This window comes from Brevundimonas sp. GW821-FHT09G01, from assembly GCF_059416065.1.
In genome coordinates, this window is record NZ_JBWKOL010000008.1 from 108,060 (window position 1) to 149,149 (window position 41,090).

The window sequence follows — 41,090 nt, forward strand, 5'->3', positions numbered from 1 at the left end:
GGGCCCGGTCAGGGCGCAGACGTCGCCTGAGGAGAGTCGGACGGACCTGGTCGGTCCGCCGCCGGCGGGGCCGACGCGGAAGATCGCCGTGTCGCCCAGCGAAACGGACAGCACCGGCGCTTCCAGATCGGCCTCGTCCCGATCCTGATGCAGGCCCATCTTCGCGCCGTCCTGATACAGATTGACGAGGCAGGCGTCGGGCGGCTCGGGCCAGCCGGTCAGGTCGCGCCACAGATCGAGCAGGGCTTGCGGGATCGGCGGCCACGGCGCGCCGGTCTCCGGATGGGTCGCCTGGTAGCGATAGCCGTCCCGGTCCGACACCCAGCCCAGCGGCCCCAGGTTGGTCATCCGCACCGAGAAGGGCCGTCCGCCCGGTGTGACCGGCCGATAGAAGGGGCTGTCGTCCACCGCCGCCATCACCTCGGTCAGCAGGGCGGCCTGCGCCTTGGCGTCCAGCCCCCCGGGCCACCAGCGGAAGCCGTCCAGTCCGGTGTCGATCTCGCGCGGGCTCATGACTCCGAGGTAGGCCGGGCTCAGGGGAATGTTAAGCGGTGTCCGCTATGGAGAGCGCATGGAACGTCGCGCTATTCTCGGCCTCGCGGCCATCGCCACCGCTGCCGCCGCCACGCCCGCCGCCGCCGCCTCGTCGGGCGGGGGTGGAAGTTCGTCGCAGGCCAGCTATCTCGGCCTGCCGACGGTGACGGGCAATGTGCGCCGCCCCGGCGGAAGCCTGGGCGTCATGACGGTCGAGATCGGGGTGGATACGCCGGACGCGGCCCTGCGCGCCCGCGTGGCGCAGTCGGCCCCGCGCCTGCGCGCCGCCTACGCCCAGGTGGTGCAGCAGAGCGCCGCGGTCCTGCTGCCGGGCGCTCCGCCCGACATCGAACGGCTGGTCGCCCAGCTCCAGACCGCCACCAACACCGTCATGGGCCGCGCCGGCGCGCGCCTGCTGATCGGCACGGTGATGGTGGTCTAGCCTCAGTCCTTGGTCGGACTCACCTGGCTCGCATCGCCGTAGGTCAGCGCCAGGAAGACATCTTCCAGGTCGGGGTCCTCGGTCGAGATGTCGGCGATGGTCACCCCTGCGGCGCGGACGGCGGCCAGGACCTGCTCCACCGACGACTGGCCCTTCTTGTAGCTGATGGCGAAGGCGCCGTTCGGACGCGGCACGACATCGAAGCCCTTGACCGTCGGCAGGGCGGTCAGCTCTCCCTCGGGAGTCACGACGACGTTGCGGGTGTCGAGGCGGCGCAACAGTTGCGGCGTCGGTTCGCAGGCCACCACCTCGCCCCGGTTCATGATGGCGATGGTGTCGCAGAGCTCCTGCGCCTCCTCCAGATAGTGGGTGGTCAGCAGGATGGTCACGCCCTCGGCGTTGATCTTGCGGACGTATTCCCAAAGCTGGCGGCGCAGCTCGACATCGACCCCGGCGGTCGGTTCGTCGAGGATAAGGATCGGCGGATTGTGCACCAGCGCCTTGGCCACCATCAGGCGGCGCTTCATGCCGCCGCTGAGGGCGCGGACGTAGGCGTTGGCCTTGTCCGACAGGCCCAACGCGGCCAGCAGCTCGTCCGAGCGGCGCTCATTGGCCGGCACGCCGTAGAAGCCGGCCTGAACCTCCAGGGCCTCCCTGGGGGTGAAGAAGACGTCAGCGACGATCTCCTGCGGCACGACGCCCAGGGCGGCGCGGGCGTCGCGCGGCTGCTTGTCGATGTCGCGGCCCCAGATCGAGGCTGTGCCGCCGGTCTTGTTTACGATCCCGGCCAGGATGTTGATCAGGGTCGACTTGCCCGCGCCGTTCGGGCCCAGCAGGCCGAACATCGAGCCGCGCGGGATGACCAGATCGACCCCGCGCAGGGCAGTCTTGGGCGGCGACTTCTTGTTGCCCGCATAGGTCTTTTCCAGCCCCCGCACCTCGATGGCGTTGACGGGCAGGGTGTCGGTCTCGGTCATTCGGCGCTTTCGGGTGTTTCGAGCGGCTCCGTTTGACGGTATGGAGCGCGCGCGCATACCTATGCACCCTCGCACCAATCGCCAAGTCAGAGCCGTCCGAATGTCCTCGCGACCCACCACCGTGATCATCCCGCCGCCGGAAGAGATCGTGGTGACGTCCAAGCGCGTCGCCTGCGACGGCGGCGGCGGCGCCCTCGGCCACCCGCTCGTCTACATGGACATGGGCGAGGACGATCACGTCGAGTGCGGCTATTGCGACCGCCGCTTCGTGCTCGGCAAAAAGAAGAAGGCCGAGAGCGAGTACCACAGCCCGGCCGCTCGCCCGCCCGAGGCGCACTGACCCCTTACGAGGCGGGTGCGCCGCCGCCCGCCGCGATCCAGGCGTCGACCTGGACCTCCAGAACGTCCAGCGGCACCGAGCCCGAGCCCAGCACGACCGCGTGGAAGTCGCGGATGTCGAAGCGGTCGCCCAGCGCCGCGTGGGCCCGCGCGCGCAGCTCCATGATCTTCAACTCGCCGATCTTGTAGCTGGTCGCCTGGCCGGGGCTGGTGATGTAGCGCTCGACCTCCTTCTGGATGTCACGCTCGCTCAGCAGGGAGTTCTGGCGGAAATAGTCCATCGCCTGCTCGCGGCTCCAGCGCTTGGCGTGCAGGCCGGTGTCGGTGACCAGACGCACCGCGCGCCACAGCTCGGTCGAGAGGCGGCCGAAGTCGGAATAGGGGTCCTGATAGAAGCCCATCTCCTTGCCCAGCTGCTCCGCGTACAGGCCCCAGCCCTCGGCATAGGCGCCGTAGCCGCCGAAGCGGCGGAACGACGGCAGGCCCTGCATCTCCTGCGCGTAGGCGATCTGGAAGTGATGCCCCGGCGCGCCCTCATGATAGCTGATGCCCTCGATCTGGGGTTTCAGCACCTGGGTCATGTCCGACAGGTTGACGTAGTAGATGCCGGGGCGCGAGCCGTCGGGCGCCGGGGCGTTGTAGAAGGCGATGGAGGCGGTGGTCTCGCGCCACGCCTCGACCGCGCGAACCTCCAGCGCCGCCTCGGGCAGGTCGCTGAACCAGCGCGGCGCGGCTTCCATCACCTGGGCGATGAAGGCGCGGGCGTCGGTCAGATACTGCTCCTTGCCCTCCGGCGTGTTCGGATACTGGAAGCGCGGATCGGTCTTCAGCAGGGTGAAGAACTCCTGCAGCGTGCCGGTGAAGCCGACACGGGTCATGATCGTCTGCATTTCGCCCTGCAGGCGCGCCACTTCGCCCAGGCCGATCTGGTGGATCTGGTCGGCGGTCAGGTCGGTGGTGGTCGAGAGCTGCAGGCGGGCGTTGTAATAGGCTTCGCCGTCCGGCAGCCGCCAGACGCCGCCGTCGCGGTCGGGCATGACGGCGGCCTGCTGCTGCACCTCGGCCAGCGCCGTCAGCACCATCTCATAGCCGCGCTTCCATTCGCCGGTCAGGGCCGCGCGGCCCTCGCCCAGCAGGCGGTCCTTGGTCGCCTGGTCCGTATCCAGGGCGCCGACCTTGCGCTGGAAATCGGCCCAGACCGGATTGTCGGCCCCGCCGTCGAACGGCGCGCCGGTGATGATGTTGCGGGTGTTGGCGATCGAGGGCTCGAACACGAAATTCGGCGAGATGATTCCCTTCGATGCCCGGTCCCGCAGTTCATCGGCGATCTCGCCCATCACCCGCTCGGAAGCGCGCAGGCGCGAGACATAGGCCTCGGCGTCCGACACGCTGGAGACGCGGTGGTTGTTGATCAGGAAGACCGGCAGCCCCGTGGTCGGATTGCCGTTGGCGGCGAACTGATAGCCCCAGTCGCGCCAGCGGTTCGACAGGCGCGCCTGCGCCACCCCGTCTTCGAACAACCGCATCGACATCCGGCTGTCGGCGTTCACGGTCGCCGGATCGAATCCGCTCTTCATCCGCGCCAGCTGGCTCTCGGCCAGGGCCAGCGACCGGTCCGCCGCGGCGTCGGTGACGTCGTCCAGCTTGTCGTAGTCCGTCTTGATCCCCAGCGAGGTCATCTGCTGCGGCGACAGGGCGATCCGCTCCTGCCACGCCTGTTCGAAGAAGGCCGCCAGCCGCGCGTCCTCGGTCTGGATCGACATGTCCGCGGTCGGGGCGGCGGTCTGGGCCATGGCGACGGCGGGCGCCCCGGCCAGAACGGCGACGGCGCAGGCGGTGGTGATCAGAAGACGACGCATGGAAACCCTCCCGGAAACATGACGGCCGGGACCTTCGACGGTCCGGCGGAGGGACGCAAGGTACGGCGGCGTCAGGGCTTGCGCGTCTTGGCGATGTCCGCGCTCTCGGCCTTCAGGGGCTTGGAGACCGGACAAACCTCTTGCGCATAGCTGTTCAGGGTGTTGGCCAGATGGTCGGGGACCAGGCTGTAGTGGACGTACTGGCCGCGCTTCTCGCTGGTCACCAGCCCGGCGTTCTCCAGCACGGTCAGGTGCTGGCTGACCGCGGGCTTGGAGATCTCGAACCGCGCGGCGATCTCGCCCGCCGTCAGGTCGGTGTGGGCGAGGTAGGCCAGGATCTTGCGCCGGATCTGGGAGGAGAGGGCTTCAAACACGCGCTGCATGGCTGCGACATTTAAGCGATTTGCGAACCACTTTCCAGAGGGATCGTTCGGTAGTTAGGTAATGGCTTAAATGCTAAATGAGCTGACCATGATGCGGACGGACAAGATCAGGCGAGGGCTGGCCCAAGGGGGGCTGGGAGTCATAGCGCTGCTGGCCGCGAGCATCACCGGGTGCGCCGCGGCCTCGGTCGTGCTCGGCGCCGTAGGGCTGTTCGCAGGTTTGGGCGGACTGGGCCTCGGCCTCATGATCGGCATGGCGACGCTGCCGTTCTGGGTCGGCGGCCTGTTTCTGGTGGGGGGACCGGTATGGGCGGTTCTGCACTGGGCGCGGCGACGGGATCGCCTGACGGCCGTCGTCGTCGGGGGCGGCGTCGCGGCCGTCGCGACCCCGTTCACCTTGTGGGCGTTCGCCACAGGGCTGAGCTTCACTGTGGACCCGAACGCCGTGGGGATTGTCCTTCTGAGCGCTCTCCCGGCTGCGGTCGGGGGCGCCGCCGCCGGGTTCACGGCATGGCGCTTAGCCTATGACGACGGTCAGGTTCGGTGAGCGGCGACCACTCCGACCCCTGCGCGGTCAACAGCCTGGTCGAAACGCCCGGCTGCTCGCCCGTCGAGGGCCGGGTCGTCTGGGATCCGATCCATTCGATCTGGAACGGCGGCATGCTGGCGGGCGCGCTGGTGCTGGGGCCGCTGACGGTCAGTCCGGGCGCGGCGGCGGTGTTCACGATCACGACCGGCGCCGGCCTGCTGCTGGGCCATTCGGTCGGCTTCCACCGGCGGCTGATCCACGGCAGCTTCAAATGCCCGCTATGGCTCGAGCATGTCCTGGTCTGGGTTGGGACCGCCGTGGGCATGAGCGGGCCGTTCTGGATGATCCGCACCCACGACCTGCGCGACTGGGCCCAGCGGCAGGCGGACTGCCACGACTATCTGGCCCACCGGCGACCCATGCTGATCGACGCGGTCTGGCAGATGCACTGCCGGCTGAAGTTGATGCATCCGCCCGCCTTCGACCTCGGCCGCGTGGGCCGGGACCGCTTCTATCGCCTCCTGGAACGGACCTGGATGCTGCAACAGGTCCCCATCGCCGCCGGGCTCTATCTGATGGGCGGCTGGGGCTTCGTGGTCTGGGGCGTCTGCGCGCGGGTGGCGGCTTCGGTCTCAGGCCACTGGTTCGTCGGCCATCTGGCCCATCGGCGCGGGCCGCAAAGCTGGCTGGTCGAGGGCGCGGGGGTGCAGGCGCATGACGTGCCATGGGCGGCGATCCCGACCATGGGCGAGGCCTGGCATAACAACCACCACGCCTTCCCGGGCTCGGCGCGGATCGGCCTGTACCCCGGCCAGAGCTACTGGGGCTACCGCTTCATCCGGCTGCTCGAGCGGCTTGGACTGGCGTGGGATGTGCGCACGCCGGAGACGATGGGCGCCCGCAAGGTGCTGGTTCCGGCGAAATCCTAGAACTGCCGCCAGCTGTCGCCCGGGTCGCGTTCGCCGGGATCGACGGTCTGCTGGCCCCATGCCACGATCATCAGCAGCTTGTGGCTGCGGATGCGGAACTGCCCGGTCATCGGCAGGACGGCGCCCAGCGGGGCGCCGGTCTTGGGCTCGTAAAGGAAGCCCGAGAACTCGGCGACGCCGATCCGGTCGCGGCGGCTGTAGACCGACAGCTCGGGGATCGAGACCACGTTGAAGCTCTCGTTGATCGGCACCCGCATGTCCGGCAGGCCGAAGACGCGGCGCATCTGTTCCAGCGACAGGGCCCCGGCGCGCAGTTCGAACACCGCGTCGGCCTCGGCCCGGGACGGGGCCAGGGCGTAGCCGGCGTCCGACAGGGCGTTGCGCACCGCGCTGACGGCGTAGGGGCTGTTCTCGGCGCGGAAATAGGTGTCGTCCACGAACACGCGCGAACCGGCCGGGATCGGCAGGGTCAGGCCCTCGACCGCGCGGTCGGCGGCGCGCGAGATCAGAAGCTGCTCCGTCGCGGTGCGCGACGGGTAGGTCTCCGAGGTCGAGGCGCAGGCCGCGAGGCCCAGCAGGGCCAGGGGCAGAAGCGCGATAGCTTTCAAGATCACCAGCTCCCGGTGTTGGGCATCGAGGCCCAGGGTTCGGCGGGGGGCAGGGGCGCGCCCTCCTGGAGAAGTTCGATGGAGATGCCGTCCGGCGACCGGACGAAAGCCATGTTGCCGTCACGCGGGGGCCGATTGATGACCACCCCGCCGTCCATCAGGCGCCGGCAGGCGGCGTAGATGTCGTCGACCTTGTAGGCCAGATGGCCGAAATTCCGCCCGCCGGAATAGGTTTCCGGATCCCAGTTGTAGGTCAGTTCGACCTCCGGGGAGCGCTCGGCCTCGGAGCGCGACAGGTCCGCGGGGGCGGCGAGGAAGATCAGGGTGAAGCGCCCGGCTTCGTTCTCCATCCGGCGCATTTCGTGCAGGCCCAGCAGGTCGCACCAGAAGCGCAGGGAGGCGTCGAGGTCCGTCACGCGGACCATGGTGTGCAGGTAGCGCATGGTCTTCCGATCCGAGGGGGAGGTGGGCGGAGGCGGCCTTATAGCGGCGGATCGCCGCGACCGCGACTCAAGCTGCGTTTCGGCGGATGCGCCGCGCCGCGCGCCCTGCTAGACGCGGAGGCTCGGCCTTTCGCCGGAGGATCGATGCTCCGCAAGCTTTACGACTGGGTTTTTGCACAGGCCCGCAGCAAGCACGCCACCAAGGCGCTGGCCGTGGTGTCCTTCGCCGAAAGCTCCTTCTTCCCCATTCCGCCGGACGTCATGCTGGCGCCGATGGTGCTGGCGCGGCCGGAACGGGCGTATTTCTACGCCGCCGTCTGTACGATCGCCTCGGTGCTCGGCGCCCTCCTCGGCTATGCGATCGGCTATTTTCTCGAACCCGTCGGCCTGGCGATCCTGGCCTTCCTCGGCAAGGCGGACACCTTCGAGACCTCCAAGGCCCTGTTCCAGCAGCACGGCGCCTGGGTGATCCTCATCAAGGGGCTGACCCCCATCCCGTTCAAGCTGATCACCATCGCGTCGGGTATCTTCCAGTTCAATCTGGCGCTGTTCCTCGCGCTGTGCGTGATCACACGCGGCGCCCGCTTCTTCGCGGTGGCCTTCGTGCTGAAGACCTGGGGGCCGGCGGTGCTGGCGGTGGTCGAGAAGCGGCTGGCGATGTGGACCTTCATCGGTCTCGCCGTGCTGGTCGGCGCCTTCGTGGCGGTGAAGTTCCTCTTCTAGAGCGAGATCGGCCGAGCTGGACGCAGTCCGGCTCGGCTCAGATTTCGCTCCAGTTTGATGCCGGACCATTTTCTGGATTCAGGTCGATCCGACCTGAAGCGAAAATGGTCTAAACCCGCCCAATCGACGGATGGCTCAAGCCTCGCTATGAACGTCGTCTGATGAGAGGCCTGTATCGACTCCTGACGCGGTGGTGGACCGCATTCGCGCTCGTGGCGTCGCTGGCGCTGCTGGGCTTCGCCCACCTGTCGGAGACGATCTGGGACATCTCGCCCTGCAACCTTTGCCTCAAGGCGCGCGAGGTCTACTGGGGCGCCGTGGTCGTCGCCCTGCTCGCCACCGTCTGGCATCTGGTCAGCCGCGGCAGCCGCGGCACGCCGCGCATCGCCGCCTTCCTGCTGGCCGTGATCTTCGCCACCGGCACCATCACCGCCGTCTTCCACATGGGCGGCGAGCTGAAGTGGTGGGCCCTGCCCGCGACCTGCGCCGCCGGCGGTTCGGTCGATCTGGAAAGCATGACCGCCCTGGCGCTGGGCACGGGTCCGGCGCCCCGGGTGGCCATGTGCGACGCCGTGACGTGGACCTTCCTCGGCCTCAGCATGGCAGGATGGAACGCGCTGATCTCCGCCGCATTGGCCGGGTTCAGCCTTCTCGCCGCCAAGAGGCCCAAGGATGCCCGCGCCCCGCGATCCTGATCCGATGACCGGCTCCCACGAGGGCGACCGCCGCATCCCCCTGCCCCGCCCCGGCCGCGGCGCAAGCAAGCGCCGCCGGGATGAGATCCTGCGCGTCGACCACGCGGGCGAATACGCCGCCGTCCACATCTACCGCGCCCAGCACGCCGTCTTCGCGGGCCGCGCCGGCAAGGAAGCCATCGCCATCGACATGGCGGAGATGCGCGGGCAGGAGCAGGTCCATCTGGAGCGCTTCCAGGCCCTGCTCAAGGCCGAGAACGTGCGCCCCACGGTGATGACCCCGGTCTGGCGCCTAGCCGCCCTGGCGCTTGGCGCCGGCACCGCCCTGATCGGCGAGAAGGCGGCCCACGCCTGCACAGAGGCGGTCGAGAGCGTGATCGAGGAACACTACGCCGACCAGATCGCCGAGATCCGGGACCGCGATCCCGCGCTGGCGGCCGAGCTGACGAAATTCCGCGAGGAAGAACTGGCCCACCACGACCACGCCGTAGAACACGGCAGCCGCGAGGCCCCGGCCTATGAGCTGCTCAGCGCAGTGATCAAGGCGGGTTGCAGCGTGGCCATCAAGGTGTCGGAGAGGGTCTGACGCCCTGAGTTGATTTATCATCCTGGGCAGGCACTACTCGCGCCCAAGGTCATCAATCAGCAATGGTGCGTTTGGTCATGGTTCTTGCATCGGCCGTTCTGGCGTTCGCAATCGTAGCGCAGGCTCCCCAGGTCCCCGCATCGCCAACGGTCGATGCGGCCCAGACCGCGAGCGCCCAGACGTCGGCGACCGGGACCTCCGGCGCCGCCGCGACCGCGGGCAATGACGCCGAGATCGTATGTCGCCACGAGGCGGTGACCGGTCGCCGCGTCCAGGTCCGGGTCTGCCGCAGCCGCGCGCAGATGCGGGCCGAGGCCGCCGCGGGCCAGGACGCCCTGCGGCGGGCGCAGAACAACCACCGTAGAACCCAGAGCGAATAGGGTCGGATCCGGCGACGCCGGGACCGCGTCAACGCGGGCCCCGGTCTCGAGGGTCTAGTTCGCCACGTCGAACGCCAGCAGCAGCGTCCGCTGGGCGGGATTGCTGTTGTCGTCGGACAGGATGTAGAGGCGCATCCCGCCCTCGCGGGCGACGGCGGCGATCCCTTCGAAATTGTCGGTCGTGCCGGGCAGCTTCAGTTCGACCAGCACCGCGCCGAGCGCGCCGTCCTCGCCCATGCGACGGATGCGGGCGCGGGCGTCCAGCGGCGGCCGGTACGAACGCTGGACGATGACATAGCCCTGACCCGCCGGATCACGATCCATGCCGGTGGTGCGGTAGTCGCCGTCGGTCGGCGGCGTCGCGGGCGGGGGCGTCACGACGCGGCAGGCGGCGGGGCGGCAATCCCAGACGCCGCCGTTCTCGGCCGTCACCCGCCAGCCGCCGTCACGGGCGGCCGAGATCCCCTCCATGCCGTCGTTCAGCGGCAGCGCCACGTCCGGGTGACGCACGGGCGTCGGCATGGCGCGCGGGGCGTCAGCGGAGCCGTAGTCCCAGATGCGGTGATTGCGCTCGAAGCTGATGAACAGGTCGCCGCCGTCGGTGACCAGCAGGCCCTCGGCGTCTCCATCGACCTTGTCCACGATGGGGGCGCCGTCCAGCAGGGTCAGGCGACGGTGCTGCAGGCCCGAGACGCCGGTCAGCCGCCCCCGGGCGTCCAGCACCAACCGGCCCCGCACCAGGTCGCCCGCGTCTGTGACGCTGACGAAGCCCCCATCGCCCTGAGCGTCGCCGGTCAGCTTCAGATCGGACAGGCTATGCAGCGGAGAGGTCGGGTCCAGAACCAGTTCGATCCCGCCGGCGAAGCGGACGCCCTCGGCCAGGCGGGCGCCGCCGGGCAGGCCCAGGCCGACGGGCCGCGTCGAGGCCGCTCCGGTCGTCCAGCCCGCGACCGGCGTAAGCGGCGGCGTCACCGAAACCGCGCCGGCGCAGGCGGCCAGGGTCACGGCCGCGAGCGCGGGCAGCAGGCGGCGCAGCATTGTCATGCGGCCTTCTTCCGGCGGCCGGCGGGAGTCTCGGCCCTGGCGTCGAACAGTTCGGCCAGCTTCTCGATCATCGCGCCGCCCAGTTGCTCGACATCGACGATGGTCAGGGCGCGGCGGTAGTAGCGCGTGACGTCGTGCCCGATTCCGATGGCCAGGAGTTCGACAGGCGACCGGGTCTCGATGAATTCGATGACCTCGCGGATGTGCTTCTCCAGGTACATCGCCGCATTGGCCGACTGGGTCGAATCGTCGACGGGCGAGCCGTCCGAAATGACCATCAGGATCTGCCGCGCCTCGGGCCGGGCCATCAGCCGATCGTGGGCCCACAGCAGGGCCTCGCCGTCGATGTTCTCCTTCAGCAGGCCCTCGCGCATCATCAGGCCGAGGTTCTTCTTGGCCCGTCGCCAGGGCGCGTCCGCCGACTTGTAGATGATGTGGCGCAGGTCGTTCAGACGGCCCGGCATCGCCGGCTTGCCCGCGGTGATCCACGCCTCGCGGCTCTGGCCGCCCTTCCACGCCCGGGTGGTGAAGCCCAGGATTTCGACCTTGACGCCGCACCGCTCCAGCGTCCGCGCCAGGATGTCGGCGCACACCGCCGCGACCATGATCGGCCGTCCGCGCATCGAGCCAGAATTGTCCAGCAGCAGGGTCACCACCGTGTCGCGGAACGGGCTTTCGCTCTCGGCCTTGAAGCTCAGCGGACTGGTCGGATCGGTGATGATCCGGGTCAGGCGGGCGGTGTCCAGAACCCCCTCTTCCAGATCGAAATGCCAGCTGCGGTTCTGCTGCGCCATCAGGCGGCGCTGCAGCTTGTTGGCCAGCCGGGCGACGACCGAGCTCAGCGCCGTCAGCTGCTGGTCCAGCAGGCCGCGCAGGCGTTCCAGCTCATTGCGATCGCACAGGTCGGCGGCGTCGACGATCTCGTCGAAGGCGGTGGTGAAGACGCGATAGGCGTCGATCGCCCGACCGTCGTCCATCGTCTGCTGACGGTTGGGCAGGGCGCCTTCGTTCAGGTCGGGGCCGTCCTCGCTGGTCTCGCCGTTCGGATCGGCGGGCGAGCCGTCTGGACGGGCGTCGCGCTCGTCGCTGGCGGTCTGGTCGTCGGTGGAGCCGTCCATCGACTGGCCCTCGCCGCCGCCGGCGTCATCCTCTTCCTCGTCCTCGGGATCGGCGGCGTCCGGATCCTGCGGATCGGGTTCGTCCTGGCCCGGGTCGTCGGAGACGTCGTCGCCGCGCCCGTCGCCCGGGTCCATGTCCAGCGCCTTGAGCACGTCGCGCAGCCGCTCCGCGAAGGCCGTCTGGTCGCCCGCGACCTCCGCCAGGGCGTCGATCTTGCGGCCCGCCTTGTTCTCCAGCTCGGCGCGGACCAGGTCCAGCAGGGCCCCGGCGCCGTCGGGCGCGCGCTGGCCGGTCAGGCGCTCGCGGACCAGCAGGGCCACGGCCTCGGCCACCGGAACGCGCTCGGCGTCCGTCACGCGCAGGGCGCCGCTCTTCTCCAGCCGGGTCAGCAGGGCCGAGTTCATATTGGCCCGCACGCCGGCCAGCGACTGCGAGCCGACAGCCTCGACGCGGGCCTGTTCAACGGCCTCGAACACCTCGGCGGCGCGGCTGTCGACGGGGCGCAGACGGGCGTGGACGCCCTCGTCGTGATTGGCCAGCCGCAGGGCCAGCCGGTCGGCCTGCCCTCGCAGGGCGGCGCTCTCGGGCGCGCCCGGATCGCGCGGCGGATGCGGCAGGGTCAGGACGCCGTTAGCCAGCTTGGGTCCGTCCGAGCCGAACACGACCTCCAGCTCCGATTGCTCGGCCAGGGCCCGCGCGGCGTGGGCGAGGGCGCGTTTGAACAGGTCGGAAGGGGTCTCGGCGGCGGCCATGGGGGACACTTAGCGCAGACGGCGGAGAGGGGAAGGGGCGTTATCGAACTGACAACCGGATCGGGCGACTCTGTCCGGTCTTCTGTGAAGTGGAGTACGCCCGTGAGAACCGCGATCATGAAAGGCGTCGGCCTGCTGTTCATCATGGTCGGTTGCGAGGCTGAGGCGCCGGCGATCAGTCGCGAAGCGCGCGCCGAACTGGCTGAAACGGCCGAGCGCGCGGACAAGGCGCTGGAGAGCGGTTCAGCCGGTTTCGAGGCGCCTGCCTGCCGCCGCAGCGAACGGGTCATCTACGCCTGCGATTTCGGCGACCGGCGCGTGGCGGTCTGCGCCACCGGCAACCGGCTCAGCTACCGCTTCGGCGATGCGCGCCGGACCGATCTGGAGATCGATTCCCGGCCCGGCCATGTGCGCGCCCATACCGGCGGCGTGGTCGGCGGCGGCGGCGGGCGTCAGGAACACATCCGCTTCAGCAACAACGGCTACCATTACATCGTGCACAGCATGGAGGCGGGAAGCCTGACGGATATTCCCGGCAAGCGCATATCGGGCGTCACCGTGGTGCGCGGCGAGACCGGCGCCTCGCCCATCGTGCGGAGCCTGAATTGTCCGCTGGCGGGTCCGGCCCAGTCCATGGATCAGTTCAATGCCCTGCCCGCGGAAACCTTCGCGGCGGAAACGGACGAGACCTGGGACGCCTGGTGGTGAGGTCCTGGAACAAAAAAGGCCCCGGCGTCTCCACCGGGGCCCTTCTGATCTCTGTCTGAAGGATCAGGCCGCGTTGGCGGCCTTGGCCTTCAGCTTGTCCTGGTGGGCGCGCATGCCCGCGGCGATCAGCTCGGCGGCCTCGCCGGCGTCGCCCCAGCCCTTGACCGTGACCGACTTGCCCTTCTCCAGATCCTTGTAGCGGGTGAAGAAGTGCTCGATCTGCTCGACCAGGATGGCCGGCAGCTGCCGGTAGCTGGCGATGTCGGTGTAATAGGGGTTCAGCTTGTCGACCGGCACGGCCAGGATTTTCTCGTCGCCGCCGGCTTCATCGACCATCTTCAGCACGCCGATCGGGCGCGAGCGGATGACGCAGCCCGGAACGACCGGGGCGGGGTTGAGCACGATCACGTCACAGGGGTCGCCGTCGTCCGACAGGGTGTGCGGAATGAAGCCGTAGTTGCCCGGATAGTACATGGCGGTGTGCAGGAAGCGGTCGACGAACAGCGCGCCCGAGGCCTTGTCCATCTCGTACTTCACCGGCAGGCCGCCCTGCGGGATCTCGATGACGACGTTGATGTCCCAGGGCGGGTTCGGGCCGACGGGAATGGCGTCGAGGTTCATGACGGGCTCGTCTATGTTGCATCTGCGAACGGAAGGCCCGGGGTGATAAGCCTCCACGGCGCCCGAAGCAAGGCGCAGGCGTTGTTAAGACCGGCGGTATTCTCAGTCGTGGCTTGAGCGCGAAGGCGATGCGGGCGACTGTGTCGCGGGGCGACAAGGAACACGCATGACGATCCTGGACTACCTGGCGCTCGCCCTCTTCTTCCTGTGCTGGCTGGGCTACGGCCCGCTGCTCAAACTGCTGGCGCATCGCACCGGCACGCTGAACGACGACATGGGCGTCGTGCGCCGGGTCTGGATGACGGCCATGACCCACCGCGAGATGCGGCTGGTCGATAGCCAGCTGATGGGCCACTCCATCAACTCCGCCAGTTTTTTCGCCTCGACCAACCTGCTGCTGATCGCGGCCGTGGCGGGCATTCTGTTCGGCGGCCAGACGGCGTTGGACGGCTTCGCCTCGATCGGCGCCGAGGCCGTGCCGACCCGGGTGCTCGAGGCCAAGCTGGCGCTGGTGCTGATCTGCCTGGTGCGTGGCCTGCTGGATTTCATCTGGGCCCTGCGCCAGATGAACTACACCCTGGCCCTGATCGGCGCCGCGCCGGAAATCCATACCGAGGCGGACCGGGTGGCCCTTGGCGCGGCGGCCACCGACCTGCTGAACCCGGCGCTGAACACCTTCAGCCAGGGCGTGCGCGGTTATTATTTCGCGCTGGCGGCCGCGGCCTGGCTGTTCGGGTCGGTGTGGCTGGCGGCCGGCGTGACGGCGGCCTTCTGCCTGCTGGTCTGGCGGCAGTCGGGCTCGCCCGCAGCGCGCGCCATCCGCAACGCGCGCCGACTGCTCGAACCCTGAACTCTTCCCGGTACGGCCATGCTCGTTCGCAGCCGCGTTGTGCCCGGGGCGATTTTCTCCCCTGAAAACGGTTACTTTGCGGAAATGCGACAGAAGGTTGCCGTTACACGGCGTTACCGCAGGCGCGAAATACCCGCTTGACCATTTGTGCACTGCACACTAGCTTGGTTTTCGACGCCGCGAGGCGTCATGCCCTTCCTGGGCGTTTCCTCCCTATAGACTTTATATGCCGCGCCCTCGGGCGCGGCTTTTTTTATGTCCCGAGGCCCGCCAGGCCGCCCGTCACGTCGGCGATGACCCGCGCCACGCCCTTTTCCGTGCGCGACCAGCCGATCCCGGGACGGCGCTCCATCTCGTCGAAATACAGCGCGCGGTTCAACTCGACCTGAACGGCGTGGAAGCCCTCGTGGGGCCGGCCCCAGCGCTGGGTGGTCCAGCCGCCGGCGTAGGGGTGGTTCAGCGCCACCCGCCAGCCCAGCGCCTCGAACGCCGTCCGCAGCCGCCGCGTCAGCTCCGCCGAACAGGACGAGCCGTGCCGATCGCCCAGCACGACGTCCGGACCCCGCGGCCCGCCGGGCGCGCGGGTGGCCCGCTCGGGCATGGAGTGCCAGTCGATCAGCACCGCCTCGCCGAACCGGTCGCGCGCCGCATGCATCTCGGCGGCGAGGGCCGCGTGCCAGGGCGCGTGGACGGTTTCCAGCCGCGCCCTTGCCTCGTCCCGCGTCAGGCGCCGCGCATAGAGGGGGCGTCCATCGCCGGTCAGTCGGGGAAGGACGCCGTATCCCGCCGCCGACCGGGGCGAGGCTGGATGCTCCAGCCCTTCGATCAGTTGCGGGTCCAGATCCGCCGGGTCCCGGTTCAGGTCCACATAGGCGCGGCCCAGCCGCGCCAGCACCAGGGTCGCGCCGTGGGCCGGGCCGGGCGCGATCAACCGGTCGACCAGGGCGTCCTCGGCGCTGCGCAGGCTGGCTTCGGACAGGGCCGGGTCGGCGTTCAGGTCGCCGGGATACACGGCGCCCGAGTGGGGCGAGGCGAAGATCAGCCGTCCGGGCGCGGCCGGACGCACGACCGTCACCGCCGCCTGCTCCTCCCGCGTCTCGCCTGCATTCACCGTCGTCATCGCAAACCGCATAGCCTGTTTCGCGGCTTCATCCACAGACGGGCCGCATCCCTGCGGCTCGCCCTTACGGCGTTTTTCATGGCGGGTTTACCAGTGCGGGCCTAGCTTCAGGGTCCAAGACGATCCGGGGCGGACGACGAAACACCATGGCGCGCATCCTTCTGGCTGAAGACGACAATTCGCTTCGCGGCTTCCTGACCCGCGCGCTGGAGCGCGCCGGCCACGAAGTCGTCGATTGCGAGAACGGCGACGACGCCATCGACGCGCTCGATCAGGGTCCGTGGGACCTGCTGCTGACCGATATCGTCATGCCAGGCGCCGACGGCATCGAGGTGGCCCGCGTGGCCGCCGCCCGCCAGCCCGGCATCCGCATCATGTTCATCACCGGCTTCGCCGCCGTGGCCCTGTCCGCCGCCCAGGCCAGCCCGCAGGCCAAGGTCCTGGCCAAGCCCGTCCACCTGCGTGATCTGGTGGGTGAAGTGGAGCGGATGGTCGCCGCCTGAAGATTCAGGGCGGTTTCGCCCTTGCGGTCCGCGAGGCCGTCGGGTTATAGACCGCGCCTTCCCGCCCGGGGGGCTTGCTCCCAGGGCCGTCAAGGCGGACGCGTAGCTCAGCGGGAGAGCACTACGTTGACATCGTAGGGGTCACAGGTTCAATCCCTGTCGCGTCCACCATTCCTTCCCCCCTGACATCGCCGCCCGGCGTCCTCGCGGGTTCCTCCTGACATCGCTTTGACGTCGACCGCTCGCCGCGGTGATTGACCCGCGCCTTGAAAGCTCCATGAAAGGCGCGTCCCCTATCGCTGCGATCCGGCGGGGCGCCGGCGCATCGGGGACGGACATGGCAGGACCAGCATCGCCGCGCCGCAGCGGGCGCTCCCTGATGGGGATGATCTTCCCCATCCTCGTGACCGTCACCCTGTTCGTCTACTTCGCCCAGGAGGTGCTCGGTCTCGATCCCGACCCCGACGACATGACGCCGATCGAGCGGATCACGACAGGCTACATCCTCGCCGAGGCGCGGGAGGTCCTGCCGATGCTGGGATTCTACCTGGCCCTGATCAGCGTCGTCGTCTTCGCCGTGCTGCATTTCGGGCTGAAGCCCCTGCGCCGGATGTCCGAGCAGGCCGCCCAGATTGGTCCCGCCACGCTCGAGGATCGCCTGGACCTCAAGGTCACCCCCGCCGAGATCGCTCCGCTGGTCGAGGCGTTCAACGGCGCCCTGGACCGGCTGGAGAGCGGCTGGCGGGCCCAGCGCGACTTCTCCGCCAACGCCGCCCACGAACTGCGCACACCGCTCGCCGCCCTGCGCGCCCAGGTCGAGAACCGGCTGGAACCGGAGGATCGCGAGGATGCGGTCCGCGAGTTCGACCGACTGTCCCGCCTGATCGCGCAACTGCTCATGCTGGCCGAGACCGAACATGGCCAGGCCCGCGCGGTCGAGAGCTTCGATCTGGTCGTCGTCGCGCGCCGGACGGCCAGCGACCTGGCCCCCGCCATCGTCTCGGGCGGCCGCCAGCTGGAGTTCGGGTCGGTGGTCGAGGCCTGGCCGGCGCGCGGCCATCCGCTGATGGTCGAGGTCGCGCTCCGGAACCTGCTCGAGAATGCGATCCGGCACACGCCCGACGGCGCCGCCATCACCGTCACCGTCGGCGGCGCGGGGACGGTGATTGTCGCCGACGACGGTCCCGGCGTCCCCGCCCCCTTCATTGACCGGCTGTTCGACCGGTTCAGCAAGGCGGATTCGACCAGCGGCGGCGCGGGCCTGGGCCTGTCCATCGTCGCCCGGGTCATGGCGTTGCATGAGGGGCGGGCCCGGTTGATCCGCACGGCGCGCGGCGCCTGTTTCGAACTGGATTTCTCCAGCGCGGGCGACCGTCCGGAAGCCGAGGTCCGTCCTGCCGAGACGCGCGCCGACCTGGGATCGCGCTGGCGATCTTTCTCCGCGAAAGCTTGGCGCAAGACTGGTCCGGCAAAGGTCGCGGCATGAAGGTTCTGCTTGTCGAGGATAACCGGCTGCTGGGGGAATCGACCGCCCGGTCGCTGACCCGCGCAGGCTTCTCGGTCGACCTGGCCGACCGGTTCGAGGACGGCTGGCATGCCTGGCGGACGGCGGACTACGATGTGGTCGTCCTGGACATCATGCTGGGCGAGGACAGCGGTCTGGACCTGCTGGCCCGCGCGCGCGCCGCCGGACGTGTCTGTCCGGTGCTGCTGCTGACGGCGCTGGGGGACATCGACCGGCGGGTCGAGGGGCTGAACGCCGGCGCGGACGACTATCTGGTCAAGCCCTTCGCCCTGGAGGAGCTGATCGCCCGGTTGCGCGCCCTCGCCCGCCGCCCGGCCTCGATGCTCGATCCGGTGCTGCGCTACGGCAATGTCCGGTTCGACACCGGCGCCCGCGAGGTCGCCGTCGACGACCAGGTCGCCCAGCTCTCGCGCGGCGAGGGCATCGTGCTGGAGCGCTTCCTTCGCACGCCGGACCGGATCATCACCCGCGAACAGCTGGGCGAGAGCCTCTATTCGTACGATCAGGACTACACCGAGAATTCCATCCAGGTTCACGTCCATCGGGTCCGGCGCAAGCTGGCCGAACTGAACGCCGGCATGTCGATCCGGGCCATCCGCGGCCTCGGCTACATGGCGATCGAGACTCAGCCTTCCCCCATGCCGCCTCCTGTTTCCTGACGTTTCCTCCCCGGACGCCTCCCTCCCCCCACATCGAAGGACGACCCCCATGGTTCGATACCTGAACGCCCTGACCGCGACGGGCCTGCTGGCCGTGGCCGCCTGCCAGACGGCGCCCGAGCCCCACGCCGGCTTCCTGACCAGCTACGAAGGGCTGGAGCGCAAGTCGGGCACCATCCGCGCCTCGATCCGCCAGCGGCGCGACGACGCCGAGGCGGCGACCCTCGAGCGGGTCTTCATTGAGCCCAGTCTGCTGGTCGGCGACGCGGCGCCCCACTTGAAGGAGGGCGAGCAACAGGCCGTCCTGCGCGAAATCGACCGGCAGATCTGCTACGAGGTCAGCGAGCGCTTCACCGTCCTGTCCGAGGCGGCTCCCGACGCGGCCCGTATCCGCGCCGGCGTGACCCGGATCGATCCGACCGGAACGGCGGGCTCGGCGGCCTCGGCCGCTGTCAACTACTTCATCCCCGGCCCGCTCGGCGTGCGCGTGCCCGGTTCGACCGGCGGCCTGGCGGTCGAGACCGAGCTTCTGGCGCCCGGATCGGGCCGGCAGGTGGCGGCCCTGCTCTGGGCCCGCAACGCGACGGCGGTGGGCATGGACGATCCGTCCCTGTCCCGGGTCGGCGACGCGCTGCAGTTCGCCGAACCCCTCGGCGATGCGGTGGGTGACGCCTTCTCGCCCCCGGACCGCAAGCCGCGCGACATCGCCAAGCCCGATCCGTGCGAGGGCTTCGGTCCCCGCTTTAACGCCGGCGGCATGGTGGCCGGCGGTCTGGTCGGCATGGCGACGGGCCTCTACGTGCCGGAGCTGGACCGCGCCCGCCCCGCCGCCGCCGCGCCGACGGAGCCCGCTCCCGCCCCCCGCTGACCTGTCCTCTGGCCGTCGCTCGACAGCTGTGAGAGGTTCGCCGCTCATCGGATGTGGACAGGGAGGCGCAAATGCACTGGATCGTGAGTCTTCTGGCGGTGCAGACGCTCACCGTGCCGGCCTATTCGCCGCCCGCGGCCCTGCCGCCGCCCGTGCCCGAACGCCTCAGCCTGGTCGTCGCCACCACGGTGTCGGAAACCGATCCGCAACCGCTGTGCGATCGGCCGAACTGCACCTCGCTGTTCCTCGGGCGTTACACCGGCGCACGGACGCTGGCGGGGCCCGCCGTCGAGACCGATTTCGCGGCGCGGGTCGAGATGGGGTCGCCCTGGATCCGGCCTTACCGGCTGGCGCTCATCGTCGAGCAACGGCCGGGCGCCGAACCGCTGGTGCGGGCCATGACCGGCTTCAGTCAGCGCACCGGACAGGCCTGTTTCGGCGCGGATGAACTGACCCCGCTGGGTTGGGCGCCGCAGGGCGCGGGCATCGCGGTGACGGACGGCGCGGTCTGCGTCACTGCGCCCGAGTAGGCCGGCGCGGGCTTAAGCCCTCGGCCCAGTCGATGCAGACCTTCGCCACCTCGTCCCAGCCGGGCTCGGCCAGCAGCAGGTGGGAGCGACCGGGGAAGCGGTGGAAGTCCGTCGGCGCGGCGGACCGCGACTGCAGGCGCCAGGCGGCGCGCGACAGATACGGCGTCACCAGCCGGTCGCGGTTGCCCGAGGTGATCAGCAGCGGCTGCGTCCGTCGGCGCGGATCGACGCGCGTGCCCAGCCAGAAGGCGGCCTGGTAGAAGACCCGCCCCGGCGTGGGGATCACATAGGCGTCGTACGATCGGTTCTGCAGCTCCGCCGGGGCGGCGTTGGCGAAGCGTTCGGCCCAGCGCCTGCGGCTCATGGCATAGGGCCGGTTCCAGCCGTTCCAGCGCAGGATGGGCGGCAGGGCGGCGGTCAGGGTCCACCAGCCGGGAACGATCCCGCCGATGGGCGCGGGATTGATCGCGATCCCCGCCCGCCCCGCGCCCCGGTCCAGCAGCATCTGGGTGAACAGGCCGCCGAAGGAATGGCCGACCAGCAGGGGCGGGGTCGGCAGGGCCTCGATGAAGGTCTGCAGCCCATCGACGATCTTTCCGACCGTCAGCCCGCCCAGGGCATCCGGAGGGCTGGCGTTCAGCGCGGTCGCCGACCGGCCCTTCAGAACGTCCCAGGTGGGCGTCAGAACGGTCCAGCCGGCGTCTTCCCAAGGCTTGCGGAAATCCGCCCAGGAGTCCGTCGTCACCCACAGGCCGTGGATCAGGACGACCGTCTTGTCGGTGTCGGCCATGACGGACTCCTTTCGGAGAGGCGAGGTCTAGCTGCGGATGAATTCCAGCAGGTCGGCGTTCAGGCGGTCCTGCTCCGTGGTGGCCAGGCCGTGCGGGCTGCCCTCATAGACTTTCAGGATCGAGCCCTTGACGATCTCGTGCGACTTGCGGCCCGCGGCGTCGATCGGGACGATCTGGTCGTCGCTGCCGTGGATGATCAGGGTCGGCTTGTCGAACTTCTGAAGGTCGGGGGTGTAGTCGACCTCCGAGAACTCGTGGATGCAGTCCAGCTGGCCCTTGATGCCGCCCATCATGCCCTGCAGCCAGAAGCTCTCGCGCACCCCTTCCGAGATTTTCGCGCCGGGTCGGTTGTAGCCGTAGAAGGGCAGGGTCAGATCTTTGAAGAACTGGCTGCGGTCGTCATAGGTCCCCTTGCGAATGCCGTCGAAGACCTCGATCGGCAGGCCGCCCGGATTGGCCGCGGTCTTGAGCATCAGCGGCGGCACCGCCCCGATCAGCACGATCTTGGCGACCCGGCTGGAACCGTGGCGGCCGACGTAGTGGGTGATCTCGCCGCCGCCGGTCGAGTGGCCGATCAGGACGATGTCCTTCAGGTCCAGTTTCTCGATCAGGGCGTGCAGGTCGTCGGCGTACTGGTCCATGTGGTTGCCGTCCCAGGTCTGGTCCGAACGGCCATGGCTACGGCGGTCATGGGCGATGACCCGATAGCCGTTCGAGCCCAGGAACTGCATCTGGCCGTCCCAGGCGTCGCTGCTCAGCGGCCAGCCGTGGCTGAACAGGACGGGCTGACCCTTGCCCCAGTCCTTGTAGAAGATCTGGGCGCCGTCGTTCGCGGTGATGAAGGCCATCGAAGTCTCTCCTGAAGGTTCGGCGGGTGCCGCCGTCGGTGGTTGACGAACGGATCATCGCTCGGGATCGATCCGGCGAAAATGGAAACGATCGAAACTCAATCTTTCCAGGAAGTAGTCTCGGTTCAGCGTTGGATCTGGTGTTCCACGGCCCAGTCGAGCGCGTAGTCGGCGACGGCTTCCCAGCCCTCGTCCATGCAGTTCCAGTGCGAGCGGCCCGCGTATTCCTTGTAGTCGGTGCGGGTCGGGGCCTGGGTCTGCTTCTTGTAGATGTTGCGCACCATGCCGGCGTCCGCGATCAGGTCGATCTCGCCGGCGATCAGCAGCAGCGGCGCGCGCTTGGGGTTCTTCCAGTGGATCTTGCCCGAGGCGCCGGTGACCCCGTCCCAGTAGACCTTGCCCGGCGTCGGCACGATGTAGGCGTCGTACAGCGCAGTGACCTGGTCGCGCGGCGCGGTCTGGGCGAACCGCTCGGCGAAGAATTTCCGCGACATGGTCTTGGACTTCTTCCAGCTGAACAGGTCCAGCAGCACCGGCAGGGCCGAGACGATGGCGTGCGGTCCCAGCGGGACGCCCGGCGTCGGGGCCGGATTGATGGCCACCCCCGCCACGCCGAGGCCCCGGTCCAGCAGATGCTGCACGCAGACGCCGCCCATGGAGTGGCCGATGAGGATCGGCGTCTCGGGCAGGGCCCGGATCAGCCGCTCATAGTGGTCGAACAGGTCGACCTGCCCGATCTTGGCCAGCGCCTTGTTCGGGTAGTCGCGCAACTCGGCCGGGGTGCGGTCGTCATAGGGCCAGTCGGGGGCCACGACGGTGTAGCCCTTGGCCTCATAGTGGCCCTTGAAGCCGGCCCAGCTGGCCGAGTTCAGCCAGGCGCCGTGGATCAGCATGATGGTCTTGGTCATGGTCAGCCTCATGATCGGGCGCGACGACGCCGCCGCGCGGTCAGACGGGTCTCTCGCCGCAGGGAGGCGGCGCAACGCGGACGCTCGGAGGACGGGTTCACCGGGATCGGAAGCGGCGAACGCGCTGATCAACTGACAGCTTGGCCATTGAGCCACGGATTGGACCGGGAGGGAAGATAACACCGGGATCAACTCCGATGTCGCGGCGTTATCAGCGCTTGCCGACCGTATCGCCCGGCCACAGCGGACCCGAGAATTTAGCCGCCAGGTAGGTCATCAGCGCCGTCACCCGCGCCGGTCGCGGGCCGCCGCCGGGGGCGACCAGATGCAGGGCGATGGGCGGCAGGCTCCAGTCGGTCATCACCGTCTCCAGCTTCCCGGCGGCCACATCGCGCCAGTAGATGAAGTCCGGCTGCGGTGCGACGCCCAGCCCGGCGCACAGGGCATAGGTCAGGGCGTCGGCGTTGTTGGCGCGGAACGGCCCGTGCGGCCGCACCGCCGTCTCCTCGCCCGCCTTGTTCACGAACCGCCACAGCTCGGCGTTGGGCAGGTAGGCGTAGCCGAGGCAGGCGTGGCGCACGAGGTCGGATGGATGCGCGGGCCGCCCCCGCTGGGCCAGATAATCGGGCGACGCGACCAGATAGCGCTGGATCGGCCGCAACCGCCGCGCCGTCATCGACGAGTCCGCCAGCGCCGCGATCCTCAGCGCGCAGTCGAAGCCGCCGCCGACCAGGTCGATGACCTCGTCCGACAGGTGCAGGTCCACCGACACATCCGGATGGGTCGCCAGGAATTCGGGCAGGGCGGGCGCCACATAGGCCATGCCGAACGACATCGGCGCCGCCAGCCGCACCAAGCCGCGCGGCCTCACCGCCTGGTCCAGCATCTCGCCTTCCGCCGCCTCGGCCTCGCTCAGCATCTGGCCCGCACGCGCCGCCAGCGTCCGTCCCGCATCGGTCAGGGAGAACCGGCGCGAGGTCCGATGCAGCAGGGTCGTGCCCAGCCTGAGCTCCAGCCGGCTGACCGCCTTGGACACCGTCGCCTTGGACAGGGCCAGCGCCTCCGCCGCGCGCGAGAAGGACTGGGTCTCCGCCACCTTCGAGAAGATGGCCAGCGCCTCCAGGTCCGGTAGTTTCGACATGCGCGCTCCGCGAAACGATGAGTTTCAGCTGTTTCTATTTTGGATCCGAAGCCGATCGCTATCTTGTCGTCAAGCAACAGCGGCCCCGACGGCGGGGCGCGGAGACAAGACCATGATCGAGCTGAGACCGTTCGACAGCCTGGGTGGCGCGAACCACGGCTGGCTCAACGCCAAACACCATTTCTCGTTCGCCAACTACTATGATCCGAAGCGGATGAGCTGGGGCAATCTGCGTGTCTGGAACGACGACGAGATCGCCGCCGGCACGGGCTTCCCGCCCCATCCGCACTCGGACATGGAGATCATCACCTATGTCCGCGAAGGGGCCATCACCCACGAGGACAGCCTGGGCAACAAGGGCCGCACCGAGGCCGGCGACGTCCAGGTGATGAGCGCGGGCACGGGCATCCGTCACGCCGAATACAACGCCGAGCCGGACCTGACCCGGATCTTCCAGATCTGGATCGAGCCGACCCGCCGCGGCGAACAGCCCGCCTGGGGCTCGCGGCCCTTCCCCAAGGGCGACCGCGCCGGCCAGTTCGTGGTCCTCGCTTCGGGGTTTGAAGGCGACGGCGACGCCCTGCCGATCCGCACCGACGCCCGTATCGTGGCGGCGACCCTGAAGGCGGGCGAGACGGCCGAATATCCGCTGGGCGCCGCCCGTCGCGGCTATCTGGTCCCGGCGGTCGGCGAGATCGAGGTCAACGGCGTGCGCGCCAATGCCCGTGACGGCGTGGCCATCGCCGAGGTCGAAACGGTTACGGTGAAGGCCCTGTCCGACACCGAACTGGTCCTGGTCGACGCGGCATAATCAGCCTCCGACCGGAGCGGGCCCGCGGTTCCTGTCTGCCCCCCCGACGCCGCGGGCCCGCAGCCTTCAAGAGAAAGGGGGACGACCTCTCGGCCGTCCCCCTCTTTCATTCACAAATCCGTTCATCCCCGCGCCGGAATCTCCAGTCCGCGCTGCACCGCCGGACGGGCCAGGCCGCGCTCCAGCCACGCCGGCACGTTCTTCAGGTCGTCGAAGGCGACCAGATCGCGAGCCTCGTAGAAGCCGATCAGGTTGCGCACCCAGCCCAGGGTGGCGACATCGGCGATCGAATAGTCGCCCATGATCCAGTCACGGCCCTCAAGCCGGGTGTCCAGCACGCCCAGCAGCCGCTTCGCCTCGCCGACGTAACGCTCCAGCGGACGCTTGTCCTCGAAGGCCTTGCCCGCGAATTTGTTGAAGAAGCCGACCTGGCCGAACATCGGCCCGATGGCGGCCATCTGGAACATGACCCACTGCAGGGTCTCGTAGCGCAGGGCCGGATCGCTCGGGATCAGCTTGCCGGTCTTCTCGGCCAGATAGACCAGGATGGCGCCCGACTCGAACAAAGCCAGCGGCTTCCCGCCCGGACCGTCCGGATCGATGATGGCCGGGATCTTGCCGTTGGGGTTCAGCGACAGGAATTCCGGGCCCCAGGTCTCGTTCTTGGTGATGTCGACCAGATGCGCCTCATAGGGCAGGCCGATCTCCTCCAGCATGATGGAGACCTTCACCCCGTTGGGGGTGTTCAGCGAATACAGCTGCAGTCGCTCGGGATGCTGGGCGGGCCAGCGTTGCGTGATCGGGAAGGCGGAAAGGTCGGCCATGTGGGGGTCCTGTGAAGCTCCGGCAGGATGTAGGGCGGCCCGCTTCAATCGCAACCGTGTCAGCAGCGGATTGATGCGTCCGAACTTGACGCATGGTGAGCCTACCATGACCTCATCGCCTGCTCGACCATCCGGACGATCCGAACGCATCGGACGCATCGGACGGTGTTTTCGCGGAGTCCGGATCGTTCACTCTCTGGACCCGGAGCGTCCGTGGGGGCAATGGAGACGCCATGACCTTTCCCACGCCGTCCCCCGCCGAATGGAAGACGCTCGCCGAGAAGGCGCTGAAGGATAAGCCCTTGGAAAGTCTCGTCCATATGGACGCGGACAATCTGGTGGTGCGCCCGCTCTACGCCGGGGCCACAGGGGTGGAGACGGTGTTCGCCCCGCGTCCGTCGGACGCCGAGGGCCGGGCCTGGGACCTGCGCGCCCTGGTCGAGGGCGATGATCCGGCGGCGGTGAACGCGGCGATGCTGGCCGACCTGCAGGGCGGGGCCGCCTCGGTGGTGCTCAAGGGCGCCGTGCTGGCCGACAGCGAGCCGCTGGGCCGGGCTCTGGACGGGGTGGCGCTGGAACTGGCGGCTGTCGGCCTGGACGCCGGGCTGGACGGCCCGGACGCGGCCAACGCCCTGGCCGTTGTGGCGAAGGGGTCGCCGCGCGCCCGGCTGATGTTCCACATGGATCCGGTCTCGGCCTTCGCGGAGGCCGGCGCCGCGCCGCGCCCGATCACCGAACACCTGACCCTGGCCGCCAACACGGCGGCGCGGCATGCCGGCGCCTATCCCGACGCGACCTTCTTCATGGCCTCGGGCCGGGTGGCGCATGAGGCCGGCGGTTCCATCGCCCAGGAGCTGGCCTTCGCCGCCGCCAACGCCGTGGCCCTGATCAACGCCGCCGTCGAGGCCGGGATGCCGGTCGAGGCCGCGCTCAGGGGCGTGGTGCTCTCCGTCGCCGTGGATCAGGAGTATTTCGACGGCCTGGCCAAGGTCCGGGCCCTGCGCCTGATGTGGCGTTCGATCTCGAAGGCCTACGGGCACGAGGTCCCGGCGCTGATCGAGGCCCGCTCGTCGCGGCGCATGCTGTCGGCGCGCGACCCGTGGCCCAACCTGCTCAGGCTGACGGCGGCCGGGTTCGCCGGCGCGGTCGGCGGGGCCGATGCGGTGGTGCTGGACGGCTTCGTCCGCGCCGAGGGCCGGGCCGACGCCTTCGCCCGGCGCCAGGCCCGCAACACCCAGCTGGTGCTGATGGAAGAGGCCAGCCTGGGCCGGGTCGACGATCCGGCGGCGGGCAGCTGGTATCTGGATCACCGCACCCGCGAACTGGCCGAGGCCGGCTGGGCCGAGTTCCAGGTCATCGAGGCCGAGGGCGGCCTGGTCGAGGCCCTGCGCGGCGACCTGATCCAGTCCCGGGTCGCCCGCGCCCGCGAGGTGCTTGAACGCGCCCTGTCCAACGGATCGAAACAGATCGTCGGCGTCACGAAATTCGTTGACCCCGACCCGCGCCCGACCACCTTCGACGCGGACCCCGGCGGGTCTCCCGCGGGCGGCGGCGACGCCTGCACGCCCCTGACCCCCTTCCGTCTCGCCGCGTCCTTTGAAGCTGCGGAGGCCGCCCGATGAGCCCGAAATTCTCGACCCTGCCGCTCGACCTGTCGCCGACTGGAACCGGCCCGGATCGCGCCCCGTGGAAGACGCCCGAAGGCCTGACCGTCGCGACGTCGTACGACGCCTCGGCTCTGGACGGGCTGGACTTCATCCACGGCCTGCCAGGCATCGCCCCCTATCACCGCGGCCCCTATCCGACGATGTACGCGGGCAATCCCTGGACCATCCGCCAGTACGCCGGCTTCTCGACCGCCGAGGAGTCCAACGCCTTCTACCGCCGCAACCTCGCCGCCGGTCAGAAGGGCCTCAGCATCGCCTTCGACCTGGCCACCCACCGGGGCTACGATTCGGACCACCCGCGGGTGAAGGGCGACGTCGGTATGGCCGGCGTGGCCATCGACAGCATCTACGACATGCGCACCCTGTTCGACGGCATCCCGCTGGACCAGATGTCGGTCTCCATGACCATGAACGGCGCGGTGCTGCCGGTGCTGGCGCTCTACATCGTGGCGGCGGAAGAGCAGGGCGTCGCCCACAGCGCCCTGACCGGGACCATCCAGAACGACATCCTCAAGGAGTTCATGGTCCGCAACACCTACATCTACCCGCCGACGCCCAGCATGCGGATCATCGCCGACATCTTCGCCTGGACGGCGGAGCATGCGCCCAAGTTCAACTCCATCTCGATCAGCGGTTACCACATGCAGGAGGCCGGGGCCTCGGCGGACCTGGAGCTGGCCTACACTCTCGCCGACGGCATCGAATACCTGAAGGCCGGGGTCGAGGCGGGCATGGACGTGGACCGGTTCGCGCCGCGCCTGTCTTTCTTCTGGGCCATCGGGATGAACTATTTCATGGAGGTGGCCAAGATGCGGGCCGGCCGCCTGCTGTGGGCCGAGGCGGTGGCGAAGTTCGGCGCCAAGGACGCCCGCTCCCTGTCCCTGCGCGCCCACTGCCAGACCTCGGGCTGGAGCCTCGCGGCGCAGGATGTGTTCAACAACGTCTCGCGCACCATGGTCGAGGCCATGGCCGCCGCGGGCGGCCAGACCCAGTCCCTGCACACCAATGCGCTGGACGAGGCCCTGGCCCTGCCGACCGACTTCTCGGCCCGCATCGCGCGCAACACCCAGATCCTGCTGCAGATGGAGACGGGCCTGACCAAGGTCATCGACCCGTGGGGCGGCAGCTTCTACGTCGAGCGCCTGACCCACGAACTGGCCGAGCGCGCCCGCGCCCACATGGCCGAGGTCGAGGCGCTGGGCGGCATGGCCAAGGCCATCGAGGCCGGCATCCCCAAGCTGCGCATCGAGGAATCGGCGGCCAAGACCCAGGCCCGCATCGACACCGGCCAGCAGACGGTGGTCGGGGTGAACAGCTATTTCAACGACACGCCCGACGACATCCCGATGCTGAAGGTCGACAACGCCGCCGTGCTGGCCGCGCAGATCGACAAGCTCAAACGCCTGCGCGCCGAACGCGACGAGGCGGCGACCGAGGCCGCGCTGGGCGCCCTGACCCGGGGCGCGCACGGGACGGAAAACCTTCTCCAGCTGGCCGTCGAGGCCGCCCGGGCCAAGGCCACGGTGGGCGAGATCTCGGACGCGCTGGAGGCCGCCTTCGGCCGCCACATCGCCACCGTGAAGACCGTCTCCGGCGTCTATGCCAAGGAAGCCGGCAACGACCCGAAGATCAGCCGCGCCCGCGACATGGTCGCCGCCTTCATCGAGAACGACGGCGGTCCGCCGCGCATCCTGATCGCCAAACTGGGTCAGGACGGCCACGACCGGGGCCAGAAGGTGGTCGCCACCGCCTATGGCGACCTGGGCGTCGACGTCACCGCCGGCTCCCTGTTCCAGACCCCGGCCGAGGCGGCCAGGGAGGCGGTGGAGCGCAATGTTCACGCGGTCGGCGCCTCCTCCCTGGCCGCCGGCCACCTGACGCTGGTGCCTGAGCTGAAGGCCGAGCTGGAGAAGCTGGGCCGGTCCGACATCATGATCGTGGTCGGCGGGGTGATCCCGCCGTCAGACGTGCAGCCGCTGCTCGAAAGCGGCGCGGCCGCGGTCTATCCGCCCGGCTCGGTCATCGCCGAGACGGCCATCGACCTGATCGAGAAGCTGAACCAGCGCCTCGGCTACGCCCAGAAGGCCTAGGACCTAAGGCTTGTAGGCGGCGGGCAGGGCTTCGACCTCTGCATCGGAGAGTCTGCGGGTCAGGCGGACTCGGCAGACCTCGGTCGGATTGGCCGACCCCGGCACGACCACGCGGGCCCAGTCGCCGGTACACAGCCGCGATCCGGCGACGCCGCCCGCGTCCGGCACGATGGCCATCCGGTTGGCGAAGTCCAGGTCGCGGCAGGCGGCGCCGGTCATCTCATAGACGTCGCTGCGGCCCACCCGCAGGAATACCTGGTCCATGCGGCCCTGCCGGAAATTGCTCACCTGCTGGACGTTGAAACACTGTCGCGCCAGAGGCGCTTCGGCGCGGTCCCCGGTGGTGGCGGTCGGCGCGCAGGAGACGGTCATCAGGGCGGCGGCGGAAAGACCCAGACAGGTCAGGACGGGCGTGCGCATGGAAAGCTTCCTCATGTCGGCCCCCGACAAGCTCAACCGTCGAACGATACGTCGGGTTTCGCAAGTCCCTTTGCGCCGGAAAGGCGCGACGGCGTGACCCGGATCGCCAGATCGCGCGCCAGCGGCGACGGGGCGCCGGTCGCCAAGGCCGCCACATGCTCGGCCAGCAGGGGCGCGGCGCAGAAGCCGCGCGAGCCCAGGCCGCCGAGGATGTAGAGCCCCTCCGCCAGAGCGCCGGCCAGAGGCAGCCGGTCAGGCGTCGTGGCGCGCACCGCGACACGGGACCGCGCCGGCCCCGCCGCCTCGATCCGCGCCGCCAGCCCGGGCAGGCGCGCCGCCACGGCCGTCCGGTTGCGAAGACGGGCCTCCTCCGAGGGCTCGGGATCGGTCACGCCCCGGTCGTGGGTGGCGCCGAACAGCAGGCCGGCGCCGGTCGGAACCGCATAGCCGCCCCAGGCGACCGGTCCACCGTCCACGCCCTCGACCATCTCCGCCTGCCCGGCCACGGGCGCCAGCGCAGGGTCGGGGGTCAGGGCCGCGCATCCCCATCCGGCGGTCAGAACCACGATGTCCGCCTCCATGAGGGTCGCCCCGTCGGCGGCGGTGATCCGCCAGCCGCTCTCAGCGCCTGGCTCGATCCCGGCGACGGCGCCGACGATCCGGTCCGCGCCAGCCAGCCAGGCGGCCAGCACGGCGGCGGGCTGGACGGCCATGGCGTCCCGCATCCACAGGCCGCCGGTCTGGACCGGCTCTCCCAGACGGGCGGTGCAGGCGGCGGCGTCCAGCGGGACCATGGCCTGCTCGGGCCACAGGTCCTGCGCGGCGACCTTGGCGTGTCGGCCCGCGTCGCGCGGGGCCTGTTCCAGCTGCAGCACGCCCCGGCTCAGCACCGCGCCGGGCGTGGCGGCGTAGAGGCGCGCGGCCCGCTCGAGGGCGCCGGCGTAGAGGGCGGCGATGCCGCGGTCGCCCGCGTCCAGGCGCGGCGTGACCAGGGCCGCCGCGAAGCCCGACGCGCCCGCGCCCGGCGCTTCGGCCTCGATCACGGCCGGGCGCAGCCCCAGGGCGGCGAAGGCGCGGGCCATGGCCGCGCCCGCGACGCCGGCGCCGATGACGGCGACGCGGGGCGGGGCGGGGTCGAGAACGCCGCCCGGCAGCCGGGCCTCCAGCCGCTCGCGCTTGCGGCCGTGGCCGGGCCGCTTCTCGACGGCGAAGCCCCGCTCGGTCAGGCCGCGCCGGACCGCGCCGGCCACGGTGAAGGTGGCCACGCGTGCGCCGGGGGCCGATCGGGCGGCGATCAGGTCCATCACCGCATCCGACCACATGCCGGGATTGGTCGAGGGGGCGAAGCCGTCCAGGAACCAGGCGTCCGCCGCGCCGGACCATTGGGTCAGGGCGTCCTCCACCTCGCCGACCGCCAGATCGAGGGTGGCGTTGAAGTCGGGGAGATCCAACCGGTGCAGGCCCGGCGTCGGAGCGGGCCAGGCGGCCAGCAGGGCCTCGGCGGCCTCGGCGATCTCGGGCCAGGCCGACAGGGCGCGCGCGGCTTCGTCGCGGGTCAGGGGAAAGCCCTCGACCGAGACGATGTGCAGCCGGCCCTCCGCCGGGCCCTCGCGCCGCCAAAGGTCCAGCAGGGCGGCGATGTTCAGCCCGGCGCCGAAGCCCAGCTCGGCCACGGTGAAGCGCCGCCGCCCGGTCCACGCCTCGGGCAGGCCGCAGCCCGCCAGAAAGACCGCACGGGTCTCGGCCAGGCCGTCCTCGCGGGAGAAGTAGACGTCTCCGAACCGGCCCGATTGGGGCGCGCCGTCTTCGGTCCAGAGCAGACGGGGCGAGCGGTCATCGGTCATGGCTCCGACCTACACGGGCGGGCGGCAACGAAAAAGGGCCGCCCGTGAGGGCGACCCTTCTCTCGAACCAGGCCCGAAGGCCGTGTTCGAAGGCTCTTAGTGAGCGGCAGCCGGAGCAGCGGCCGGAGCGGCCGGGGCGGCGGCCGGAGCCATCGCGCCGTCAGCGGCCGGAGCAGCCGCGGTGGCGGCGGCGGCGGACGCGTCGCCGGCGGCGGCGGTCGCGTCAGCGGCGGCTTGGTCGGCGGTCGCGGCGGCGTCCGTGGCGGTGTCGGCGGCGGCAGCGGCGTCGGCCGAGGCGTCAGCGGCCTTTTCTTCGGCGGCCGGTTGGCAGGCGGCCAGGGCCAGAGCGGCGGCCGAGGCGGCGATCAGAGCAGTGATGCGCATGGGTTTCATCCTTCAGAAGGTTCACGAGATCATGAGTCCTCGCACCCCGGAGCTAACGGGAAGGCGAGACGAAGCGCAAGTAAAAATCTCACGGCTTCGTGAACGGGTGTAACATACGGAAGCGTCAGCTTTCCGCGCCGGTCCTATGGGGCGGGCGGTTGCGTGGCCGGGGTGGACGGCGTCGTGCCGGGCTCCACCGGCAGGGTCGGCGGGGTTTGCGGCGCGCCGGCCGGATCGTGGGACGTCGGCGCGGCGGGATCGACCGGCGGCGGCGTGGCGGTGTCCGAGGGTGCGGGCGTTCCGGTGGTCGGCGCGGTCGCGGCGGCGTCTGCGCCTGCATCCGCGGCTGCATTGTTCTTTGCGTCGTCCTGGCTCGAACAGGCCGCCAGAACCAGGGCGCCGGTCGTCGCCAGGGCGAGGGTGATCGCTCTCATGGGAGATCCTCCAACGGTCGCAGCGACGCCTGGAGCGGTCGCTTTCACGATCCGTCGGCCAGACAACCGGCGAACAGCCGGGGCGTTCCCGGAACCGTGATCAGCGTTGAGCGTCCGTGAAGACGGCGTGAGGCTAGACGGCCGGGGCGGCCGACAGGGTCTCTTCCATCTCGGCGAAGGACGGCTGGGCCGACGAGGGGATGTCGCCGCGACCGATCTCGACCGAGATCTGGGCCGCATTGCCGTGCAGGTGGGCGACCAGCACCGACTGGATGATCTTGTAGTAGGCGCCTTCCTCGTCGACGATCGCCTTCAGGCGCGCGGCCAGGGGGCCGACCAGGCCATAGGCCAGGAACACGCCCATGAAGGTGCCGACCAGGGCGCCGCCGATCATGCCGCCCAGGATTTCCGGCGGCTCGGTGATCGAGCCCATGGTCTTGATGACGCCCAGCACGGCCGCGACGATGCCCAGCGCCGGAAGGGCGTCGGCGAGGTTCTGCAGCGCGCCCGGGGCGCCTGACGCCTCGTGGTGGTGCTTCTCGAGCTGCTTCTCCATGGCGTCCTCGATCTGGTGAGGATCCTCCAGGTTCATCGTCATCATCCGCAGGGTGTCGCAGATGAAGTCCGTGGCGAAGTGGTCCTTCAGCACCTTGGGGTATTTCTGGAAGATGGCGCTCTCGGCCGGCTTCTCGATGTGGCTTTCCAGGGCGATGACGCCCTTGGACTTCATCGTCTTGGTCAGCTGGAACAGCAGCGACAGCAGGTCCTTGTAGTCCTGCTTCTTCCATTTGGGCCCCGCGAAGGCCTTGCCCAGGCCGCTGAGCGAGGACTTCAGCACCGGCACGCTGTTGGAGATCAGGAAGGCGGCGATGCCCGCGCCGCCGATCGCCATCAACTCGTGAGGCGCGGCGTGCAGGATCACCTCGAACTTGCCGCCCGAGATGGCGTAGCTGCCGAACACGAGGGCGAACAGCAGCACAATGCCGATAATCTGGAACATGAGAAGACGGGGAGCCCCAACGCGCGCGAGAGGCCGACCATCGCTGTTAATGATTAATCTGCGGTTGCGATTCCGCGGATATCAGAGCCGCGTTTCGCCGGACAGGATCGCCGCGCGGGCTGCCTCGGTCAGCTTGGCGTAGCCGTTCTTGCCGCCGCGGACGTAGAGGGCGCCGTCCACCTTGTCCGGATCGAAGCCGTCGGCGACCAGGTCGACCTTGCGGTATTTGAAGGTCCCGGTCGTCTCGGCCGACTTGATCAGGCGGATGAAGGCGGGGCGGGCGTAGGACGGCAGTTCCTGATCCACCCATTCGGCGAAGACCTTGGCCGAGAAGCGGCCGTCGATCACCAGGGCGACCATGCCGGCCTTGCCTTCCTGGCCCGGCACCGGAACGCCGTAGGCCACGACCTCCTTGACGCCCGGCGCGTCGGCCAGCCGCTGTTCGACCTCGGCGGTCGAGACGTTCTCACCCTTCCAGCGGTAGGTGTCGCCGATCCGGTCGATGAAATAGATGTAGCCGTCCGAGTCCTGCCTCATCAGGTCGCCGGTGCGGAACCAGCGGTCGCCCTTGACGAACACGTCGCGCAGGATCTTCTTCTCCGACGCCGCCTTGTCGGCATAGCCGGAGAAGGCGTGGCGGGTGTCGTCGCCGATCTGGCCCAGGGCCTCGCCGACCTCGCCCGCCTTGGCCAGCTGGCACAGGCCGTCCGGACCCCGCACGGGCAGTTCGGTGTCGATGTCGAAACGGACCAGCCGACAGTTGATCTGCTTCTTCAGGAAACCCGGAACGCGGCCGATGGCGCCCGCCTTGCCGTCGAAGTTGAACAGCGAGACGTTGCCCTCGGTCGAACCGTAGAACTCGAGGATCTCGGGCACGGCGAAGCGCTTCTGGAAGTCTTCCCAGACATCGGGGCGCAGGCCGTTGCCGAAGGCGAGGCGCAGCTTGTGGGCGCGCTCGTCGGGGTTCTCCGGGCAGTTGATCAGGTAGCGGCACAGCTCGCCGATATAGACGAACAGGGTCGCGCCCGAGGCCTTCACGTCCGGCCAGAAATTGGTGGCCGAGAAGCGCTTGCGCAGGACCAGGCGGCCGCCGTTCAGCAGGGCGGGGCCGATGCCGACCAGGCCGCCGGTCGAGTGGTACAGGGGCAGGACGTTGAACGTGACGTCCTTCTCGGTTCCCGCAGTGGCTCCGGCGAAGGCGCGCATATAGGTGCGGGCGCGAGCGTGGGTGATCTTGGCCGCCTTGGGCAGGCCGGTCGTGCCCGAGGTGTAGATGTACAGCGCCGTGTCGCGGTTGGTCAGGCCCGAGCGGATCGAGCGGGCGGGCCGCACCGAGGAGCCGCTGCGCACCGGCTTGTCCAGGCCGCGGCGCTCATCGGCTTCATCCGTGTCGGACAGGCCCAGCACCCAGAGCATCAGGTTACGGTCGACCAGCGGGCGGGCATCCTCGACCTTGCGCCAGCAATCCTCGTCGGTGACGACCTGCGAGGCGTTGGAGATGGTCAGGCAGTGGGCCAGGGCGTGGCCGGTCAGGTTGGTGTTGATCAGCGCCGTGCCGACCCCGACCTTGGAGAAGCCGATCCAGGCGGCGATGTATTCGGCCCGGTTCAGCATCACCAGGGCGACCGTATCGCCCCGCTTCAGGCGGCGGCTGACCGCCCAGTGGCCGAACCGGTTGGCCATGGCGTCCAGGTCCCGATAGGAGATCGAGCGGCGGTCGTCCTGGATGGCGATGTGGTCGGAAAACTTGTCGACGGCCTCTTCCCAGTCGTCACAGACCAGGTCGACGCTGTCCATGGTGATCGGCTTGATGCGGCCGAGCAGGCGGCGAAGGCCCTTCACGAACCGAATGTCTCGCCGGATGTTCGCCACCAAACCCATAGCCACGTCCACTCGCCAGATGCCCTCTCTGGTGATGAACAAGCCGGTCCGCCGGGTCAACCGGTGGGAGAATCGGCGCGTCGTTTTTGGCCGTTTGCGAACGGTTTGCGGACCGGTTTGCCGTGGGGCGTGGCGCCGAAGCGGCGGTGACGCAGCGTCACTTCAGGACCCTCTTGTCGCCTCATCCGGCCGGATGACGGCCGTCAAACGGGGCGCTTGCCGCCCCACATGTGTCAGCAAAGGTGTTTCTTCAGGACATTCAACCTGTTCGCGGAACCGCGCTCTTCCGGGGCGGTTGGAAACCCACGCTCAAGGAGGAACAGAGATGTCCGTTACCTATCCCCAAGACCGCGCCGACGTCGTTGGTGAAGAGACCTTCGTCCCCGTCTATGCACGCACCAAGGCCCAGCTTCGCCGCAAGGGCGGCATGCGCACCTGGATGATCCTGGCCCCGATCGGGGTTCTGGTGATCGGCGGCGCCGCGGCCATGATGCTGATGAACGGCGGCGGCGACGTCGCCGAGGCTCCGCTGGCCGAAGCGGCGGCGACCGCCCCGGTCCTGCCGATCACTCCGGCTCCGCCGATCGCGCCGCTGGCCGCTGAGCCCGCTCCGGTCGACGCCACGCCCGAGCCGGTGGCGCGTCAGGCCGCCCCAGCCCCGGTTCGCCGTGAAGCTCCCGTGGTCCGCCGCGCCGCGCCGCGCGCCGAGACGCCGGCCCCCACTCCCGCTCCGAGCGTCGCCGCGCCCGCGCCGTCGCCGGTGACCTCGACGCTGAACAGCGCTCCGGCCGCCCCGGCGCCGACCGTGACGCCGGCCCCGGCCCCGGCCGCGCCCCCGCCAGTCATCGTGGTCGAACCGCTGAACTGATCCCGGCGTAGACCCTTGCAAGTCCCCGGTGGAGCGATCCGCCGGGGCCTTCGCCTGTCAGGCGGTGGGCGACACGCGCCAGATGACGTCGCCCACGTCGTCGGCGACCAGCAGGGCGCCGGTGCGGTCGAACTGCACCCCGACCGGGCGGCCCATGGCCGTGTCCTGGGCGCTGATGAAGCCGGTCAGGATGTCCTCGGGCGGGCCGGACGGCACGCCGTTGACGAAGGGGACGAACAGCACGCGGTAGCCGTTGCGCGGCTTGCGGTTCCACGACCCGTGCTGACCGACGAAGGCTCCGCCGCGATAGCGGACCGGGAACAGCGTCCCCTCGCCGAAGGTCAGGCCCAGCGAGGCGGTATGGGCGCCTAGCGCGTAGTCCGGCCGCAATGCGCGGGCGACGAGGGCGGGATCCTGGGGCTCGACCCGTTCGTCGACGGTCTGGCCGTAGTAGCTGAACGGCCAGCCGTAGAAGCCGCCGGGCGTGACCGAGGTCATGTAGTCGGGGACCAGGTCGTTGCCGAGCTCGTCGCGCTCATTGACCGACACCCACAGCCGGCCGCTGTCGGGCTGCCACGCCAGTCCCACCGGGTTACGCAGGCCCGAGGCGTAGACCCGCCGCGCGCCGGTCGCCGGATTGATCTCCAGGATGGCGGCGCGGTCGGTTTCCTCGTCCATCCCGTTCTCGCCGATGTTGGAGTTCGACCCGACCCCGACATAGAGGCGCGATCCATCGGCGCTGGCGACCAGGCTCTTGGTCCAGTGGTGGTTCCGGCCCGCGGGCAGGTCGGCGATCTTGCGCGGTTCGGCCTCGATCCGCGTCTGGCCGGTCTGGTAGGGGAAGGCCACCACGGCGTCGGCGTTGGCGACGTAGAGGGCGTTCCCGACCAGGGCCATGCCGAAGGGCGACATCAGGTTCTCGAGCAGGACCGACCGGGTCTCGGCCACGCCGTCGCCGTCGGTGTCGCGCAGCAGGGTGATGCGGTCGGGGCTGGGCGTGCGCGCGCCGGCCCTCTTCATCACCAGCCCCTGCGCCCAGGCGCGGAAACCGCCCCCGGCGCCGTCGTCCAGCCCTTCGGGCTTGGGCGGCGCATTGGTTTCGGCCACCAGGATGTCGCCGTTGGGCAGACGGTAGAGCCAGCGCGGATGGGTCAGACCGGCGGCGAAGGCCTGCACCCGGAAGCCCGGGGCCGCGACCGGGGTCCGGCCCTGCGGCCAACCGGCGGCGTCGGCGATATTGACCGTCGGAAGCAGGGTGTGGCGGGGCGCGGGCAGCACCGGGTCAGCGCCGTAGCCGGCGGCGGGATCCAGCGTCGATTCCGTGCCGCAGGCGGCGAGCGTGAGGGCGAAGAGAGAAGAGAGGGCGAGGGCCGAGACACGCATGGGCGGGTCCTTCAAGGGGTAGGCTGGGCGGGAAACTCGAGGCGGCTGACATCATAGCCCAAAGCGCGGGCGCGTTCGGTCAGTCGTTCGCGCTGGGCAGGGCTCGGGATTTCACGGGTGTAGATGAACAACCGCTCGAAGGTCGGGTCGGCCGAGATGAACCAGGTGTAGGCCTCGTCGTGGTCCAGCACCCAGTAGTCCCAGGTCACGAACCCGCCGAGGTAGCGCACCCGAAGCTTCGTGTTCGTCCCCGGGTCAAGAATCTCGCCGCGCCCGCCGATGGACTTCTCGCGTCCGCCCGGCTGGCCCTGTTCGCAGGTGTCGCGCACGTCGACCCGCGTCGCCGAGACGAGGACATAGTTGGATGCGCCGGCGACGCAGCCGTCGGTCAGTCGGTCGGGCAGGCGGGCGACCTCGATCCAGCGGCCGGACCACAGACGGTCGGCGTCTACGGCGCGGGCGGGTTGAGGGGCGCGGTATTCGGACGGCGAGGGCGCGGTGACACAGGCGGACAGGGCGCCCATCAGGGCGACGGCGGCGAGGACGCGCGGGGTCATGAGGCGATCTCCGGATCGTGAATACCCGGCCGGGAAGGGAGTTCCGCGGCCTCAGACTGGTACGATCTCGCGCGGTGGCCGGATGCGGCGGAAGCGGGCCTCGATGAAGGAGAACAGTCCGAAGCCGATGAAGCCCAGCGCGGCCGCGGCCAGCAAAGCCGCGCCGCCCGGCTGACGACCCAGGGCGTCCAGCGCGGCGTCGAAGCTTGTCACGTCCGAGGCCCGCGACCGAACCCCGGCGAGGAAGATCAAGGCCGCCAGCGGCAGCCACGCGATCCCGCGCGCCATGTAGCCGGCGCGCGCCAGCGGAACGACCCGGCGGCAAAGCTCGACCGAACAGGACAGGTAGGCGGCGAAGTCGTCACGCCACGCTCTGACGATGTTGGCGATCCCCACCCCGGCGATGCACAGACCGATTCCCGCCAGAAGCAGATTGCCGAACGGCAGCGATAGCATTCGCGCCGCCTCGCGATGGCCCGCGGCGATCTCGGCCGCGCCCGGATCGGCGGGGGTGTGGAACAGAAGGCTGAACGCGCTGCAGGCCAGCAGGGCGTAGCCGACGCCGCTGAACCCCTGGCTCATGCGGGTGCTCAGGCCCTGCTGGTCATGTCCCTCATTGTCCGCGTCCCAGATCGCCTGCAGCATCCGCCAGACCACAATGGCCAGCAGGCCGAGGCCCAGCAGCAGGACCCAGGCCCGGCCGAGCGGCTGCTGGGCCAGCCAGCCGATGGCGCCGCGGGTTCCGGCCGCGCCATCGACCAGCCCGGGGATGGCCAGCAGGGTCAGCGCTCCACCGGACAGATAGACGAACCCGCGCGCGCCGTAGCCTATGCGGGCGATCAGCTCGAGGCCGTTCAGCACGACCGCGCGCTTCCGTCGGCGGGCAGGGGTCAATCGGCGCAGGCCGGAGCGAAGCGTGGAGGAGAGGCGAGACACCCCTGCCCAACTCATCGCGAAAGATATGGCTCCGCTGGAGCCGCGGCGCCCTTGTCCGGAACGGGGGCGGCGCATATCTGCGGGCCCCAGGGAGAGGGACCCCCATGCCGCCCGCAATCACAATCCAGGGTCTGACCAAGACCTATAAGTCCGGGCTGCAAGCCCTCAAGCCCGTCGATCTGACGATCGCCAAGGGCGAGATCTTCGCCCTTCTGGGGCCGAACGGGGCGGGCAAGACCACCCTGATCTCCATCGTCTGCGGCATCGTCACGCCGAGCAGCGGCACGGTGACGGCCGACGGCCACGATACCCAGAAGGCCTACCGCAAGGCGCGCACCGTCATCGGCCTGGTGCCTCAGGAGCTGACCACGGACGCGTTCGAGACCGTATGGGCGACGGTGACCTTCAGCCGCGGCCTGTTCGGCAAGGCGCCGAACCCGGCCTACGTCGAGCAGATCCTTCGCGACCTCAGCCTGTGGGACAAGAAGGACTCCAAGATCATGACCCTGTCCGGCGGCATGAAGCGCCGGGTCATGATCGCCAAGGCCCTGAGCCACGAGCCCGACATCCTGTTCCTCGACGAGCCCACGGCGGGCGTCGACGTCGAGCTGCGCAAGGACATGTGGGAGATGGTCCGCAAGCTGCGCGAGCGCGGCGTGACCATCATCCTGACCACCCACTACATCGAGGAGGCCGAGGAGATGGCCGATCGGGTGGGCGTGATCCTGAAGGGCGAACTGATCCTGGTCGAGGACAAGACGACCCTGATGAAGAAGCTGGGCCGCAAGACGCTGACCCTGCAGCTGCAGGAGCCGCTGGAGGTCCTGCCCGCCGAGCTGTCCGAATGGGTCCTGGAGCTCAAGTCGGACGGGACCGAGCTGGAGTACGTCTTCGACTCCAACGCCGAACGCACCGGCGTGCCGTCCCTGCTGCGGCGGCTCAGCGACATCGGCGTCGGGTTCAAGGACCTGAGCACGCGCCAGAGCTCGCTTGAGGATATTTTCGTGGGTCTGGTCCACCAGTCGAAGTCGGAGGCGGCGTGATGGCGTTCAACGGTTACGGCGTCTGGGCGATCTACCGCTTCGAGATGGCGCGCGCCCTGCGCACCATCTGGCAGTCCATCGTGACGCCGGTCATCACCACGGCCCTGTATTTCGTCGTCTTCGGCTCCGCGATCGGATCGCGGATGACCGAGATCGACGGCGTGCCCTACGGCGCCTTCATCGTGCCCGGGCTGATCATGCTGAGCCTGTTCACCCAGTCGATCTTCAACGCCTCGTTCGGCATCTACTTCCCGAAATTCACGGGCACGATCTACGAGCTGCTCTCGGCGCCCGTCAGCCCGCTGGAGATCGTCCTGGCCTATGTCGGGGCGGCGGCGACCAAGTCGGCGGTGCTGGGGCTGATCATCCTGGCCACTGCGGCCCTCTTCGTGCCCCTGCAGATCCTGCACCCGGTCGAGATGCTGCTGTTCCTGATCCTGATCTCGACGACCTTCAGCCTGTTCGGCTTCATCATCGGCATCTGGGCGCAGAGCTTCGAGCAGCTGCAGTTCATCCCCATGCTGGTGGTGACGCCGCTGACCTTCCTCGGCGGGTCCTTCTACTCGATCCACATGCTGCCCGAGCCGTGGAGGACGATCACCCACTTCAACCCGGTGGTCTATCTGATCTCGGGCTTCCGCTGGACCTTCTACGGGTCGGGGGACGTGGGGATCGGCGTTAGCCTGACGGCGACCCTGGCCTTCCTCTTCGGCTGCCTGGCCGTCATCGGCTGGATGTTCCGCACCGGCTACCGGCTGAAGAACTAGAGCGTCACGAAAGCGGCCAGATCGGCGGCCACCTTCGTCGCCAGTCCGCGTTTGAGAAACGCGCCGTACACGGCGCGGGAGCCTGCATGTCCAATCAGAACGACCCCAAGCTGAACGGTTCGCCCGTCAACGGCCAGGCCCAGCCGGAGCCTTTCCGCCGCCCGGTGACCTGGGGTCGCCCGCCCGCGACGGTGTTCCGCGCCGGGCCGCTGCCGCGCGGCTCGACCCTGCCGCCCCTGCCCGAACCGCCGAAGCCCCGGCCCGCGCCGCCCCCGTCGTCCGGCATTCTCAGCGGCTCCATGATCCCGCGCGCCGCCCCGGCCGCGCCGAAGCCCGCGCCGAGGCCCGAGCCCGAACGCGCGGCGCCGGCGCCCGCCGCACCCGCCGTAGCCGCGCCGGATCTCGCCGTGCGGCCTCTGCCTGAACCGGAACCCGCCCCCATCCCCGCCGCATCGCCGGTCGCCGCTCCGGTCCCGACGCCCGCCCCCGAAGTCGTGACCCTGGACGACATGGTGGTCGCGGCCCCGCGCCGCGCCGCGCCCGCCGGGACCGTCGCCGCGCGTGGCGGGTCTTCCGGGCGTCTGCCGCTCTACGTCGGCGGCGGCGTGGCCGCCCTCGCGGCCGTGGCCGTCGGCGCCTGGGCCCTGACGCGGTCGCCGGCCGAGACGCCCGCGCCGGCGCCTGTGGCCTCCACCCCTGTCCCGCCGTCCGTTTCGCCCGAGGCCGCGCCTCCGGTGGTGGCGGTCGTCGCCCAGCCTGAGCCGGTC

General features: G+C 69.7%; 45 protein-coding genes, 1 tRNA gene and 1 pseudogene (1 of these 47 only partly in view). 23 read left to right on the forward strand and 24 right to left on the reverse strand.

Going from position 1 to position 41,090, the window contains the following annotated elements; translation table 11 throughout:
• Nucleotides 1–513: the 5' portion of an alpha-ketoglutarate-dependent dioxygenase AlkB gene (locus AC07NB_RS15040; protein ID WP_492312077.1), read on the reverse strand. The gene continues 132 nt to the left of window position 1, outside the view; 513 of the gene's 645 nt are visible here — the first part of the coding sequence; its start codon is at nucleotides 511–513; its stop codon lies off the left edge, out of view.
• Nucleotides 514–571: 58 nt separating this feature from the next.
• Here AC07NB_RS15040 and AC07NB_RS15045 point away from each other — a divergent pair, with 58 nt between their 5' ends.
• Entirely contained in the window at nucleotides 572–976 is a 405-nt protein-coding gene (locus tag AC07NB_RS15045) for a Tat pathway signal protein (protein WP_492312078.1), read from the forward strand.
• 2 nt (nucleotides 977–978) lie between these two features.
• Here the strand turns inward: AC07NB_RS15045 and AC07NB_RS15050 are convergent, their stop codons facing one another.
• The gene (locus AC07NB_RS15050; RefSeq protein WP_492312079.1) at nucleotides 979–1,953 is read right to left on the reverse strand and encodes an ABC transporter ATP-binding protein; all 975 of its coding nucleotides are present in this window, start codon (nucleotides 1,951–1,953) and stop codon (nucleotides 979–981) included.
• Between the two features lie 100 nt (nucleotides 1,954–2,053).
• Between AC07NB_RS15050 and AC07NB_RS15055 the strand changes: the two genes are divergently transcribed.
• Nucleotides 2,054–2,293: a zinc-finger domain-containing protein gene (locus AC07NB_RS15055; protein ID WP_291838021.1), complete on the forward strand. Its 240-nt coding sequence runs from the start codon at nucleotides 2,054–2,056 to the stop codon at nucleotides 2,291–2,293.
• A gap of 4 nt (nucleotides 2,294–2,297) precedes the next feature.
• Here the strand turns inward: AC07NB_RS15055 and AC07NB_RS15060 are convergent, their stop codons facing one another.
• The gene (locus tag AC07NB_RS15060; RefSeq protein ID WP_494570624.1) at nucleotides 2,298–4,151 is read right to left on the reverse strand and encodes a DUF885 domain-containing protein; all 1,854 of its coding nucleotides are present in this window, start codon (nucleotides 4,149–4,151) and stop codon (nucleotides 2,298–2,300) included.
• Between the two features lie 71 nt (nucleotides 4,152–4,222).
• Nucleotides 4,223–4,534: a metalloregulator ArsR/SmtB family transcription factor gene (locus tag AC07NB_RS15065; protein ID WP_291838015.1), complete on the reverse strand. Its 312-nt coding sequence runs from the start codon at nucleotides 4,532–4,534 to the stop codon at nucleotides 4,223–4,225.
• An 88-nt stretch (nucleotides 4,535–4,622) separates the two neighbouring features.
• On the opposite strand from AC07NB_RS15065, the gene AC07NB_RS15070 reads away from it, so the two are divergent.
• On the forward strand, nucleotides 4,623–5,081 hold the full coding sequence (locus AC07NB_RS15070; protein ID WP_494570625.1) for a hypothetical protein: 459 nt from the start codon (nucleotides 4,623–4,625) through the stop codon (nucleotides 5,079–5,081).
• Nucleotides 5,078–5,992 carry an acyl-CoA desaturase gene (locus AC07NB_RS15075; protein ID WP_494570626.1) on the forward strand — a complete coding sequence of 305 codons (915 nt, stop codon included), beginning with the start codon at nucleotides 5,078–5,080 and terminating at the stop codon, nucleotides 5,990–5,992. Before AC07NB_RS15070 ends, AC07NB_RS15075 begins: the two co-directional genes overlap by 4 nt.
• Here AC07NB_RS15075 and AC07NB_RS15080 read toward each other — a convergent pair.
• Both AC07NB_RS15080 and AC07NB_RS15085 read right to left on the reverse strand, forming a co-directional pair.
• Entirely contained in the window at nucleotides 5,989–6,606 is a 618-nt protein-coding gene (locus tag AC07NB_RS15080) for a DUF6655 family protein (protein WP_494570627.1), read from the reverse strand. The two genes, AC07NB_RS15075 and AC07NB_RS15080, sit on opposite strands and share 4 nt — an antisense overlap.
• The gene (locus AC07NB_RS15085) at nucleotides 6,603–7,043 is read right to left on the reverse strand and encodes a VOC family protein (protein ID WP_291838004.1); all 441 of its coding nucleotides are present in this window, start codon (nucleotides 7,041–7,043) and stop codon (nucleotides 6,603–6,605) included. The genes AC07NB_RS15080 and AC07NB_RS15085 overlap by 4 nt, the downstream gene beginning before the upstream one ends.
• A 144-nt stretch (nucleotides 7,044–7,187) precedes the next feature.
• On the opposite strand from AC07NB_RS15085, the gene AC07NB_RS15090 reads away from it, so the two are divergent.
• From AC07NB_RS15090 to AC07NB_RS15105, 4 genes are all read left to right on the forward strand, one after another.
• A complete protein-coding gene (locus AC07NB_RS15090; protein WP_291838001.1) occupies nucleotides 7,188–7,766 on the forward strand; it encodes a YqaA family protein in 579 nt (192 codons plus the stop codon).
• Between the two features lie 161 nt (nucleotides 7,767–7,927).
• Complete coding sequence (locus AC07NB_RS15095) at nucleotides 7,928–8,461, forward strand: disulfide bond formation protein B (protein WP_291837998.1); 534 nt, start codon at nucleotides 7,928–7,930, stop codon at nucleotides 8,459–8,461.
• Nucleotides 8,439–9,047, forward strand: coding sequence for a demethoxyubiquinone hydroxylase family protein (locus AC07NB_RS15100; RefSeq protein ID WP_494570628.1), 609 nt, complete (start codon nucleotides 8,439–8,441; stop codon nucleotides 9,045–9,047). Before AC07NB_RS15095 ends, AC07NB_RS15100 begins: the two co-directional genes overlap by 23 nt.
• Before the next feature lie 77 nt (nucleotides 9,048–9,124).
• Entirely contained in the window at nucleotides 9,125–9,427 is a 303-nt protein-coding gene (locus AC07NB_RS15105) for a hypothetical protein (RefSeq protein WP_291837992.1), read from the forward strand.
• A 54-nt stretch (nucleotides 9,428–9,481) separates the two neighbouring features.
• Here AC07NB_RS15105 and AC07NB_RS15110 read toward each other — a convergent pair whose 3' ends face one another.
• Entirely contained in the window at nucleotides 9,482–10,471 is a 990-nt protein-coding gene (locus tag AC07NB_RS15110; protein WP_494570629.1) for an esterase-like activity of phytase family protein, read from the reverse strand.
• A complete protein-coding gene (gene cobT / locus AC07NB_RS15115; protein WP_494570630.1) occupies nucleotides 10,468–12,342 on the reverse strand; it encodes a cobaltochelatase subunit CobT in 1,875 nt (624 codons plus the stop codon). Before cobT ends, AC07NB_RS15110 begins: the two co-directional genes overlap by 4 nt.
• Nucleotides 12,343–12,444: 102 nt before the next feature.
• Here cobT and AC07NB_RS15120 point away from each other — a divergent pair, with 102 nt between their 5' ends.
• Nucleotides 12,445–13,050: a hypothetical protein gene (locus tag AC07NB_RS15120; RefSeq protein WP_492312086.1), complete on the forward strand. Its 606-nt coding sequence runs from the start codon at nucleotides 12,445–12,447 to the stop codon at nucleotides 13,048–13,050.
• 63 nt (nucleotides 13,051–13,113) lie between these two features.
• Here AC07NB_RS15120 and ppa read toward each other — a convergent pair whose 3' ends face one another.
• Nucleotides 13,114–13,671 (reverse strand): inorganic diphosphatase, encoded by a 558-nt coding sequence (gene ppa, locus AC07NB_RS15125; RefSeq protein ID WP_291835585.1) that lies wholly within the window; start codon nucleotides 13,669–13,671, stop codon nucleotides 13,114–13,116.
• Between the two features lie 166 nt (nucleotides 13,672–13,837).
• Between ppa and AC07NB_RS15130 the strand changes: the two genes are divergently transcribed.
• On the forward strand, nucleotides 13,838–14,521 hold the full coding sequence (locus AC07NB_RS15130) for a DUF599 domain-containing protein (protein ID WP_291835582.1): 684 nt from the start codon (nucleotides 13,838–13,840) through the stop codon (nucleotides 14,519–14,521).
• Nucleotides 14,522–14,774: 253 nt separating this feature from the next.
• Here AC07NB_RS15130 and AC07NB_RS15135 read toward each other — a convergent pair whose 3' ends face one another.
• Nucleotides 14,775–15,641, reverse strand: a complete 867-nt coding sequence (locus tag AC07NB_RS15135; protein WP_494570631.1) for an N-formylglutamate amidohydrolase — start codon at nucleotides 15,639–15,641, stop codon at nucleotides 14,775–14,777.
• A gap of 146 nt (nucleotides 15,642–15,787) precedes the next feature.
• On the opposite strand from AC07NB_RS15135, the gene cpdR reads away from it, so the two are divergent.
• The 6 genes from cpdR to AC07NB_RS15165 all read left to right on the forward strand — a co-directional run bounded on the left by cpdR (nucleotide 15,788) and on the right by AC07NB_RS15165 (nucleotide 19,726).
• Nucleotides 15,788–16,144, forward strand: coding sequence for a cell cycle two-component system response regulator CpdR (cpdR, locus tag AC07NB_RS15140; RefSeq protein ID WP_291835577.1), 357 nt, complete (start codon nucleotides 15,788–15,790; stop codon nucleotides 16,142–16,144).
• Between the two features lie 96 nt (nucleotides 16,145–16,240).
• A tRNA-Val gene (locus AC07NB_RS15145) sits at nucleotides 16,241–16,315 on the forward strand.
• Nucleotides 16,316–16,523: 208 nt separating this feature from the next.
• Entirely contained in the window at nucleotides 16,524–17,630 is a 1,107-nt protein-coding gene (locus tag AC07NB_RS15150; RefSeq protein WP_494570632.1) for an ATP-binding protein, read from the forward strand.
• Complete coding sequence (locus tag AC07NB_RS15155; protein ID WP_291835571.1) at nucleotides 17,627–18,328, forward strand: response regulator transcription factor; 702 nt, start codon at nucleotides 17,627–17,629, stop codon at nucleotides 18,326–18,328. Before AC07NB_RS15150 ends, AC07NB_RS15155 begins: the two co-directional genes overlap by 4 nt.
• 49 nt (nucleotides 18,329–18,377) lie before the next feature.
• On the forward strand, nucleotides 18,378–19,196 hold the full coding sequence (locus tag AC07NB_RS15160) for a DUF3313 family protein (protein ID WP_291835568.1): 819 nt from the start codon (nucleotides 18,378–18,380) through the stop codon (nucleotides 19,194–19,196).
• A gap of 71 nt (nucleotides 19,197–19,267) precedes the next feature.
• Nucleotides 19,268–19,726 (forward strand): hypothetical protein, encoded by a 459-nt coding sequence (locus AC07NB_RS15165; protein ID WP_492312090.1) that lies wholly within the window; start codon nucleotides 19,268–19,270, stop codon nucleotides 19,724–19,726.
• Here the strand turns inward: AC07NB_RS15165 and AC07NB_RS15170 are convergent.
• From AC07NB_RS15170 to AC07NB_RS15185, 4 genes are all read right to left on the reverse strand, one after another.
• Nucleotides 19,710–20,516: an alpha/beta hydrolase gene (locus tag AC07NB_RS15170; protein WP_494570633.1), complete on the reverse strand. Its 807-nt coding sequence runs from the start codon at nucleotides 20,514–20,516 to the stop codon at nucleotides 19,710–19,712. The genes AC07NB_RS15165 and AC07NB_RS15170 overlap by 17 nt on opposite strands.
• A gap of 27 nt (nucleotides 20,517–20,543) precedes the next feature.
• Nucleotides 20,544–21,365 (reverse strand): alpha/beta fold hydrolase, encoded by an 822-nt coding sequence (locus AC07NB_RS15175; RefSeq protein ID WP_291835562.1) that lies wholly within the window; start codon nucleotides 21,363–21,365, stop codon nucleotides 20,544–20,546.
• Between the two features lie 125 nt (nucleotides 21,366–21,490).
• The gene (locus AC07NB_RS15180; protein ID WP_494570634.1) at nucleotides 21,491–22,273 is read right to left on the reverse strand and encodes an alpha/beta hydrolase; all 783 of its coding nucleotides are present in this window, start codon (nucleotides 22,271–22,273) and stop codon (nucleotides 21,491–21,493) included.
• Between the two features lie 211 nt (nucleotides 22,274–22,484).
• The gene (locus tag AC07NB_RS15185; RefSeq protein WP_494570635.1) at nucleotides 22,485–23,414 is read right to left on the reverse strand and encodes a LysR family transcriptional regulator; all 930 of its coding nucleotides are present in this window, start codon (nucleotides 23,412–23,414) and stop codon (nucleotides 22,485–22,487) included.
• Between the two features lie 112 nt (nucleotides 23,415–23,526).
• Between AC07NB_RS15185 and AC07NB_RS15190 the strand changes: the two genes are divergently transcribed.
• The gene (locus AC07NB_RS15190; RefSeq protein ID WP_492312095.1) at nucleotides 23,527–24,225 is read left to right on the forward strand and encodes a pirin family protein; all 699 of its coding nucleotides are present in this window, start codon (nucleotides 23,527–23,529) and stop codon (nucleotides 24,223–24,225) included.
• 122 nt (nucleotides 24,226–24,347) lie between these two features.
• On the opposite strand, the gene AC07NB_RS15195 is transcribed toward AC07NB_RS15190, so the two are convergent.
• Nucleotides 24,348–25,049 carry a glutathione S-transferase N-terminal domain-containing protein gene (locus AC07NB_RS15195; RefSeq protein WP_494570636.1) on the reverse strand — a complete coding sequence of 234 codons (702 nt, stop codon included), beginning with the start codon at nucleotides 25,047–25,049 and terminating at the stop codon, nucleotides 24,348–24,350.
• Nucleotides 25,050–25,282: 233 nt separating this feature from the next.
• Here AC07NB_RS15195 and AC07NB_RS15200 point away from each other — a divergent pair, with 233 nt between their 5' ends.
• Both AC07NB_RS15200 and scpA read left to right on the forward strand, forming a co-directional pair.
• The gene (locus tag AC07NB_RS15200) at nucleotides 25,283–26,671 is read left to right on the forward strand and encodes a methylmalonyl-CoA mutase family protein (protein WP_494570637.1); all 1,389 of its coding nucleotides are present in this window, start codon (nucleotides 25,283–25,285) and stop codon (nucleotides 26,669–26,671) included.
• Nucleotides 26,668–28,806: a methylmalonyl-CoA mutase gene (gene scpA / locus AC07NB_RS15205; protein WP_494570638.1), complete on the forward strand. Its 2,139-nt coding sequence runs from the start codon at nucleotides 26,668–26,670 to the stop codon at nucleotides 28,804–28,806. The genes AC07NB_RS15200 and scpA overlap by 4 nt, the downstream gene beginning before the upstream one ends.
• 3 nt (nucleotides 28,807–28,809) lie before the next feature.
• On the opposite strand, the gene AC07NB_RS15210 is transcribed toward scpA, so the two are convergent.
• The 6 genes from AC07NB_RS15210 to AC07NB_RS15235 form a co-directional block, all read right to left on the reverse strand.
• Nucleotides 28,810–29,226 carry a hypothetical protein gene (locus tag AC07NB_RS15210; protein ID WP_492312099.1) on the reverse strand — a complete coding sequence of 139 codons (417 nt, stop codon included), beginning with the start codon at nucleotides 29,224–29,226 and terminating at the stop codon, nucleotides 28,810–28,812.
• Between the two features lie 32 nt (nucleotides 29,227–29,258).
• A complete protein-coding gene (mnmC2, locus tag AC07NB_RS15215; protein WP_494572588.1) occupies nucleotides 29,259–31,070 on the reverse strand; it encodes a tRNA (5-methylaminomethyl-2-thiouridine)(34)-methyltransferase MnmC2 in 1,812 nt (603 codons plus the stop codon).
• Nucleotides 31,071–31,166: 96 nt separating this feature from the next.
• Nucleotides 31,167–31,454: a hypothetical protein gene (locus tag AC07NB_RS15220; RefSeq protein ID WP_492312101.1), complete on the reverse strand. Its 288-nt coding sequence runs from the start codon at nucleotides 31,452–31,454 to the stop codon at nucleotides 31,167–31,169.
• A gap of 143 nt (nucleotides 31,455–31,597) precedes the next feature.
• Nucleotides 31,598–31,888: a hypothetical protein gene (locus AC07NB_RS15225; RefSeq protein WP_494572540.1), complete on the reverse strand. Its 291-nt coding sequence runs from the start codon at nucleotides 31,886–31,888 to the stop codon at nucleotides 31,598–31,600.
• Between the two features lie 133 nt (nucleotides 31,889–32,021).
• Nucleotides 32,022–32,888: a flagellar motor stator protein MotA gene (gene motA / locus AC07NB_RS15230; protein WP_291840725.1), complete on the reverse strand. Its 867-nt coding sequence runs from the start codon at nucleotides 32,886–32,888 to the stop codon at nucleotides 32,022–32,024.
• A gap of 81 nt (nucleotides 32,889–32,969) precedes the next feature.
• Nucleotides 32,970–34,769 (reverse strand): long-chain-acyl-CoA synthetase, encoded by a 1,800-nt coding sequence (locus AC07NB_RS15235; RefSeq protein WP_494572542.1) that lies wholly within the window; start codon nucleotides 34,767–34,769, stop codon nucleotides 32,970–32,972.
• A 325-nt stretch (nucleotides 34,770–35,094) separates the two neighbouring features.
• Here AC07NB_RS15235 and AC07NB_RS15240 point away from each other — a divergent pair, with 325 nt between their 5' ends.
• Nucleotides 35,095–35,637, forward strand: coding sequence for a hypothetical protein (locus tag AC07NB_RS15240; RefSeq protein ID WP_492312103.1), 543 nt, complete (start codon nucleotides 35,095–35,097; stop codon nucleotides 35,635–35,637).
• Between the two features lie 57 nt (nucleotides 35,638–35,694).
• On the opposite strand, the gene AC07NB_RS15245 is transcribed toward AC07NB_RS15240, so the two are convergent.
• From AC07NB_RS15245 to AC07NB_RS15255, 3 genes are read right to left on the reverse strand one after another with little or no spacing between them, the layout of a single operon-like run.
• Nucleotides 35,695–37,020, reverse strand: a complete 1,326-nt coding sequence (locus tag AC07NB_RS15245) for a PQQ-dependent sugar dehydrogenase (protein WP_494572541.1) — start codon at nucleotides 37,018–37,020, stop codon at nucleotides 35,695–35,697.
• Nucleotides 37,021–37,031: 11 nt separating this feature from the next.
• Nucleotides 37,032–37,577: a lipocalin family protein gene (locus AC07NB_RS15250; RefSeq protein WP_492312105.1), complete on the reverse strand. Its 546-nt coding sequence runs from the start codon at nucleotides 37,575–37,577 to the stop codon at nucleotides 37,032–37,034.
• Between the two features lie 51 nt (nucleotides 37,578–37,628).
• A complete protein-coding gene (locus AC07NB_RS15255) occupies nucleotides 37,629–38,438 on the reverse strand; it encodes a DUF1206 domain-containing protein (RefSeq protein WP_492312106.1) in 810 nt (269 codons plus the stop codon).
• Between the two features lie 179 nt (nucleotides 38,439–38,617).
• On the opposite strand from AC07NB_RS15255, the gene AC07NB_RS15260 reads away from it, so the two are divergent.
• From AC07NB_RS15260 to AC07NB_RS15270, 3 genes and pseudogenes are all read left to right on the forward strand, one after another.
• Nucleotides 38,618–39,556, forward strand: a complete 939-nt coding sequence (locus AC07NB_RS15260; protein WP_291840014.1) for an ABC transporter ATP-binding protein — start codon at nucleotides 38,618–38,620, stop codon at nucleotides 39,554–39,556.
• Nucleotides 39,556–40,323, forward strand: a complete 768-nt coding sequence (locus AC07NB_RS15265) for an ABC transporter permease (protein ID WP_492312107.1) — start codon at nucleotides 39,556–39,558, stop codon at nucleotides 40,321–40,323. Before AC07NB_RS15260 ends, AC07NB_RS15265 begins: the two co-directional genes overlap by 1 nt.
• Nucleotides 40,324–40,409: 86 nt before the next feature.
• Nucleotides 40,410–41,090: pseudogene (locus AC07NB_RS15270) on the forward strand (hypothetical protein); the annotation flags it as partial.

What these genes read in the sequence shown, in the direction of transcription:
- AC07NB_RS15045 (WP_492312078.1), top strand. Translation starts at nt 572, where the DNA reads ATGGAACGTCGCGCTATTCTCGGCCTCGCGGCCATCGCCACCGCTGCC.
- AC07NB_RS15050 (WP_492312079.1), bottom strand. Translation starts at nt 1,953, where the DNA reads ATGACCGAGACCGACACCCTGCCCGTCAACGCCATCGAGGTGCGGGGG.
- AC07NB_RS15055 (WP_291838021.1), top strand. Translation starts at nt 2,054, where the DNA reads ATGTCCTCGCGACCCACCACCGTGATCATCCCGCCGCCGGAAGAGATC.
- AC07NB_RS15060 (WP_494570624.1), bottom strand. Translation starts at nt 4,151, where the DNA reads ATGCGTCGTCTTCTGATCACCACCGCCTGCGCCGTCGCCGTTCTGGCC.
- AC07NB_RS15065 (WP_291838015.1), bottom strand. Translation starts at nt 4,534, where the DNA reads ATGCAGCGCGTGTTTGAAGCCCTCTCCTCCCAGATCCGGCGCAAGATC.
- AC07NB_RS15070 (WP_494570625.1), top strand. Translation starts at nt 4,623, where the DNA reads ATGATGCGGACGGACAAGATCAGGCGAGGGCTGGCCCAAGGGGGGCTG.
- AC07NB_RS15085 (WP_291838004.1), bottom strand. Translation starts at nt 7,043, where the DNA reads ATGCGCTACCTGCACACCATGGTCCGCGTGACGGACCTCGACGCCTCC.
- AC07NB_RS15090 (WP_291838001.1), top strand. Translation starts at nt 7,188, where the DNA reads ATGCTCCGCAAGCTTTACGACTGGGTTTTTGCACAGGCCCGCAGCAAG.
- AC07NB_RS15095 (WP_291837998.1), top strand. Translation starts at nt 7,928, where the DNA reads ATGAGAGGCCTGTATCGACTCCTGACGCGGTGGTGGACCGCATTCGCG.
- AC07NB_RS15100 (WP_494570628.1), top strand. Translation starts at nt 8,439, where the DNA reads ATGCCCGCGCCCCGCGATCCTGATCCGATGACCGGCTCCCACGAGGGC.
- AC07NB_RS15105 (WP_291837992.1), top strand. Translation starts at nt 9,125, where the DNA reads ATGGTTCTTGCATCGGCCGTTCTGGCGTTCGCAATCGTAGCGCAGGCT.
- AC07NB_RS15110 (WP_494570629.1), bottom strand. Translation starts at nt 10,471, where the DNA reads ATGACAATGCTGCGCCGCCTGCTGCCCGCGCTCGCGGCCGTGACCCTG.
- cobT (WP_494570630.1), bottom strand. Translation starts at nt 12,342, where the DNA reads ATGGCCGCCGCCGAGACCCCTTCCGACCTGTTCAAACGCGCCCTCGCC.
- ppa (WP_291835585.1), bottom strand. Translation starts at nt 13,671, where the DNA reads ATGAACCTCGACGCCATTCCCGTCGGCCCGAACCCGCCCTGGGACATC.
- AC07NB_RS15130 (WP_291835582.1), top strand. Translation starts at nt 13,838, where the DNA reads ATGACGATCCTGGACTACCTGGCGCTCGCCCTCTTCTTCCTGTGCTGG.
- AC07NB_RS15135 (WP_494570631.1), bottom strand. Translation starts at nt 15,641, where the DNA reads ATGACGACGGTGAATGCAGGCGAGACGCGGGAGGAGCAGGCGGCGGTG.
- cpdR (WP_291835577.1), top strand. Translation starts at nt 15,788, where the DNA reads ATGGCGCGCATCCTTCTGGCTGAAGACGACAATTCGCTTCGCGGCTTC.
- AC07NB_RS15150 (WP_494570632.1), top strand. Translation starts at nt 16,524, where the DNA reads ATGGGGATGATCTTCCCCATCCTCGTGACCGTCACCCTGTTCGTCTAC.
- AC07NB_RS15155 (WP_291835571.1), top strand. Translation starts at nt 17,627, where the DNA reads ATGAAGGTTCTGCTTGTCGAGGATAACCGGCTGCTGGGGGAATCGACC.
- AC07NB_RS15160 (WP_291835568.1), top strand. Translation starts at nt 18,378, where the DNA reads ATGGTTCGATACCTGAACGCCCTGACCGCGACGGGCCTGCTGGCCGTG.
- AC07NB_RS15165 (WP_492312090.1), top strand. Translation starts at nt 19,268, where the DNA reads ATGCACTGGATCGTGAGTCTTCTGGCGGTGCAGACGCTCACCGTGCCG.
- AC07NB_RS15170 (WP_494570633.1), bottom strand. Translation starts at nt 20,516, where the DNA reads ATGGCCGACACCGACAAGACGGTCGTCCTGATCCACGGCCTGTGGGTG.
- AC07NB_RS15175 (WP_291835562.1), bottom strand. Translation starts at nt 21,365, where the DNA reads ATGGCCTTCATCACCGCGAACGACGGCGCCCAGATCTTCTACAAGGAC.
- AC07NB_RS15180 (WP_494570634.1), bottom strand. Translation starts at nt 22,273, where the DNA reads ATGACCAAGACCATCATGCTGATCCACGGCGCCTGGCTGAACTCGGCC.
- AC07NB_RS15185 (WP_494570635.1), bottom strand. Translation starts at nt 23,414, where the DNA reads ATGTCGAAACTACCGGACCTGGAGGCGCTGGCCATCTTCTCGAAGGTG.
- AC07NB_RS15190 (WP_492312095.1), top strand. Translation starts at nt 23,527, where the DNA reads ATGATCGAGCTGAGACCGTTCGACAGCCTGGGTGGCGCGAACCACGGC.
- AC07NB_RS15195 (WP_494570636.1), bottom strand. Translation starts at nt 25,049, where the DNA reads ATGGCCGACCTTTCCGCCTTCCCGATCACGCAACGCTGGCCCGCCCAG.
- AC07NB_RS15200 (WP_494570637.1), top strand. Translation starts at nt 25,283, where the DNA reads ATGACCTTTCCCACGCCGTCCCCCGCCGAATGGAAGACGCTCGCCGAG.
- scpA (WP_494570638.1), top strand. Translation starts at nt 26,668, where the DNA reads ATGAGCCCGAAATTCTCGACCCTGCCGCTCGACCTGTCGCCGACTGGA.
- AC07NB_RS15210 (WP_492312099.1), bottom strand. Translation starts at nt 29,226, where the DNA reads ATGCGCACGCCCGTCCTGACCTGTCTGGGTCTTTCCGCCGCCGCCCTG.
- mnmC2 (WP_494572588.1), bottom strand. Translation starts at nt 31,070, where the DNA reads ATGACCGATGACCGCTCGCCCCGTCTGCTCTGGACCGAAGACGGCGCG.
- AC07NB_RS15220 (WP_492312101.1), bottom strand. Translation starts at nt 31,454, where the DNA reads ATGCGCATCACTGCTCTGATCGCCGCCTCGGCCGCCGCTCTGGCCCTG.
- AC07NB_RS15225 (WP_494572540.1), bottom strand. Translation starts at nt 31,888, where the DNA reads ATGAGAGCGATCACCCTCGCCCTGGCGACGACCGGCGCCCTGGTTCTG.
- motA (WP_291840725.1), bottom strand. Translation starts at nt 32,888, where the DNA reads ATGTTCCAGATTATCGGCATTGTGCTGCTGTTCGCCCTCGTGTTCGGC.
- AC07NB_RS15235 (WP_494572542.1), bottom strand. Translation starts at nt 34,769, where the DNA reads ATGGGTTTGGTGGCGAACATCCGGCGAGACATTCGGTTCGTGAAGGGC.
- AC07NB_RS15240 (WP_492312103.1), top strand. Translation starts at nt 35,095, where the DNA reads ATGTCCGTTACCTATCCCCAAGACCGCGCCGACGTCGTTGGTGAAGAG.
- AC07NB_RS15245 (WP_494572541.1), bottom strand. Translation starts at nt 37,020, where the DNA reads ATGCGTGTCTCGGCCCTCGCCCTCTCTTCTCTCTTCGCCCTCACGCTC.
- AC07NB_RS15250 (WP_492312105.1), bottom strand. Translation starts at nt 37,577, where the DNA reads ATGACCCCGCGCGTCCTCGCCGCCGTCGCCCTGATGGGCGCCCTGTCC.
- AC07NB_RS15260 (WP_291840014.1), top strand. Translation starts at nt 38,618, where the DNA reads ATGCCGCCCGCAATCACAATCCAGGGTCTGACCAAGACCTATAAGTCC.
- AC07NB_RS15265 (WP_492312107.1), top strand. Translation starts at nt 39,556, where the DNA reads ATGGCGTTCAACGGTTACGGCGTCTGGGCGATCTACCGCTTCGAGATG.